The sequence below is a fragment of the uncultured Desulfovibrio sp. genome (assembly GCF_910584445.1).
Classification (GTDB): domain Bacteria; phylum Desulfobacterota; class Desulfovibrionia; order Desulfovibrionales; family Desulfovibrionaceae; genus Desulfovibrio.
Genome location: NZ_CAJUBO010000005.1, coordinates 1 through 57,184, shown reverse-complemented (window position 1 = coordinate 57,184; position 57,184 = coordinate 1). Strand labels below are relative to the sequence as shown.

The 57,184-nt window shown below is 64.6% G+C and carries 51 protein-coding genes (1 of these 51 cut by a window edge); 24 read left to right on the top strand and 27 right to left on the bottom strand.

What is annotated here, in order from left to right; all coding sequences use genetic code 11:
* Positions 1-655: the 5' portion of a response regulator transcription factor gene (locus tag QZ294_RS03670; RefSeq protein ID WP_297046969.1), read on the bottom strand. Its footprint begins 92 nt before the window's first position; the window shows 655 of its 747 coding nt (coding positions 1-655); it begins with the start codon at positions 653-655; the stop codon falls past the left edge of the window.
* A gap of 113 nt (positions 656-768) precedes the next feature.
* Positions 769-1,653, bottom strand: coding sequence for a flagellin (locus QZ294_RS03665; protein WP_297046964.1), 885 nt, complete (start codon positions 1,651-1,653; stop codon positions 769-771).
* Between the two features lie 322 nt (positions 1,654-1,975).
* Between QZ294_RS03665 and QZ294_RS03660 the strand changes: the two genes are divergently transcribed.
* The 9 genes from QZ294_RS03660 to gltX all read left to right on the top strand — a co-directional run bounded on the left by QZ294_RS03660 (position 1,976) and on the right by gltX (position 11,746).
* Positions 1,976-2,671: a MotA/TolQ/ExbB proton channel family protein gene (locus tag QZ294_RS03660; protein ID WP_297046961.1), complete on the top strand. Its 696-nt coding sequence runs from the start codon at positions 1,976-1,978 to the stop codon at positions 2,669-2,671.
* Between the two features lies 1 nt (position 2,672).
* A complete protein-coding gene (locus QZ294_RS03655; RefSeq protein ID WP_297046958.1) occupies positions 2,673-3,164 on the top strand; it encodes an ExbD/TolR family protein in 492 nt (163 codons plus the stop codon).
* 6 nt (positions 3,165-3,170) lie between these two features.
* Positions 3,171-4,136, top strand: a complete 966-nt coding sequence (locus QZ294_RS03650) for a cell envelope integrity protein TolA (RefSeq protein ID WP_297046955.1) — start codon at positions 3,171-3,173, stop codon at positions 4,134-4,136.
* 255 nt (positions 4,137-4,391) lie between these two features.
* Positions 4,392-5,294 (top strand): TonB family protein, encoded by a 903-nt coding sequence (locus tag QZ294_RS03645; RefSeq protein WP_297046952.1) that lies wholly within the window; start codon positions 4,392-4,394, stop codon positions 5,292-5,294.
* Between the two features lie 60 nt (positions 5,295-5,354).
* Positions 5,355-6,704, top strand: coding sequence for a translocation protein TolB (locus tag QZ294_RS03640; RefSeq protein WP_297046948.1), 1,350 nt, complete (start codon positions 5,355-5,357; stop codon positions 6,702-6,704).
* Between the two features lie 172 nt (positions 6,705-6,876).
* On the top strand, positions 6,877-7,344 hold the full coding sequence (gene pal, locus QZ294_RS03635; RefSeq protein WP_297046945.1) for a peptidoglycan-associated lipoprotein Pal: 468 nt from the start codon (positions 6,877-6,879) through the stop codon (positions 7,342-7,344).
* 255 nt (positions 7,345-7,599) lie between these two features.
* A complete protein-coding gene (locus QZ294_RS03630; RefSeq protein WP_297046942.1) occupies positions 7,600-8,562 on the top strand; it encodes a D-2-hydroxyacid dehydrogenase in 963 nt (320 codons plus the stop codon).
* A 142-nt stretch (positions 8,563-8,704) separates the two neighbouring features.
* Positions 8,705-10,138, top strand: a complete 1,434-nt coding sequence (locus QZ294_RS03625; RefSeq protein ID WP_297046940.1) for a tetratricopeptide repeat protein — start codon at positions 8,705-8,707, stop codon at positions 10,136-10,138.
* Between the two features lie 189 nt (positions 10,139-10,327).
* Positions 10,328-11,746, top strand: coding sequence for a glutamate--tRNA ligase (gltX, locus tag QZ294_RS03620; RefSeq protein ID WP_297046937.1), 1,419 nt, complete (start codon positions 10,328-10,330; stop codon positions 11,744-11,746).
* A 251-nt stretch (positions 11,747-11,997) separates the two neighbouring features.
* On the opposite strand, the gene QZ294_RS03615 is transcribed toward gltX, so the two are convergent.
* Positions 11,998-12,849 carry a putative metalloprotease CJM1_0395 family protein gene (locus QZ294_RS03615; RefSeq protein ID WP_297046934.1) on the bottom strand — a complete coding sequence of 284 codons (852 nt, stop codon included), beginning with the start codon at positions 12,847-12,849 and terminating at the stop codon, positions 11,998-12,000.
* Positions 12,850-13,298: 449 nt separating this feature from the next.
* Here QZ294_RS03615 and QZ294_RS03610 point away from each other — a divergent pair, with 449 nt between their 5' ends.
* The 4 genes from QZ294_RS03610 to QZ294_RS03595 all read left to right on the top strand — a co-directional run bounded on the left by QZ294_RS03610 (position 13,299) and on the right by QZ294_RS03595 (position 18,575).
* Positions 13,299-14,246: a hydrogenase small subunit gene (locus QZ294_RS03610; RefSeq protein WP_297046931.1), complete on the top strand. Its 948-nt coding sequence runs from the start codon at positions 13,299-13,301 to the stop codon at positions 14,244-14,246.
* A 9-nt stretch (positions 14,247-14,255) separates the two neighbouring features.
* Positions 14,256-15,938, top strand: a complete 1,683-nt coding sequence (locus QZ294_RS03605) for a nickel-dependent hydrogenase large subunit (RefSeq protein WP_297046928.1) — start codon at positions 14,256-14,258, stop codon at positions 15,936-15,938.
* Positions 15,939-16,063: 125 nt separating this feature from the next.
* On the top strand, positions 16,064-16,558 hold the full coding sequence (locus QZ294_RS03600) for a HyaD/HybD family hydrogenase maturation endopeptidase (RefSeq protein WP_297046925.1): 495 nt from the start codon (positions 16,064-16,066) through the stop codon (positions 16,556-16,558).
* A gap of 121 nt (positions 16,559-16,679) precedes the next feature.
* The gene (locus QZ294_RS03595; protein WP_297046922.1) at positions 16,680-18,575 is read left to right on the top strand and encodes a diguanylate cyclase; all 1,896 of its coding nucleotides are present in this window, start codon (positions 16,680-16,682) and stop codon (positions 18,573-18,575) included.
* Here QZ294_RS03595 and QZ294_RS03590 read toward each other — a convergent pair.
* From QZ294_RS03590 to QZ294_RS03580, 3 genes are all read right to left on the bottom strand, one after another.
* A complete protein-coding gene (locus QZ294_RS03590) occupies positions 18,572-19,123 on the bottom strand; it encodes a DUF523 domain-containing protein (protein WP_297046920.1) in 552 nt (183 codons plus the stop codon). The genes QZ294_RS03595 and QZ294_RS03590 overlap by 4 nt on opposite strands.
* Positions 19,107-19,403, bottom strand: coding sequence for a hypothetical protein (locus QZ294_RS03585; RefSeq protein ID WP_297046918.1), 297 nt, complete (start codon positions 19,401-19,403; stop codon positions 19,107-19,109). Before QZ294_RS03585 ends, QZ294_RS03590 begins: the two co-directional genes overlap by 17 nt.
* A 62-nt stretch (positions 19,404-19,465) precedes the next feature.
* Positions 19,466-21,190: a putative sulfate exporter family transporter gene (locus QZ294_RS03580; protein WP_297046915.1), complete on the bottom strand. Its 1,725-nt coding sequence runs from the start codon at positions 21,188-21,190 to the stop codon at positions 19,466-19,468.
* A 364-nt stretch (positions 21,191-21,554) separates the two neighbouring features.
* On the opposite strand from QZ294_RS03580, the gene QZ294_RS03575 reads away from it, so the two are divergent.
* From QZ294_RS03575 to QZ294_RS03560, 4 genes are all read left to right on the top strand, one after another.
* The gene (locus QZ294_RS03575) at positions 21,555-22,058 is read left to right on the top strand and encodes a hypothetical protein (protein ID WP_297046912.1); all 504 of its coding nucleotides are present in this window, start codon (positions 21,555-21,557) and stop codon (positions 22,056-22,058) included.
* Positions 22,059-22,073: 15 nt separating this feature from the next.
* Entirely contained in the window at positions 22,074-23,729 is a 1,656-nt protein-coding gene (locus tag QZ294_RS03570; protein WP_297046908.1) for an ASKHA domain-containing protein, read from the top strand.
* Positions 23,730-23,909: 180 nt separating this feature from the next.
* Entirely contained in the window at positions 23,910-25,241 is a 1,332-nt protein-coding gene (locus tag QZ294_RS03565; RefSeq protein WP_297046905.1) for a small ribosomal subunit Rsm22 family protein, read from the top strand.
* 140 nt (positions 25,242-25,381) lie between these two features.
* Entirely contained in the window at positions 25,382-27,658 is a 2,277-nt protein-coding gene (locus QZ294_RS03560) for a vitamin B12-dependent ribonucleotide reductase (protein WP_297046902.1), read from the top strand.
* A 14-nt stretch (positions 27,659-27,672) separates the two neighbouring features.
* Here the strand turns inward: QZ294_RS03560 and QZ294_RS03555 are convergent, their stop codons facing one another.
* The 13 genes from QZ294_RS03555 to carB form a co-directional block, all read right to left on the bottom strand.
* Positions 27,673-28,728, bottom strand: a complete 1,056-nt coding sequence (locus QZ294_RS03555; RefSeq protein WP_297046899.1) for an RNA pseudouridine synthase — start codon at positions 28,726-28,728, stop codon at positions 27,673-27,675.
* Entirely contained in the window at positions 28,725-29,921 is a 1,197-nt protein-coding gene (locus QZ294_RS03550) for a GAK system CofD-like protein (protein ID WP_297046897.1), read from the bottom strand. Before QZ294_RS03550 ends, QZ294_RS03555 begins: the two co-directional genes overlap by 4 nt.
* On the bottom strand, positions 29,918-30,562 hold the full coding sequence (locus tag QZ294_RS03545) for a 3'-5' exonuclease (RefSeq protein ID WP_297046894.1): 645 nt from the start codon (positions 30,560-30,562) through the stop codon (positions 29,918-29,920). Before QZ294_RS03545 ends, QZ294_RS03550 begins: the two co-directional genes overlap by 4 nt.
* Positions 30,563-30,564: 2 nt before the next feature.
* Positions 30,565-31,986 (bottom strand): tRNA uridine-5-carboxymethylaminomethyl(34) synthesis GTPase MnmE, encoded by a 1,422-nt coding sequence (gene mnmE / locus QZ294_RS03540; RefSeq protein WP_297046891.1) that lies wholly within the window; start codon positions 31,984-31,986, stop codon positions 30,565-30,567.
* Between the two features lie 24 nt (positions 31,987-32,010).
* Complete coding sequence (locus QZ294_RS03535) at positions 32,011-33,144, bottom strand: Jag N-terminal domain-containing protein (RefSeq protein ID WP_297046887.1); 1,134 nt, start codon at positions 33,142-33,144, stop codon at positions 32,011-32,013.
* 39 nt (positions 33,145-33,183) lie between these two features.
* Positions 33,184-34,854, bottom strand: a complete 1,671-nt coding sequence (gene yidC, locus QZ294_RS03530; protein ID WP_297046884.1) for a membrane protein insertase YidC — start codon at positions 34,852-34,854, stop codon at positions 33,184-33,186.
* Positions 34,855-34,862: 8 nt separating this feature from the next.
* A complete protein-coding gene (yidD, locus tag QZ294_RS03525) occupies positions 34,863-35,126 on the bottom strand; it encodes a membrane protein insertion efficiency factor YidD (protein ID WP_297046881.1) in 264 nt (87 codons plus the stop codon).
* A gap of 5 nt (positions 35,127-35,131) precedes the next feature.
* Positions 35,132-35,554, bottom strand: a complete 423-nt coding sequence (gene rnpA / locus QZ294_RS03520; RefSeq protein ID WP_297046878.1) for a ribonuclease P protein component — start codon at positions 35,552-35,554, stop codon at positions 35,132-35,134.
* A 31-nt stretch (positions 35,555-35,585) separates the two neighbouring features.
* Complete coding sequence (gene rpmH, locus QZ294_RS03515) at positions 35,586-35,720, bottom strand: 50S ribosomal protein L34 (RefSeq protein ID WP_297046875.1); 135 nt, start codon at positions 35,718-35,720, stop codon at positions 35,586-35,588.
* 177 nt (positions 35,721-35,897) lie between these two features.
* Positions 35,898-36,521 (bottom strand): hypothetical protein, encoded by a 624-nt coding sequence (locus QZ294_RS03510; RefSeq protein WP_297046873.1) that lies wholly within the window; start codon positions 36,519-36,521, stop codon positions 35,898-35,900.
* A gap of 435 nt (positions 36,522-36,956) precedes the next feature.
* Complete coding sequence (locus QZ294_RS03505; protein ID WP_165075315.1) at positions 36,957-37,178, bottom strand: TraR/DksA family transcriptional regulator; 222 nt, start codon at positions 37,176-37,178, stop codon at positions 36,957-36,959.
* Positions 37,179-37,440: 262 nt separating this feature from the next.
* A complete protein-coding gene (gene carA / locus QZ294_RS03500; RefSeq protein ID WP_297046870.1) occupies positions 37,441-38,571 on the bottom strand; it encodes a glutamine-hydrolyzing carbamoyl-phosphate synthase small subunit in 1,131 nt (376 codons plus the stop codon).
* Positions 38,568-41,816, bottom strand: coding sequence for a carbamoyl-phosphate synthase large subunit (gene carB / locus QZ294_RS03495; RefSeq protein ID WP_297046866.1), 3,249 nt, complete (start codon positions 41,814-41,816; stop codon positions 38,568-38,570). Before carB ends, carA begins: the two co-directional genes overlap by 4 nt.
* Positions 41,817-42,025: 209 nt before the next feature.
* Here carB and QZ294_RS03490 point away from each other — a divergent pair, with 209 nt between their 5' ends.
* The 3 genes from QZ294_RS03490 (at position 42,026) to QZ294_RS03480 (ending at position 43,739) form a co-directional block, all read left to right on the top strand.
* Entirely contained in the window at positions 42,026-42,694 is a 669-nt protein-coding gene (locus QZ294_RS03490) for a flavodoxin family protein (protein ID WP_297046863.1), read from the top strand.
* 73 nt (positions 42,695-42,767) lie between these two features.
* Entirely contained in the window at positions 42,768-43,289 is a 522-nt protein-coding gene (locus tag QZ294_RS03485) for a radical SAM protein (RefSeq protein WP_297046860.1), read from the top strand.
* 114 nt (positions 43,290-43,403) lie between these two features.
* Positions 43,404-43,739 (top strand): hypothetical protein, encoded by a 336-nt coding sequence (locus tag QZ294_RS03480; RefSeq protein WP_297046858.1) that lies wholly within the window; start codon positions 43,404-43,406, stop codon positions 43,737-43,739.
* A 157-nt stretch (positions 43,740-43,896) separates the two neighbouring features.
* Here the strand turns inward: QZ294_RS03480 and QZ294_RS03475 are convergent, their stop codons facing one another.
* From QZ294_RS03475 to QZ294_RS03465, 3 genes are all read right to left on the bottom strand, one after another.
* Complete coding sequence (locus QZ294_RS03475; protein ID WP_297046855.1) at positions 43,897-44,172, bottom strand: hypothetical protein; 276 nt, start codon at positions 44,170-44,172, stop codon at positions 43,897-43,899.
* Positions 44,173-44,300: 128 nt separating this feature from the next.
* The gene (locus QZ294_RS03470; RefSeq protein ID WP_297046852.1) at positions 44,301-45,125 is read right to left on the bottom strand and encodes a phosphodiesterase; all 825 of its coding nucleotides are present in this window, start codon (positions 45,123-45,125) and stop codon (positions 44,301-44,303) included.
* 356 nt (positions 45,126-45,481) lie between these two features.
* Positions 45,482-46,810: an MFS transporter gene (locus QZ294_RS03465; protein ID WP_297046848.1), complete on the bottom strand. Its 1,329-nt coding sequence runs from the start codon at positions 46,808-46,810 to the stop codon at positions 45,482-45,484.
* A 315-nt stretch (positions 46,811-47,125) separates the two neighbouring features.
* On the opposite strand from QZ294_RS03465, the gene QZ294_RS03460 reads away from it, so the two are divergent.
* Together QZ294_RS03460 and QZ294_RS03455 are read left to right on the top strand one after the other, a co-directional pair.
* Positions 47,126-48,298, top strand: coding sequence for a LacI family DNA-binding transcriptional regulator (locus QZ294_RS03460; protein ID WP_297046845.1), 1,173 nt, complete (start codon positions 47,126-47,128; stop codon positions 48,296-48,298).
* Between the two features lie 259 nt (positions 48,299-48,557).
* Positions 48,558-49,799 (top strand): MFS transporter, encoded by a 1,242-nt coding sequence (locus QZ294_RS03455; RefSeq protein ID WP_297046840.1) that lies wholly within the window; start codon positions 48,558-48,560, stop codon positions 49,797-49,799.
* Between the two features lie 76 nt (positions 49,800-49,875).
* On the opposite strand, the gene QZ294_RS03450 is transcribed toward QZ294_RS03455, so the two are convergent.
* The 5 genes from QZ294_RS03450 to QZ294_RS03430 all read right to left on the bottom strand — a co-directional run bounded on the left by QZ294_RS03450 (position 49,876) and on the right by QZ294_RS03430 (position 55,857).
* A complete protein-coding gene (locus tag QZ294_RS03450; protein WP_297046836.1) occupies positions 49,876-51,261 on the bottom strand; it encodes a PFL family protein in 1,386 nt (461 codons plus the stop codon).
* 148 nt (positions 51,262-51,409) lie between these two features.
* On the bottom strand, positions 51,410-52,003 hold the full coding sequence (locus QZ294_RS03445) for a glycine cleavage system protein R (RefSeq protein ID WP_297046833.1): 594 nt from the start codon (positions 52,001-52,003) through the stop codon (positions 51,410-51,412).
* 112 nt (positions 52,004-52,115) lie between these two features.
* A complete protein-coding gene (locus QZ294_RS03440; RefSeq protein WP_297046830.1) occupies positions 52,116-52,724 on the bottom strand; it encodes a phage minor head protein in 609 nt (202 codons plus the stop codon).
* A gap of 395 nt (positions 52,725-53,119) precedes the next feature.
* Positions 53,120-54,406 carry a hypothetical protein gene (locus QZ294_RS03435; protein WP_297046827.1) on the bottom strand — a complete coding sequence of 429 codons (1,287 nt, stop codon included), beginning with the start codon at positions 54,404-54,406 and terminating at the stop codon, positions 53,120-53,122.
* 14 nt (positions 54,407-54,420) lie between these two features.
* On the bottom strand, positions 54,421-55,857 hold the full coding sequence (locus QZ294_RS03430; protein WP_297047067.1) for a UbiA family prenyltransferase: 1,437 nt from the start codon (positions 55,855-55,857) through the stop codon (positions 54,421-54,423).
* Between the two features lie 122 nt (positions 55,858-55,979).
* On the opposite strand from QZ294_RS03430, the gene QZ294_RS03425 reads away from it, so the two are divergent.
* Complete coding sequence (locus QZ294_RS03425; protein ID WP_297046824.1) at positions 55,980-56,510, top strand: restriction endonuclease subunit S; 531 nt, start codon at positions 55,980-55,982, stop codon at positions 56,508-56,510.
* The coding region (locus QZ294_RS03420) for a type I restriction endonuclease (protein ID WP_297046821.1) at positions 56,507-57,184 on the top strand (678 nt) is incomplete at its 3' end. The genes QZ294_RS03425 and QZ294_RS03420, both read left to right, overlap by 4 nt.

Below are 57,184 nucleotides of genomic sequence, written 5' to 3'. Positions count from 1 at the left end.
GGATGTGGACCTTCAGGCTGTCGGAGTCCGGCGGGGATTCTCCCCAGATCTCGAACAGCAGTTTCTGCTTGCTCACGGGCCGCGGCGACGAGGCGAGCAGGAGGTGCAGCAGCTTCCATTCAATGGCGCTCAGGGAGAGCCGCTTGCCGCCGCGCGTCGCGGACCTGCCGGCCACGTCCATGATGAGGCTGTCGCACTGGAGAAGGGAATTTTTGTACTTCCGGTTTGCCAGCACATTGATCCGCGCGATAAGCTCCTGCATTTCAAACGGCTTGCAGAGGTAATCGTCGGCGCCGTGGGAAAAGCCCTGAAGCTTGTCCTCAAGCCTGTCGCGCGCCGTGAGCATGATGACGGGCGTCATGATGCCCCTGTGGCGCAGCTCATGGCATACGGAAAGGCCGTCCAGCAACGGCAGGTTCAGGTCGAGGATGATGCAGTCATAGCCTATGCCGCCGCCGTTGAGCGCCAGGTCCAGGCCCGCCGCTCCCGTCATGGCGTTGTCGCAGCGCATGGATTCCATGTCCAGATATTCCATGATGAGGGCCGACAGGTCGGGGTCGTCCTCAATGAGCAATATTTCGAGCACAGGCGTGGCGTCAAGGATCTCAGCCCGTGATCCGTCACCCGGAAAGCAGTTGTCTGTGTGGGCGTGCATGGTTTCCCCGAGGGTTTTTTGCATCGTGATACAGGGCGGGGGAGCGTCCGCGTCCCCCTCCGCGCGGGGCGCCCCGGCCCGGCCGTGGGCGCCCGGGGCAAGGGCCATTCGTATCACTGGATGAGCTGGAGGGCCATCTGCGGCATGCTGTTGGCCTGCGAAAGCATGGCAACGGCGGACTGCGTCAGGATCTGGTTGCGGACGAAATTGGTCATTTCCGTAGCCACATCGACATCGGAGATCCGCGACTCCGCGGACTGGAGGTTTTCCGCCTGCGTGGTCAGATTGGTGATGGTGTTTTCCAGCCGGTTCTGAAGCGCGCCAAGATGAGCGCGGATCTTGTCCTTGGACACGATGGCGTCGTTGATGCCCTCAAGGGCCTGCTGCGCGGCCGCCTGCGTGGAGACCGTGTAGGCCTTGGCGGAGGCATCCGCCTGGTTGCCGACGCCCAGGGCGGACGCGGTGCTCGTGCCGATCTGGATGTAGTAGTAGTCTTCCGCCGAGTCGTTGGCCGAACCGAAATGGACCTTGAGCTTGCCGGTGGAGTCCATGCCGCTGCCGTCATGGACACTGGACGACAGGCTGCCGTCCAGCAGCTTGATGTTGTTGAAGTCCGTGGCATTGGCGATGCGGGTGATCTCCGAGGCCATGGCCTGGTATTCGGACTCGATCATCAAACGCTGGGTGGAGTCGTAGGTGCCGGTGGCCGCCTGCTCGGCCAGCTCCTTCATGCGGACGAGCTTTTCGTCGATGACGCCCAGGGCGCCGTCCGCCGTCTGGATGAGGGAAATGGCGTCATTGGCGTTGCGCTGCCCCTGCTGCAGCGCCGCGATGTCGGAGCGCATGAGTTCGCGGATGGCGAGACCGGCCGCGTCATCGGCGGCGGAGTTGACCCGCAGGCCGGAGGAAAGGCGCTGTGTGGACGTGGACAGATTGTTGTAGTGCGAGGTCAGGGTGTTTGCCACGTTGCCGGCCATGCCGTTGTTGTTGATATACATGCTTCCTCCCTGGAATGTGCGCCGGTCTCCGCCGGCGGCTGGTTGCCCCTCCCCCTGCGGCCGGGCCGCACTGGTTGTGGAGAACCTACAGGAAGGCAGGTTAAGGACGGGTTAAAAAACGCCGCGCCTCCTTTTTTTCTGCCACCGCATTCATGAATGGCGCGGGCGGGGCGCCCCGCTTTGCGGCCCGGGCGGGAGAATGCCGCGTTTCGCGCGCCAATCTAAAAAATTTCTTGAAAAAGTGCGGCATCCGGTTCATCCTCCGCACGGAGGGCCGGCGCGGCATGTCCGGCGCGGCTCGATCTTCACAGCGGAGTCGTCAATGGAATTCAGCTTTTTTTCGATGGTCGCCCAGGCGAGCCTGGTAGCCAAGGCCGTGCTGCTGCTGCTCGTTGCCATGTCCGTGGGCAGCTGGGGCCTGATGATCCAGAAGTTCGTGGCCCTCAATGCCGCCAACAGAAAGGCGATCCTGGGCATCGAGCGTTTCGACAAGGCCGCCAACCTGCGGGATGCCGTGCAGTCTCTGGGGGCGGACCCCAGTTCGCCGCTCTATTACATCGCCCATCAGGGCGTGCAGGAATTCAACCGTTCCCGTGAACTCGGCAATGCCAGCGAGGTGGTGGTGGACAACGTGCGCCGCGCCCTGCGGCAGGGGGCTGCCAGCGAGATGGCGCGGTTGCAGCGTTCGCTCTCCCTCCTCGCCACGACGGCCAACACCGCGCCCTTTATCGGCCTGTTCGGCACGGTCTGGGGCATCATGAATTCCTTCCACTCCATCGGCATGCTCAAGTCCGTCTCGCTCGCCACCGTGGCTCCGGGCATCTCCGAAGCGCTCGTGGCAACGGCCATCGGCCTGGCCGTGGCCGTGCCCGCCACCGTGGGCTTCAACCTGTTCATGGGCAAGCTCTCGCAGGTGGATACCCTGCTCGTGAATTTTGCCGGGTTCTTCCTGAACCGCGTCCAGCGCGAACTCAACGCCCAGCGTCCGGTGCAGCGCACAGGCGCCACGGAGCTGTGAGATGGGCGCGAACCTCGGCGGCGGCAAGTTCGTTTCGGAGATCAACGTCACGCCCTTTGTGGACGTGATGCTCGTCCTGCTGATCATCTTCATGGTCGCCACGCCCATGATGACCCAGGGGCTGGAGGTCGACCTGCCGCAGACCCGGCAGGTGGAGACCCTGCCCAGCGAGGTGGATCACATGATCCTCACCATCCGCCGGGACGGCAAGATCTTCCTTGACGAGTATCCGGTGGAGGACATGGCCGAACTGGGCGGCTATCTTGAACGGCTGGTCAAGGACAAGAACCGGACCCTCTTCCTCCAGGCCGACAGGGAAGTGCCCTATGGCCTGGTGGTGGAGGTCATGGGCGAGATCAAGGCCGCCGGCATCGAAAACCTCGGCGTCATGGCCGACCAGCCCGAAGGCGCGTCCGCCGGCAAGCCCGCCCCCGCGGCCCCGGCCCGGCGTTCCGGCGCGGCCCCCCGTTCTTCCGGAGCGGCAAAGAAGTAGGCTCGCATGCGGCTCGCCTCGTATATCATTTCGCTCTGCCTGCACGCGGCGCTCTTTCTTCTCATCTGGTTCTGGCCCGCGCATCCGCCGCTCAGGCTTGACCAGCGGCCGGTCATGATCAGCCTCGTGGAGGGCGCCCCCGGTGGCAATCGCACGCCGTCGCCCATCCTCGGGCATATGGGCGAGCCGGGCGACGGGCCGCTTGCCCCCACGCCGCCGGCGCCGCAAAGCGAGATCGCCGCGCCCGCGCGCGAGGAGGCGAAACCGCCGGAACCTGTGCCCGCGCCCCCCAGGGAGACCGCGCCCGCGCCGAAAAAACCCGACGCCGTGCCCATCCCGCGCAAGACGGAACCCAAGACGGAACCCAAGCCGGAGGACAAGCCCAAACCCCGCGAGGAGCAGAAAAAGCCCGAACCCAAAAAGGAAGAGGCAAAGCCCAGGCCGGAGCCGAAAAAGGAAGAACCCAAAAAGCAGGAAGCGCCCAAAAAGCAGGAAAAGCCCGCGCCCAAAAAAACCGACCCCGTGGCCGCGGCGCTCCAGCAGGCGCGCAAGGCAAGCTCGCGTGCCCAGTCGGGCGACAGGGGCAACGCCATCGAGCAGGCGCTTGCCCAGGCGCAGCGCCGCGCCGGCGGCAATCGCGGCGGCGGCGGGGGCGAGGGGGACGGTCCCGGTGGCGGCGGACTCGGCGATGTCTATATGGGCCAGGTCATGCTCGCCGTGCGGCCCAACTGGGGCTTTGCCTCCGCCGGGCGGCTCAATCTGGCCTGCGCGGTCCGGGTGAAGGTGGACATGCAGGGCCAGGTGCTCCAGGCGGTCATCAGCCAGAGTTCGGGCAACGCCCAGTACGATGCCTCGGCGGTCAACGCCATCATCCGCACGGGCCAGGCCGGGGAGTTCCCCCCGCCGCCGTCGCCGGAATATATGGACCTTGACCTGGTCTTCACCTTTGACGAACTCATGGGGCGCCGGTAGGGGCTTTTGCCCGTGAGGCCGGCGGAGCCGCAGCTTCGCGCGCAGTGCGAGTGACTGCCCGCAAACGCGGAAATTCCAGGACCCGCAGGGGGCTTGCGGCGGCGTGGCCGCCCGCGCCGCGATACGGCGGAAAACCACGCTTTTCCGCCGCTTGTCCCGCTCTGCGGGGAAATACAGCCAGCGAAACCTGATGGGGATATCTGTCGTGCAGAGATCTTCATCGGCAAAATGCTTTAGCCACGAGGGAGGAGAATCATGCCCGCAGGATTTCGAGCCAGTCACCCCTCTCAGGAACAGTCCCGCAGCAGGTGCCGGGCGCTGGGCACCGCCGCCCTCTGCCTGTGCGCGGCGCTGGTCGCGGTCCCGGCCGGTCGGGCGCGGGCCGCGAGCATGGCCGCGGCCAGCCAGAACGAAGGCTATTCCGGCCATGTGATGGAGAAGGTACTCACGGTCTGGACGCCGCCCACCACCCGCGATGAACGCCAGGTGCGGCTCAGGATCTCCCTGGACGGCGAAGGCCGCGTTTCGGAGTGCAAGGCCGTCAGGCCCTCCGGGCTGCCCGCCCTGGATTCCTCCGCCTGCGCCGCCGTGCGCGAGGCCGCGCCCTTCGGCACGCCGCCCTACGGCATGCCGCTGGAGGTCTATTTCTCCTTCTGGACCGGGCAGCCCAGGGGCAAGAGCGCGGCGCGCCAGACGGCGCAGGTCCCCGCCACGCCCGCGGCGGCCGCCCCCGCTGCGGCGCAGGCGCCCGCCCCCGATGCCCAGACGCGCGCCGCGGCGCTTGCCGCGGAGACCGCCACCGGAGGCGCCGCCAGGGCGCCGGAACCCGCCCCCCGGGCGGCGGCGTCCGGCGCGGGCTTCAAGGCGCAGGACAAGTATGACGCCCGCTTCCAGAAATACATCGGCAAGGTCGTCTGGAAGCTGCGCAACGCCATGTACATCCCCGCCAAAACCAGGCCCGGGACCTACCACGCCACGGCGCAGGTGCGGTACGACGCGGCGGGAAAGATCCTTGACGCCACGCTGCTCAAGGGCAGCGGCGATGCCCTTCTTGACAAGTATGTGCTCCAGGGCATACGCCGTGCTGGCTCGGTGCCGCCGCCGCCCGCCGGGCTGGGCGACACGCTGGATCTCACCTTTACCCTTACCCGGCAGTGACGGGCGCCGCGCGGGAACGCGCGGCATCCCCCGCCGGAAGTTGCAACGGAAGAGCGTGCCATGAAAAAACTTTCTCTTCTTCTGGCTGTGACGGCGTTCACGGCGTTTGCCCTGCTGGCCGCGTTTCTGCCGGGTCTGCGCCCCGGCGAGGCCAGGGCCGCCATGCGCGTGGACATCATGAATCCGGGCCAGAACCTCGTCAATCTGGCCCTGGCCGCCCCGCTCACGGGTCCGGAGCGTCAGGCCACGGGCATGGGGTCCGAACTCCAGAAACTGGTGGAGCAGAACCTGAGCTTTCTGCCCTTCGTCCGGCTGACCGAGCCGAGGGCGGTGCTGGGCGGCATCGTGCTCAAGGGCTGGGAGCCTCCGTCGCTCGATTTCAAGCGGTTCCAGCTTGCCGGGTCGGATATCGTGGTCACGACCTACTGGCCCAGCGGCGACAGCGGCACCAGGCCCGTCCAGATCCGCGCTTTTGAAACCAATACCGGCGGGCGCCTCTTCGGCAAGGAGTACACCAAGGTCAACAGCAAGGACCTGCCCGAAGTGGCCGACCGCTTCTGCGCGGACCTGCTGGAAGCCCTCACCGGCAACGGCGACTTTTTCCGCTCCACCCTGGCTTTTGTGAAGAAAAGCGGCAAGATGAACGCCAATGTCTGGCTGGTCAAGCCCACCGGCCGCGACCTGCGGCGCATCACCAATATGCCCGGCGAGGCGCTTTCGCCCGCGTGGTCGCCCGACGGGCGCTTTGTGGTCTTCAGCCATATCGATCCCAAGTCGCACGCGCTCGGCGTGTGGGACCGCAGCACGGGCAAGGTGCAGCGCATCCGCTTCCCCGGCAACGTGGTCATCGGACCCGCCTTCATGCCGGACAACAAGGTGGCCGTGGCGCTTTCCCGGGGCAAGTATCCGGTCATCTATCTCCTCAACCATGTCTTCCAGAAGGAGCGCATCCTTGAGGAGCACAATTCCATCAACGTGTCGCCCACCTTTGACAAGACCGGCACGCGTATGGCGTTCACCTCGTCGCGGCTTGGCGGCCCGCAGATCTTCCTCAAGGATCTGGGCAGCGGCAGCGTCACGCGCGTGAGCAAGAACGGCACCTACAATACCGAGGCCAATCTTTCGCCGGACGGCACCCTGGTGGTCTACAGCCGGATGACGGAATACGGCCAGCGCATCTTCGTGCAGGACCTTGTCACCGGCATGGAACGGCAGATCACCTTCGGCCCGGGCAGCGACGAGCAGCCCTCGTTCTGCGCGGACAGCTACTTCATCGCCTTCAGCTCCACCCGCGGCGGGGGCAGGCATATCTATCTGACCACCCGCCACGGCGGCGACGCCAAGCAGGTGCCCACCGGCGACGGCCAGGCCTTCTTCCCGCGCTGGGGCATGCCGGTGCAGCAGAAGTAGCGCGGGACCGGTCGCGCGCGGGGCGGGTAAAAATACTTTTACGAAACCCCGCCTCGCGCCTTGACAAAACTATAAGGCCGGATACCATCTGTCTGCGCCGCATGGGAGCGGCGCATTGTGCCGAAAGGAAAGGTTTTTTTGTTTGGAGCAGCTGTTCAGGAGGACACACGACATGAAACGCTACGCTCTCGTTCTTACCCTGGTCATGGCCCTGGCCGCCGGCTTCGGCTGCGCGAAGAAAACCACCACCGAGCCTGGCTACGATGACGGCATGAGCCCCGAAATGCGCGCCGCCGTCCAGCAGATTTCCGACTCGCGCGTGTACTTCGCCTTCAACAAGTACAACATCGAAAACCAGTATGACGCGGTCCTGAAGAAGGAAGCCGAGATCCTGAAGCAGTTCCCGACCATCCGCGTGCGTATCGAAGGCAACTGCGACGATCGCGGCACCCAGGAATACAACCTCGCCCTTGGCGAGCGCCGCGCCCGTGCCGCCTACGAGTACCTCGTGCAGAACGGCGTCAACCCGAGCCAGCTTGAGATGATCAGCTACGGCAAGGAGAATCCCGCTGTGCAGGGCACCGGCGAGGCCGTGTGGGCCAAGAACCGCCGCGACGACTTCCGCGTCATCGCCCACTAGTTCCGGGTTTTTTGCGAAATACGGGGCCGCCCTCCGGGGCGGCCCTTTTGCGTTTTCGGGGCGTCCGCGCGGGGTGGCCGGAGGCCCGGCCTTCTTTGCGCCGCGTATCCCCTTGCATCGGGCGCGGAAAATCCGCTATGCTGGCGCGGGCGCCCGCGGGGGCATCCCTGAACAGCCGATGCCCAATGGCGGGCACGCTCCGGCCATGGGCGGCGCGCGCGGGATGAACAACAGGGCCTGATGCCGGGGGACTCCATGAAGATCGTTGTGCTCGACGGTGCCGTCCTCAATCCCGGAGATGTCGACTGGGGTCCCATCGCGGCCCTGGGCGAGCTGACCGTCCACCCGGAGACCACCCGGGAGGAGCTGCCGGAGCGCGCGCGCGGGGCGGACATCCTCCTCACCAACAAGACCGAGCTTCGGCGCGAGGACATGGGGCACTTCCGCGCCGCGCGGCTGGTGGCCCTGCTTGCCACGGGCTATGACAACGTGGATGTGGACGCCTTTGCCGAGCGCGGCGTCCCCGTCTGCAATGTGACAGCCTACGGCGTGGACGACGTGGCCCAGCATGTCATGGCGCTCCTGCTCGAACTTTGCCACCACACCCAGGAACACACCGGCAGCGTTCTCGATGGCGACTGGGAGCGGGCGCGGCGCTGGTGCTACTGGCAGCGCACGCCCATCTGCCTTACGGACATGACCATGGGCATCGTCGGTTTCGGCGCCATCGGCAGGTGCGTGGGCAGACTGGCGCACGCGTTCGGCATGCGGGTGCTGGCCTGCCAGCGCACGCCGCGCGATCCTCCGCCCTGGGGACCGTTTGCCTTCGCGCCGCTGGAAGAGTTGCTGGCCGAGTCCGATGTGGTCTCGCTGCACTGTCCGCTCACGCCGGAGACGCGGCACATCATCGATGCCGCGCGTCTTGCGCGCATGGTCCCGGGCGCCCTGCTGCTGAATACGGCACGCGGCGCCCTTGTGGACGAAGCGGCGGTGGCGGCGGCGCTCAGGAGCGGGCGCCTCGGCGGCCTGGGCACGGATGTGCTCTCCACGGAGCCGCCCCGCCCGGACAATCCGCTGCTCCGCGCGCCCAATGTGCTCATCACGCCGCACATGGCCTGGGCCACGGTGCGGGCGCGGCAGAAGATCATCGATCTTGCCGCGGAGAATATCCGGCGCTGGCTGGAGGGGCGGCCCGTCAACGTGGTCAACGGGGCATAGGGCACCGGCCGCCGGGCATGCCGCTCCCGGACGGCCACTCCGCCCCCGGTCCGCTGGACGTTGGCGGCGGTTTTGACTATCGTTGACGGCTGTGCGCGGCAGCGTGCCGCGCGCGAGCGCGCTGCCAGCACAGGGGGACTGCATGAACGAGGACGCGGAAAAAAGTGGTCTTGCCCGGCGCATCCAGATGCGCCGCGCCGACAGGAGCCTTGCTGACGCCAAGGTGGACGGCGCGCGCCAGCGCAAGGGCTATGAGGAAGCCGTCATCGGCTATCTGCGCGACGGCGGCCGCATCATCTGCGTTTCCGATGACGAGGCGTTCATCGGCACCTTGCGCGGCATCATCCGCGATGAACTCAAGATGCCCGTGTCCTGCCTTGTGGCGACCTCGGGCGCCGAGATGCTCGTGCGCCTCGCCCGCCAGGCGGTGGACGCCGGGCAGGCGCCCCTGCTCCTCGTGGAGCGTGAGATCAAGGGTCGCGACCTCACCTTTGCCGTGCGGCTGCTCAAGAACGGCTACCCGGAACTCAAGGTGTTCATGCTCGCCCGCGAAAGCGAGCGGCAGCGCGTCGTCCTCCTGCACGAGAGCGGGGTGGACGGCTGCATCATCAAGCCCGTGGATGCCGCGGCCCTGCTGGAGCGTGTGGCCCTGACCGTCAGGCCGCAGGGCCAGGTGGAGCGCTCGCTCGAGTGGGCGCGGTCTCTGCTGGGGCAGGGCGAAAACCTGCGCGCGCTCCAGGTCTGCATGCAGGCCCTGGAACAGAAAAGCAACGCCGCCGCCGGACTCCTGCTCATGGGCGATATCTTCAAGGCCATGGGAGAGCTTGACAAGGCCGCCGACGCCTATGCCAAGGCCGCCGGCGTCTCGTCCATGTTTCTCGATCCCCTGCGCAAGCTCGCCGCGCTGCACGCCGAAAAGGGCGACTCCGCGCGGGAGCTTGAATGCCTGGAACGGATGGACGGCATCTCGCCGCTGGATCTGGAGCGCAAGCTGCGTATCGGCGAGCTGAATCTCCGGCTCAACCAGACGGACAAGGCGCGCAAGGTCTTTGGCGAAGCGGTCAGGCTTTCCAACCAGAAGGCGAAAGAGGGCGTGGCGGGGGTCGCCTCCCGCGTGGCCGACCTGTATGCCGAGTCCGACCCGGAGACCGCCGCCGGTTTCCTGCGCCGGGCGCTGGATGCGCGCAAGGATTTCTGGGGTCCCGAGGACCTGACGGCCTTCAACCGGCTCGGGATGCTCCTGCGGCGCGCCGGGCGCTGGCGCGATGCCACCGAGGAATACCAGAAGGCGCTCACCATCGCGCCCAACGACGAGGGCCTGTACTACAATCTCGGCATGGCCTGGCTGGAGGGCAAGGAGGCCGAGGCGGCCCGCGGGGCCTGCCTCAAGGCCCTGGCGCTGAATCCCGACCTGCCGCGCGCCTCGGCCCGCATCGCCATCAACCTCGCCACCGTTTTTCTGGCGACCAATGACCGCATGCACGCGCTGCCGCTCCTGCGTACGGCCCTGGAACTGGACCCGGACAACGCCGAGGCGCGGGAACTGCTGGCGCGCGCCGAAAGCGAGGCGCGCTGACGCCGGCGCTTGCCTGCCTGGCGAAAGGAGACCCGCTTCGGAGCGGCTTCGTTCCTGAAGCGCCTGTCGATCATGAACGCAGGCGGCTGCCGCCGGGCGCGCGTGTCACGGATGCGCGCGCCGGGCGCCGGACCAGCCTGCCTTTTGAGAGCGCATGCCTCTACAGCCGCGTGCGCCAGGGGAGACCACATGGCAGACGTTGTTACCCGTTTCGCGCCCAGCCCCACCGGGCATCTGCATATCGGCGGCGCGCGTACCGCGATTTTTTCCTGGCTGCTCGCGCGGCACTACGGCGGCCGTTTCCATCTCCGCATCGAGGATACGGATCTGCTGCGTTCCAAACAGGAATATACGGACTCCATCCTCGCCTCCATGCGCTGGCTCGGGCTTGACTGGGATGACGAACTTACCTACCAGACCCGGCGCACCGAGCTGTACAACAGCTATGTGGACAGGCTGCTGGCGAGCGGGCACGCCTACTGGTGTTCCTGCACGCCGGAAGAGGTGGAGTCCATGCGCGAGCGCGCGCGCAGCGAGGGCCGCAAACCCCGGTATGACGGCCATTGCCGGGAACTGGGCCTGGGACCGGGCGAGGGACGGTGCGTGCGCCTCAAGGCGCCGCATGCGGGCAAGATCGTTTTTGACGACATGGTCAAGGGCCGCATCGCCGTGGATGCCGGAGAGCTTGACGACATGGTGCTGCGCCGCGCGGACGGCATGCCCACCTACAACATGGCCGTGGTGGTGGACGATCACGAAATGGGCGTGACCCACGTCATCCGGGGGGACGACCACGTTTCCAACACGCCGCGCCAGATCCTCATCTACGAGGCGCTGGGGCTTCCCGTGCCGCGTTTCGGGCATGTGCCCATGATCCTCGGGCCGGACCGGCAGAAGCTTTCCAAGCGTCACGGCGCGCGCGCCGTGGTGGAATATCAGCATGACGGACTCCTGCCCCAGGCGCTGGTGAGCTATCTCGCGCGGCTCGGCTGGTCGCACGGCGACCAGGAACTTTTCAGCATGGAAGAGCTGGTGCGCTTCTTTGACGGCAAAAACCTCAATCCGGCGGCCGCCGCCTTTGACCCGGCCAAGCTGGAGTGGTGCAACGCGCGCTTCATGCGCGAACTGCCGTTGAACCAGCTGGTGGAACTGGTGGAGCCGTTCGCCAGGGCGGCCGGCTTGTGGGAGCGCCTGGGCGACGATCCCTATGCCCGGCTGGAGCCGCTGTGCGTCATGTTCCGCGAGCGGGCGAGCAATCTGGCGGCCCTGGCGGAAAGTTTCCGTCCGCTTCTGGTGGGCGCGGCAGAACTGGAGTATGCGGCAAAGGATGCCGACAGGCACTTCAGCGCGGCGGGCAAGGAGCATCTGGCGGCGCTGGCGGCTGTTTTTGCCGCAGTGGAGCCGTTTGACGCGCCCTCCATCGAGTCCGCGCTCAACGCCTATGTGGCGGACAACGGCCTGAAGTTCAAGGAAGTGGCGCCGCCGTTGCGCACGGCGCTCATGGGCTTCATGGGCGGTTCGCACCTCAATGAGATCATGGCCTTCCTGGGCCGGGCCGAGACGCTGGCGCGGCTGGCCCGCGCGCGGGAGTATGCGGCGGCGGAATAGCGGGAACGTTTCCCAGACTCAGGCCGCATTAAAAAGACAAAGTACGCTATGATTTTTCGTTTGCCGGTGAAAAAGGCTGTTTTTGACGGAGAATTGTGGCAGTACACAACCCGCCACATCCCGAACCGGCAGCGCATGAATAGGGTCTGCCGCCGGGGGCGGAAGCCGTGCCCGCGCAAGCGCGTTTGCGCCCGCGCGGCGCGGCTTTTCAGATGGTTTGGTGGCTATTTTCTATTGAATGACAGCGTTTTTCATATCTGGAGGGAAATGCCCGTGCCCCCGGGCGCCAGGGCCGTGGGCATGACGCCGCGCTGCGCCATGGCGGCGTAGGCTTCCGCCGCGCGCGTCAGGGCATGGGCGTCCGTCTCGTGGCTGACGGCGGCGGTCTCGTCTCTGCCGGTCCCCGTGGCGGACGGAGAGACCTGGGCGCGCGGATCGGCAGCGGGTGCCGCCGCGCGGGCGCCTTCCGCAACGCCTGTGGCGTCCTCTTCCGCATCCTCCCGTTTCTCGCGGGTCGCGCGCGCCTCCTGCGCCGCTGCTTTGGCAGCCACGGCCCGGTCCTGGGCCGAGGGGTCGCCGGGGGCCAGGGCCGCGCGTCGCACCTGGCGCGCCTTGGCGGCCCCCGCCTCGGGATCGTCCGGCACGGAAGAGACGTCGATGGAAACATGGCCGCCAATGGCGTATTGCCGGCCGTCCGGACCCTGCTGGTAGGTATAGCTCGGGCCGCCGGACACATACTGGCCGCCGGCGGCCATGTGCGCCCGCTCATGGGCGCGCACCTCGGCATCGCGCTGTTTGAGCCTGCGAAGCTGGTCCTGAGCCTCCTGACTGAGATGCAGGGAATCGCCCGTGGCGCTTCCCTCGGCGGCGTCCGCGCCCTGCCCGGTGGCGCCCGCCTCCGGGCGATCGCCCCTCAGGCGGTTTTTGTCGCCGACGTGGGCGCCGGTGAGGGCCGCGCCGTTCCTGTCGCGGCGTCCGTAGTCGCCCAGGCCCGGCAATGCGGCGGCGTCCGCGAATGCCTGGCCCGGGGCGCTCCCGGCGCCCGCGGCGGTGCTGACCGGTCCGACAGGGCGGGCACTGATGCTGTGCAGGGCGTCGATCATCGGGGCAGAGGTTCCAAATGGGCAAAGGTTCAGGGGAAGGGCCACGGGTCCGTCGGGGCGGTTCGCGCCTCCGGCGGCGCGAAAAACCGGGCGCGGCCGCGCCGTGACGCGGCGGTGCCGCCGTTTCCCGCCGGCGGCCGGGCATCAGCCAGGAAGGACGGAAGCCTTCGCTGTCCCTCATCGGCAGTTCTCGAAAAAACTTGAGGCCTGATCCGGGATCGGGAAGCGCAAACGGGACCAACAGCGGGGAATCCCGCACCGGCGCGGGCCGGAGGGCTTGCGGCCAGGCGGACGGGTCCGCAGAGGCGGTGCAAAAGTCCTGCGCCTGTTGACCCCGTGGGTCCATGGGTGTATCGTTGCGGGCAAATGGCGATGGCCTGGTCTGGGCCGCTGGCGACGCGGGGGCACGCGCGTCTGGTCGCCATGCACTTTTTTGCCAGGAGGCGACTATGCGTATTGCCGTGGGTCTGGGCAAACAGAGCGGAGAGGAGCGTTTGGAACGCCAGGGCGTGAGCCGCCGCGACTTCATGAAATTCTGCACCGCCGTGGCCGTTACCATGGGCATGGGACCGGCCTTCGCCGATGACGTGGCCGCCGCCCTCACCGGGCGCCGTCCCAACGTGGTCTATCTCCACACCGCCGAATGCACGGGCTGCTCCGAGGCGCTCCTGCGGATGTACAAGCCGTATATCGACAGCCTCATCCTCGACACCATCTCTCTGGATTATCAGGAGACCATCATGGCCGCCGCCGGCCATGCGGCGGAAGAGGCCCTCGAGGAGGCCGTCAATTCGCCGCAGGGCTTCATCTGCATGGTGGAAGGCGCCATCCCCACGGGCATGGACGGCAAGTACGGCTATGTGGGCGGCAAGACCATGTATGATATCTGCAAGGATATCCTGCCCAAGTCCAAGCTCAACCTCGCCATCGGCACCTGCGCCTGCTACGGCGGCATCCAGGCGGCGAAGCCCAATCCCACCGAGGCCGTGGGCGTGGGCGAGGCCTATGCGGACATGGGCGTTAAGGTCATCAACATCGCGGGCTGCCCGCCCAATCCCATCAACATGGTGGGCACCATCGTGGCCTATCTCAACGGCATTGACATCAAGCTCGACGAGCTTGGCCGTCCGCTCATGTTCTACGGGCAGACCGTCCATGACCGCTGCGAGCGGCGCAAGCATTTTGACGCCGGCGAGTTCGCCCCCTCCTTCAATTCCGAGGAGGCGCGCAAGGGCTGGTGTCTGTATGACCTGGGCTGCAAGGGTCCGCAAACCTACAACAACTGCCCGGCGGTGCTGTTCAACCAGACCAACTGGCCCGTGGGCGCCGGCAGTCCCTGCATCGGCTGTAGCGAACCGGGTTTCTGGGACGACATGACGCCATTCTACAAGAACTAGGGGGAAACCATGAGCCAGGTCATCAAAGCGCCCCAGAGCACCTACAGCGGTCCGGTCGTGGTCGATCCGCTGACCCGCATCGAGGGGCACCTCCGCGTCGAGGCGGAGGTGGAAAACGGCAAGATCAAGGAAGCCCGCTGCGTGGGCACCCTGTTCCGCGGGCTGGAGATCATCCTCAAGGGGCGCGACCCCTTTGACGCGCCCCATTTCACCCAGCGCACCTGCGGCGTCTGCACCTACACCCACGCGCTGGCCTCCACCCGCGCCCTGGAAGACGCCATCAACAAGCCCATCCCGGCCAACGCCACCTTCATCCGCAACCTTGTCCTCGGCATGCTCTTCCTCCACGACCATCTCGTGCATTTCTACGCCCTGCACGCCCTGGATTTCGTGGATGTGGTCAATGCCCTGCAGGGCGACCCGGTCAAGGCCGCGAAGATCGCCACCTCCATCTCCAACCGCAAGGTCACGGCCGACGACTACCGCGCCGTCCAGGCCAAGCTCAAGGCCTTTGTGGACAGCGGCCAGCTCGGCCCCTTCACCAATGCCTACTTCCTCGGCAGCCACCCCGCCTACACGCTCAGCCCGGAACTCAACCTCATCGGCACGGCGGACTATCTCGCGGCCCTGCGCGTCCAGGTCAAGGCCGCGCGCGCCATGGCCGTTTTCGGCGCCAAGAACCCGCACACCCAGTTCACGGTGGGCGGCGGCGTGACCTGCTATGACGCGCTCACCCCCGAGCGCATCAAGGAATTCACCGACCTGTACAAGGAAACGCGGGCCTTCATCGAGGACTACTACATCCCCGACCTCCTCGCCATCGGCAGCCAGTACAAGGAGTGCGCCACCTACGGCGGCACGCGCAACTTCATGGCCTTTGGCGAATTTCCCGATCCGGGCGGCGAGCGCGACCTTCAGAAGCGCTGGCTCAAACCCGGCATCATCCTTGACCGCAAGATCGGCAAGGTGCGCGGCATGGACCCCGACAAGATCGCCGAGGGCGTGCGCCACAGCTGGTATGAGGGCGACAAGGCGCTCCATCCCTATGAAGGGGAGACCGTGCCGCACTTCACGAGCATGGGCGACAAGGACAAGTATTCCTGGCTCAAGGCGCCGCGCTATGACGGCATCGCCATGGAGACCGGACCCCTCGCCCAGGTGCTGGTGGCCTACGGCCAGGAGCACAGGGCCATCAAGCCTCTGGTGGACAAGGTCCTCTCCACGCTCCAGATCGGGCCGGAGGCGCTCTTCTCCACGCTTGGCCGCACGGCCGCGCGCGGCATCGAGACGCTCGCCATTGCCCAGCAGATCGAGACCTGGATCAAGCAGTACGAAAACAATATCATCAACGACAAGCAGATCGTGGAGAACTACGAAGCCCCCAAAAACGCCAGGGGCGTGGGCTTCGTCAATGCGCCGCGCGGCGGCCTCTCGCACTGGCTTGTGACCGACGACGAGGCGCGCATCGCCAACTTCCAGCTCGTGGTGCCCACCACCTGGAACCTCAGCCCGCGCGACGCCAAGGACATCCCCAGTGCCGGCGAGGAAGCCCTTGTGGGCACGCCCGTGGCCGATCCCGCGCGTCCGGTGGAGATCCTGCGCGTCATCCATTCCTTTGACCCCTGCATCGCCTGCGCGGTGCATGTCATCGACGGGCAGACCAACCAGGTCCACAAGTTCAAGGTCCTGTAGGAAATCATCGCGCGGCAGCGGCGCAAGGGCCGGGCCGCGGCGAGTCATGGCATGATCGGGGGCGGGCGCAGGCCCGCCCTTTCCGTATCCCGGGGCGCCCGGGGACAGGGAGAGGCGGAGGGCCTGTGGAAACACCGCGCGTGCTCCTGCTTGGCGTGGGCAATATCCTCCTGAGTGACGAAGGGTTCGGCGTGGCCGCCGTGGAGCGGCTCGAACGCGACTATGTGTGGCCGGACACGGTGCGCCTGCTCGACGGCGCCACCCAGGGCCTGATGCTCATGCCCGACATCATGGACTGCGACCTGCTGGTGGTGCTGGATGTGGTGCTCGGCCCGGAGGCGCCGGGCACGATCTACCTTCTGGAAGGGGAGGACCTGCGCCGGAGCCTGAGCTTCAGGGATTCCATGCACCAGACCGATCTGGTGGACACCCTGGTGAGCTGCGAGCTGGCCGGCCACAGGCCGCACGCCGTTGTCTTCGGCATCCAGCCCCGGGATTGGCAGACCCTCTCCCCTGAGTTGACGCCCGAGCTTGAGGCGCGGCTTCCGGAATTCTGCGCCAAGGTGGTGGCCGAACTGGGGCGGCGCGGCATCAGGGCGGCGCCGCGGGCGGCTTCCTGAAACATCTGGTGATGGCCGCTGCGTGGTGCGCCATGCGGAACAGACGATCTGCCGCCAGCCGCGCTGGAAGGCATGCCCCGGTGGCGGGCAACCGGCGCAAAGGACCAGGAGCGTTGTCCCCATGACGCACAGCAACGTGCTCAAGACCAATCTGCTGGTGAGCGGCATCATGCTCATCGGCTTCATCCTGACCGCGTTTTTCAGCCATCAGGCCAACTACCGCGCCTCGCTGAACGCCATCGAGCAGATCTCCTCCCTCACCGCGGACGGCATCTACTACCAGCTTTCCTCCCTCCTGACGCGGCCCGTGAACATCGCCCAGACCATGGCGCAGGACAGCCTGCTCATCGAGCACCTCACGCGCGAACCGGCGCGCCTTGAGGATGCGGCGTATGTGCGTACCATCCAGACCTATCTCGCGGCATATCGCGAAATGGATCATTTTGATTCGGTATTCCTGATTTCCACGGCAACGGGACGCTATTACAGCCCCAACGGCATCGACAGGGTGCTCTCCCGGGAGAACCCCGAAAACGGCTGGTATTACAAATTCCTGCGCTCCCGGGAAACGTATTCGCTGAATGTCGATAATGATGAAGTGGCGGGCGCGGAAAATGCCATCGCCGTTTTTGTCAACTGCAAGATCTTCGATGCCGGGGGAAATGTCGTCGGAGTCGTCGGCATTGGCATCCATACGGAATACTTGAAGCGTATCCTCAGAGAGTATGAGGAAAAATATGGTGTCGAGGTTTTTCTTCTGGATCAGGCCGGCAATATCCAGGTCTCCATCGGCCACACCGGCGATGAGGAAAAACAGTGGTTCAAAACCTATGGCATGGAGCAGATACAGAGCAGCATCCTTGACAGTCACGACAGTGAGAGAAATTTCGGGGTATGGGCGTCGTCCCAGCTTGAGGGACAGGAATCGTGGTATGTGGTTGCCCGATACATGCCGGGGCTTTCCTGGTATCTGCTCGTCGAGCAGAATACCTCTCAGCTTGTCAGGAACATCAAATCGCAGGTATTCAAGTCGCTTGTTGTCATCCTGCTGATCATTGCAAGCGTGCTTGTCATCATCACCATCGTGATCAGGAATTTTAACAGGAAGATCACCAATGTCATTGAACAACGGCTGGTGCTTTTCCGAAAAGCGACAGAACAATTATATGACAATATCTATGAATGGAATATAACCGCAAATCGTTGCATAGGAAAAAATACGGAGCAGTATTTTTCCAGCATCGGGGCCGAGGGCCTCTCCTATGATGAAGGGCTGCGGGTCATTGCCGAAAAACAGATCGACCCCGAATTCAGGGAGGGATATGTCAACCTGTTCACTGCCAAAAACGTCTTGCGCGAATTTCACAAGGGAAACCAGCGCCTGAGCTATGACCTCATGATCGCGCAGGACGGCAAAAACTGGCACTGGATGCGGATCGATGCCCATGTGTTTCATTCCCCCGATGATGATTGCGTGCATATGTTCACCTACAGGAAGAACATCGATGCGGAAAAACGGAAGGAAGCCCTGGCGAATATCGATGAGATGACCGGATGCTATACCAAGAAAGCCACGGAACGCATGATCGACCGCGCGCTCATGCGGCATCCCGATGCGGCGCATGCCTTTTTCATCTTTGACATCGACAATTTCAAGCAGGCCAATGACGGGTTTGGGCACGCATTCGGGGACCGCTGCATCAGGGAGTTTTCTTCCCGCATCAGGAAACATTTTCGGGAACACGATATCGTGGGGCGCATCGGCGGCGATGAATTTGTGGCCTTCATCCCCATTCCCAATGCCGCATGGGCGGAGGAAAAAGCCCGGGAGCTTGTTGAGGCCCTGAATTTCGTGTGCAGTGACGGAACAGCGCAATGGAAGCTCTCGGCGAGCATCGGTGTCGCCATTTCTCCTGCTGCGGGCAGCCGCTTCATCGAAGTGTACCAAAACGCGGATGCGGCATTGTATCAGAGCAAGAAGGGCGGCAAAAGGCAGTTCACCATCACCAGGGGCTAGCGCGTTTTCGCAATGGAATTGAGGAAGCGCTCTGGCGGCAGATGTTCCTCCGTCCAGAGGGTGAAGCCGGCTTCACGCAGCAGGCGCGCCCACAGGCCGTCGCCGGGCCGGAGGCTGCGGCTGAAGGTGCCGTCATAGACCTGGCCCACACCGCAGGACGGGGAGCGGGACTTGAGGATAGCCTCGCGGCAGCCGACGGCGCTGGCGGCCCTGAAGGCGCGTTCCGCGCCCCGCAGAAAGGCCGCCGTCAGATCGCGTCCGTCGCGGGAGAGGACCCGGATGGCGTCATGCTCCCCCCGGCCCGGGGCGCATTGTTCGCAGGGAGGGCGCGGCACGGGCAGGCCGGACAGGCTTTCGGGGCAGAGGGGGACGGCCAGGCCGGCCGCCACCAGACGCATCACCTGCGGGCAGGGATTGCTGCCGCCATCGTAGCGGCAGGCGATCCCGGCCAGGCACCCGCTCACCACATAGCGCGGCCGGGGCGCTCCCGCCGGGGCGCCGCCTGCGGCGGCAGCATCGCCGGGCAGGGCTTCAGCGCGCGGACCCATGGGCCTGTTCCGCCGTCTTGCGATCTTCAAGGCGGCGTTGCATGCGCGTTGCCATGCCTTCACGCACGGCCTTGCGCGTGGCCTCTTCGGATTCCTGCGTGACAGGTACGTCCGTGTAGTAGATGGCGCCGCTGTGGATGTTGTATTCTTCCTGGACGGCGTCGTAGCGCTGCCAGGCGGGCGAAAGCGAAAACAGCCACGGCCCGGCAACGGCGAAGAAGAACCACAGCGCGCCCAGACAGCAGCAGAGTTTGAACAGCTTGTGAAGGACCGGCGGCATGGCGTCTCAAAAAAAGCCGCCGCGGCTTGCGGCCGCGGCGGCTTTTGCAGTTGTGCGGAGCGCTAGATGCGCGCCGTGATTTCCGGGAAGACCTTGTAGAACATGATCCAGGCCATGAGCAAGGTCAGGCAGAGGTTGAGGGACTGACCGCAGACATAGAGGATGACCGGCTTGCCGCCCTTGAAGTACTTGGCAAGGGCGCGGAAGTCGGTGGTCAGGCCGATGGAGATGAAGGCCAGGCAGAAGAACCAGCCGCGCAACGGATTGGCGACCTTGTTGACGCCGTTGTCCACGAGCATCTTGGCGAAATCGCCGCCAAGGTTGGCGCTGATGATGGACATGATGATGGAGACCGCCAGGAAGCCGATGACGAACTTCGGGAAGCGGTTCCAGATCTCGCCCGCGCCCACGGTTTCGCCGCTGTTATCCACCTTGGTGGTGAAGTAGATGGCGACGCAGAAGGCGGTCACGCCGATGAGGACGTTCTGGATCATCTTGACCGTGGCGGCCACCTGGAGGGCCTTGGGACCGATCCACGCGCCGGCCGCGGCCACGGCGCCCGTGGCGTCGACCGTGCCGCCGATCCACGCGCCACCCAGGATCTCGGGCATGCCCACAGCCTTGATGAAGGCCGGCATGGCGATCATCATGATGGCGGTGAAGGTCATGGAGAGGCCGAGGGAGAGGGTCAGCTCTTCCTTCTTGGCGCGGGCGGCGGCCGCCGTGGCGATGGCCGCGGAGGTGCCGCACACGGACATGTCGGCCGAGATGACGATGTTCAGGGTGCGGGAGGGGATCTTGAGCACCTTCTGGCCGAAGATGTAGGTGCTGATGAGCACGATGGGCGTCACCACCCAGGCCACGAAGATGCCGGGGATGCCGATAGCCATGATCTTGTGGAAGAGCACGTCGGCGCCAAGCAGGACCAGGCCGATCTTGATGTAGTATTCGACCTGGGCGCCGTCCTTGAGCCATTTGGGCGTGCCGATGGTATTGGCGATGATCATGCCGAGGGCGATGGACCAGATCTCGGCGTTGGCGCCGTAGCGGCGCATGGTCACCTGGTTGCCGAGGATGTTGGCGATGATGCAGAGGATGTACACGCCAAGGAAGGCCAGGAAGAACCTGACCGGATTGAAGCCCATGACGGTGGCGCCGATGGTGACGAGCACGCCGAGGCACAGGCCGAGGACGATGAGCGTGGGAATGCGGTTGAAGGGCTTGACGAGCTTCTTGGAAGCGTCGGCGGTGGCCTTCTTGGCGGTTTGCCACTGGGCGATGGCGGCGGTGGCGGCCTCGTTCAGCGGGGCTTCCTGAAAGCCGGCCTCAGCGGCGGCGGCCTGGGCGGCCCTGGCGGCGTCGAGCGCGGCGGCTTCGGCGGCCTTGGCGGCGTCCACCTTGGGCTGCGTGGCGGCGTTCATCTTGTCGGCGTCAGCCTTGCTCAGGACGAGCGCCTGCATGGGGTTGGAACTCCAGCGCGCGGGCGTCTTGATGTAGTTGATGAGCGAGGCCACGGCGGGGAGCTTCTGGCCCTGAAGCCCTTTCTGGGCGGCGGAAGCCTCATACCACTCGATGGTCTTGAACGGTTTGGCGGCTTCAGCCTTGAGCGTGGCCGCGTACTGGTCGTACTTGGCCTCCAGGCCCTGGCGGCCGCCGAAGACAAGGAACGCCGCCACGGCGATCAGGAAGAGGCCGATCCAGATGGCCCAGTAGTCTTCCTTCTTCCAGAGATCGGAGAACTGCGATTTGCTCCGATCGACAACGATGTCTGAGTTTTCCTGAGACATCCCATTCCCTCCTGTGAAAAACCTGTTTGCGGCCCGGCATCGGCACCGGACCCTGCCTTCAACCATCAGCCCCCACACATCCTTCCCGGCGGATGGTGTTTTGAGGGACTGAAGATACACGAAAACGAAACGACGCACAAGCCATCGGGATGGGGATATGCCATTTTCTCACGGATGCTGCCGGTTCCGGCCCGGGAGGCGAGGGGAAAAAACGGAAGGGGAAAGCTCCCGGCGGAAAAGCTTCCGGCGGGCCGCTTCGCCTCCCCCCGCGTCCGCCCTTGGCCTTTTTCCAAAAAAAGTGTAGACTTTTTCCGGTCATTGCCCCGGTGAAGGGCGACCGCATCTCCAGCCAGTGAGGGATCCCATGCACGCCATCCGTCCGCTTTTCCTTTGCTCCGCCGCCGTGCTGCTGGCGGCTTCCTGCTTCTGGGCCGCCCCCGTGTCCGCCGCCCAGGCCGCTGCCCCCCAGGCCGGCAAGCCTGTCCAGGATGCGCCGCAGAAAAGCGCGGACCGCACCACCGTGGTCAGCGTGCAGGTGGACGGCACGGACAGCATCGGCGCGCGCCTGAGCACCAGGCTCAAGGAGCGTTTCAACCAGAGCAGCCTTTTCCGGCTCAATGCCGATGAGGAACGGGACGCGCCGGAACTGCGCGTCCTGCTGAACACCGCGCCGGAATTTCCGAGCCGTCCGGGCGTTGGCTCCGTCTATGGCGTGTGCTGGGTCTTCAGCCAGGGCAAGGGCTACCTCGGCTATCTGCTCGCGCGCGAGGTGGGCACGGTCAACGCCGACGACCTGGACGCCCTGGTGGACAAGCTGGTGGAGCGCACGGACGGTATCGCCGCCAAGTACGGCAACCTCTGGAAATAAGCGGAAGCGGACAGGATGGGCGTGCGCCTGCGCCTGTTCCCGGCCCCGGCAACGGCTGAGGCTGCGCGGTCCGGGACCCGTGGCATCGAGGTCTCCGCCCGGCAGGGGGACGATCTCGCCAGCGCCATCTGGCTCTCCGGGGCGGTGCCGCCGCGTCCGCTCTGTCTGGGCCTGAGCCGGTGCGGGCGTTGCCGCGTCCGCTACCGGCGGGACGCGCCGCCGCCCCTGCCGGAAGAAGGCGCCGTATTTTCCCCGCAGGAACTGGCCGACGGCTGGCGTCTTTCGTGCCGCCGTCGCGTCCCGCCGGAAGACGGCGCCGGGGGACCGCTGGAGCTGGAAGTGCCGGCGGAGACGCCTGCCCCTGCGGACGCCGCCGTCACCCCGCCGCTTGCGTATGCCGGGCCGGTAGTCCTGGGCGTGGATCTGGGCACGACCTCCCTCCAGTGGCGCGCCGTGGCGCTCCCTTCCCGGGAGGAGGGCGGTGGGGCGCGGCCCGGGCGCGTCCTTGCCGAAGGGGGCATGCTCAATCCCCAGGCCGGGGCCGGGGCGGACGTCATGTCGCGCCTGGCCTTCGCCCGTCAGGCCGGGGGCCTTGCCACGCTCGGCGAACTGGCGCGCGCGGCGGTCCGCCGCATCGCCGCCGACCTGGGCCGCGCGGGGCTTGCGCCGGTGCGTCTCTGCGTGGCGGCCAATACCGCCATGACGGATATTTTTCTCGGACGCGACGTGACGGGCCTGTGCGCCGCGCCCTACCGGCGCTCGCATGCGGGCGGCTGCCTGACGGAGCTGCCCGGACTCGCGCCCGTGCTCATCCCGCCGCTGCCCGCGCCCTTTGTGGGCGGAGACCTGAGCGCCGGGCTTGCCGCCATGCTGGCGGCCGGGATGCCGCGCCCCTTCGTGCTGGCCGATCTCGGCACCAATGGCGAGCTGGCCCTGCTCACGGCAGAGGAGAGGCTATTCCTCGCCAGCGTGCCCCTTGGTCCCGCGCTGGAAGGCATCGGTCCCGAATGCGGCAGGATGGCGGCGCCCGGCGTGGTCACGGAGTTCCGCCTCGGGCCGGAGGGTCCCGCGCCTGTGCTGTTCGCCGGAGAGGGGCGGGAGAGCGCTTCCGCCCCTCTCCGGGCCGCGGGCATCAGCGCCACGGGCTATCTCTCGCTTCTGGCCCTGCTGCGCCGTCTGGGCGTGCTCGATGCGGACGGGCACTTTGCGGACGCCGGTGAGCGTGCGTTCCCGCTGGCCCGCGCCCTCGGGCGCCGCCTTGAGTTGTCGCCGACCGGCGCGCGGCTGCGCCTGCCCCTGGGCCTCTGGCTTTCGGCCGGCGATGTGGAGCTGCTGCTCAAGGTCAAGGCGGCCTTCGCCGTGGCGCTGGAGGCCGTGTGCGCCGCCGGGGGCGTGGCGCCTTCGTCTGTGCGGCGCCTGGCGCTCGCCGGGGCGCTGGGCGCGCATGTGCGGCCCGGAGACCTCAAGGAACTGGGCTTTGCGCCGGGCGTGCCGGAAGGGCGCATCGCGGCCGTGGGCAATGCGGCGCTTGAGGGCGCGTGCCTCCTGGCCGCATGCCCGGAACGTCTGGAGTCCCTCGCCGCCCTCTGTGAGCGCGCCGTGGTGCTGGAGCTTACGGAAGATCCGGCATTCCAACGGGCCTATCTTGCCCATATGCGTCTGGGAGAGTAAATGCCGCGTCGTTCCGCACCCCCCGCTGCCGCCGCTCCGTCCTCCGCAGCCGCCGCACCCGCGCGCAAGCGCGGCCCGGCAGTTCCGCCGCCGCGCCGCCCGCGGGGGACCGGGCGCGGGGGAGGAGGCACCGGGCATCATGCCGGGCGCCCCGTGGCCGCGCCGTGGCCGGTGACGGGCATGCTCTTTCCGCCGCTGGATGCCGCCGCGCAGACGGCCCTGGCGCGCCTGCCCGAAGCCCTGGAACGCGTCCGCCCGCTCTCGGCCGCGCACCGCCGCTCGCTGCCCGAGGACATCGCGGCCCTTTCCCGCGCGCTCACCGCCGAGCGGGCGGAACTGCGCCGGCCCTACTGGAGCCGCCCGGCCTTTGTGAGCGCCTATCTGTATTATTTCCTTCCCTGGAATCTGGTGCGCCTGACGCGGCTCTTCAGGGGCCTGCCGCTGCCGCCGCCGGGGCAGGGGGAAGCGCTGCTCATGGACGCGGGTTCCGGGCCGCTGACCGTGCCCCTGGCGCTCTGGCTCGCCCGGCCCGAGTGGCGCTCGGCGCCGGTGCGCGTGCTCGCGCTGGACAGCGCGGCGCAGCCTCTGGAGCTGGGGCGCGCGCTGTTTGCGGCCTGGGCGGAACTGCTGGGCGCGCCGGGCTGGCCGGTGCGCCTGGAGCGCGGTCCCCTCGAAAGCCTTGCGGCGCGCGCCCTGCCGCTTGTGCGCGGCGCCCGGGCGCGTCCCTGGCTGATCACGGCGGCCAATGTGCTCAATGAAGTGCGCCCGGCGCGGGGCGGCCATGCCGGCGCTGGCGTCCGTGATGAGGACGCGGGGGACGCCTGGGAGGCCGATGCGGGGGATCGTGTGGACGAGCGCCTGGAGCGGCTGCTGGAGGCCTGGTCACCGTTGCTGGCCGCTCCGGTCCGGCGCGGGGACGACGGCGCCGGCGCGGACGCCGGGGCATCGCCCGCCCTGCTCTTTGTGGAACCGGGCACCAGACTCGGTGGCACGACCATGATGCGCCTGCGGGAGGCGGCCCTTGCCGGCGGCCTTTCGGCGTATGCCCCTTGCACGCAGGACGATCCCTGCCCGCTGGCGCGCGGGGCGTGGTGCCACTTCACCTTTTCGCCGGAGGGCGCGCCGCAGTGGCTGGCCGCGCTTTCGGCGCGCGCCGGACTCGCCAAGCGCAGCCTTTCGCTCTCGCCGCTTCTGCTGGGGGCGCCCGGGGAAGAAGGCGGCTTCGGGCGATCCCGCGGCGACGGGAGCGCCGCGCCGGAAGCGCGCGTGCTTTCCTCGCCGTTTGCGGTCCCGGGCGTGCGCGGACAGGCGCGCTATGCCTGCGCGGCCTGCGGACTCGCCCTGCTGGAGGATGCCGGCGCGCTCCCCTCCGGGGCTTGCGTGCGGCTTGTCGCCGGTGGGGAGGGTCCGGGGCGGGAATCGCGTCCCCGGCGCGACCACAGAAGCGGGGCGCAGATTTTCGCCGCGCCCGCGCGGGGCGGCCCGTGCGGCAAATTCGGGAAAAAATCGTAAAAATTTCTTCATTAATACGCCTCGTTATCCGAGACAAGCGGGCTGGCGGGGCTTTTGTTTCGGACCCGGCTGGCGTATAAGGCCGCCTTGGTTCCGGCCTTTCCCTTCGTTCACCGACACAAGCCCACGGATCTCGCGCCATGATGCCCATGCCCAGAAATTTGCCCAGGCCCTCTCTCAAGCCCAATACTGAAGTCGTGCTGGAAAAGCGCTACCTCCGCAAGGATCTGGATGGAGCGCTGGCGGAAGACCCGCGCGGCCTGTTCTGGCGCGTGGCCTCGGCCATGGCGGAGGAAGAGGTCAAGTATCCGCAATCGCCCTACACGCCGGAAGCGCTGGCGCGCGAATTTTACGACCTCATGACGAGCTGGCGGTTTCTCCCCAATTCTCCCACGCTCATGAACGCGGGCACGGACCTGGGCCAGCTTTCGGCCTGCTTTGTCCTGCCGGTGGGGGATTCCATCGAGGAGATCTTCGACGCCGTCAAGTACGCGGCCATGATCCACAAGTCCGGCGGCGGCACGGGCTTTTCCTTTTCGCGGCTGCGGCCCAGGGAAAGCCGCGTCGGCTCCACCGGCGGCGTGGCCTCCGGGCCGGTCTCCTTCCTGCGGATTTTCAATACCGCCACCGAGCAGATCAAGCAGGGCGGCACGCGGCGCGGCGCCAACATGGGCATCCTCCGCGTGGACCATCCTGATATCGTGGATTTCATCCGCGCCAAGGAGCGGGAAGGCGAATTCAACAATTTCAATCTTTCCGTGGGCCTGACCGAAGCCTTCATGCAGGCCGTGGAGCGCGGTGAGGAATATGACCTGCGCCTGCCGGCCACGGGCGAATCGGCGGGCAGGCTGCCCGCGCGGGAGATCTTTGCCCTGCTCGTGAAAAAGGCGTGGCAGTCCGGCGATCCCGGCATCGTGTTCCTTGACCGCATCAACCGCGACAATCCCACGCCGGACCAGGGCGAGATCGAATCCACCAACCCGTGCGGCGAGCAGCCCCTGCTGCCGTTCGAGGCCTGCAACCTGGGTTCCATCAACCTGTCCTGCTTTTATGTGCCGGGGCACGATGCCGGGAAGGACCCGGCGGACAACGGCGTGGACTGGCAGGGCCTTGCCCGCGCCGTCCACCTGGCCGTGCGCTTTCTCGACAATGTCATCGACGCCTCGCGCTTCCCGCTGCCCATGATCGACGAGACCGTGCGCCGGAACCGCAAGATCGGCCTGGGCGTCATGGGCTTTGCCGACCTGCTCTATGAGCTTGGCGTGGCCTATGACTCGCCGGAGGGCGTGGCCCTGGGCGAGCGGCTCATGGCCTTTGTCCAGAGCGAGGGGCACAAGGCCTCGGCGCAGCTCGCCAGGGAGCGCGGCCCCTTCCCGGCGTGGCCCACATCCATCTACTCGGCGCGCGGCGAAGGCCCCTACCGCAACGCCACCGTGACCACCATCGCGCCCACGGGCACGCTCTCCATCATCGCGGGCTGTTCCTCGGGCGTGGAGCCGCTCTTCGCGCTCTGCTTCACCCGCAATATCCTCGACGGCGAGCGGCTGGTGGAGGTCAACCCGTATTTTGAATCCGCCCTGGCCGACGCGGGCCTTGCCAGCCCCGAGCTTATGGAGAGCGTGGCGGCCAAAGGCTCCATCCAGGACATGGACTTTCTTCCGGCGGCCTTGCGCAGGACCTTCGTCACGGCCATGGACATCGCGCCGGTATGGCACCTGCGGATGCAGGCCGCCTTTCAGCGGCACACGGACAATGCCGTCTCCAAGACCGTCAATCTGCCCAATTCCGCCACGGAAAAGGACATCCACGATATCTACTGGCTCGCCTATCAGGAGGGCTGCAAGGGCGTGACCGTCTATCGGGACGGCTGCAAGAGCGTCCAGGTGCTCGCCACGGGCGAAGGCCAGAAGAAGATGGACGGCACCCGGACCGATGGCGCGCCGGCGGCCCCGGCCGCTCCGGTATCCGGCGTCCGCAGGCGCCCCGATGTGGTGCAGGGTTTCACCCAGAAGGTGCAGACCGGTCTGGGCGCCATGTACCTCACCGTCAACGAGGTGGACGGGCAGCCCTTTGAGGTGTTCGCCACCATCGGCAAGTCCGGCCGCTCCATCACGGCCAAGGCCGAGGCCATCGGGCGGCTCGTTTCCCTGGCGCTGCGCTCGGGCGTGGCCGTGCGCGACGTGGTGGCCCAGATCAAGGGTATTGGCGGCGAGCACCCCGTCTTCCGGGGCAAGGGGCTGCTGCTCTCCATTCCCGACGCCATCGCCTGGGTGCTGGAAAAGCGCTATCTCAAGGACGAGCGCCTGGGTGCGGTCACGGACATCGACGGCCAGAAGTGCCCCGAGTGCGGGGAGGCTCTGGTCTTTCAGGAAGGCTGCCTCATCTGCCCGGCCTGCGGCTTTTCCCGCTGCGGGTAGGGCGCGTCGGTTCCTTATCCCCTGCGAAACAGGGGGCTTCCGGGGGGAGTCCCCTTTTCGCCTTCCAGACGCAGCCACTCCCGCACACGGGCCAGGGCGACCGCCGGCAGGAGCGCCTCCAGCCAGGGCCAGGGCGGCGGCGCGGCGCAGCTGCCCTCCGGCCATGCCAGAAAGCCGTGGTGGAGGTGGAAACGTTCCGGCAGGGCTTGCGCCGTGCCTGTTCCGGCATAGCGGCTGTCCCCGAGCAGGGGATGCCCGAGAGCGGCGGCATGGGCGCGGATCTGGTGCCGGGCGCCGCGCCGGATGCGGCAGGCCGCCAGCGTGAGCGCTTCGGGCTGTCCGCCGCAGGTGCCGCGACCGCCGAGCAGCAGGCGGAGCCGCGCCGCGGCGTCCGCTTCCCAGACATGCAGCGGAAAGATTTCCGTCCAGCGCGTCCGGTCGTCATCGTCCGTCATCAGGCGGCTTGTGCGCCGCCGGTCCGTATCCAGACGGGCGCGCGCGGTCAGCGGGCCGCACAGGGCGCCCGTGAGCAGGGTCAGATAGCGTTTTTCGCAGTTCCCCGCGGCTTCGGCGGCGCGGAAGGCGCGGGCCGCCTCCGGCGTCAGGGCCGCACAGACGAGTCCCGAGGTGCCGTGATCCAGCCGCTGGAGCAGGGCCGGCGTCTCGCCCGGCCCCAGCACCGGGCCGCACAGGGCCGGGAGGCGCGCTTCCAGACTGTCCCCGTCGTTTCCGGCCAGGGCCGCGCTGTGCAGACCGGCGGGCTTGAAGAGCACGCAGAAGTCTCCCACGCGCGCGAGCAGGCGCGCGGGCGTCGTGGCTTCCGGCGCGGAGGGCGCGGCGTTCGGCGGCGCAAGGGCAAGAAGGTCGCCCCGCCGCAGGCGCCGGGCCGGGTCGCGGCAGGGGATGCCGTTGATCAGGACGCCCTGCCGCGCGATGCGGCGCCGGCGCCCCCGCAGGCCTTCGTCCACAAGCCGGGCGAGGGCGTGGTCCAGCCGCGTCCCGCCATCTTCCCCGGTGACGCGCAGGCAGCCGCGGGGCAACGCCTCCGTCCCGCCGTCGGGGGCGTTCACGCCGGACTCCGCCGGGCGCAGATCTCCAGCATCAGGGAGGCCACGGCTTCCGGATCATGGCGGCAGGGTTCGGCCTCCCGGATCATGTCCCGGTCTTCCAGACGGACGCCCATGGCTTCGATCTCACGCCGGACCTCCGGGCCGAGGCCGCCTTCGTAGCGGCCGTGGCGGCTGTCGACGAGGACCAGATCCAGCAGCTCGTCCGTACGCGCCCCGGGCGCGTCCTGCCTCAATGCGCGCAGGATGGCCGCCACCTGGCCGGCCACGCTGAGGCCGCGCAGTTCCGCGTCTGTTCCCGTGTTGGGGATGAAGACCTTGGGGCAGGAGCGCGCGGCCACGGCCCTGCCCACCCCGCTGGGCAGCAGGTTTGCCAGCACGCTCGAATAAAAGCTGCCCATGGGGTAGCAGATGGCATCGGCCGCGCGCAGATGTTCGGCGGCCATGGCGGAAAGCCGCGGGCGGCAGGGCGTGGAGGCGCCGGGCGTTCCGGCGTCCGCTCCCTGACGGTCAGGCTCGTGGACAGTGAGCAGGAGCCGGGCCACGGGACTCGGGAGCGACTTGAAATGGTGCTGTCCCACCACGCGGCTGCCGTCCTCCAGCTCGGCGGCCAGGTGGAGGCTCTCGTCCACCGTGGGCAGGACCGTGCCCCGGACGCCGAGCAGGCGGCTGAAGAGCGCGATGGGGGGCGTCAGGTCGCGTTTGTGGCGCAGATAGCCGCCCGCCAGCAGCAGGTTGCCCAGGCAGGCGAGGCGCGGCTCGAACGTGGGGGGCATGCGCCGGAGAAAACAGCCGAGGTGGAGACGGAATGCCCGCGCGTAGACTTCGGGCATGTCACGCCAGACGGGATGCCCCGCCAGGCCGAGCGCGGCCAGGGACGCGCGCAGTTCGTCGGCATCGCCTTCCGGCGGCAGGCGCCGGACAAAGAACGCAAGCGCCGCGGGGGGCACGGCGGTGTCGTCGGCCAGGGCCACGAGACGGTTGCGGATGTCGCCCACGGCGGGCATGGCGAAGGCGCGGCGCAGGGCGGCGGAGCTGCCGCCGGAATCGAAGGTGGTGAGCAGGTGGACGGAATGGCGGGTGCGCCGGGCAAGGGCGCGGCTGGTCTCGCGCAGGGCCGTGCCGCCGGAAAAGAAGAGCGGACGCGCGTCCGTGCCCGTATCCCGGGGGGGCGCGTCGTGGCGAGGCAGGCTCACGCGCCGGGACCCCGCCGTTTCCGGGCGGCCGCATCGCAGGCGCTGCCGTCGGCAAGCCCCAGTTCGCGCAGCCGGAGGTAGATGCAGCGGCCGATCCAGGCATCGGTGGCGGCGTATTCTATCTGCCGGTGGCTCAGCTCCATGAGGCTCCAGTTGGAGCATTGCGACCCCTTGGAGATGCGCCAGCCGAACAGGCTGGCCGCCAGGGTCCGCAGCCCCTGATTGGGGAGCCGGTGCGCGCGGGCCACCTGGCCGAGATCCACCAGACCCGCGGGCGTGAACGGATGCAGCCGGGCCAGCGCGCGCATGTCGTCGCCAATGCTGACGCCGGCCTTGATAATGTCCGGGGAGGCGAGCAGGGCGGCGCAGGCCGCTCCAAAGGGCAGCCACGCAAGCTGGATGAGATAGACCGTGCCCGCCGTGGCAATCTGGATAAGCGAGGGCGCGTTGAGCTTGCCCTTGCGAAAGGTGGGCCGCGTCTCCGTGTCAAAGCCGAGGATGCCGTCGCGGCGCATGTCCGCCTCGGCCCTGGCCCAGCCTTCGGCGGTGCGGACCACCTCCACCGGACCCTCGTAATGGCGCAGGGGCATGGCGTTGATTTCTTCGCTGCTGGGGCGGCGGCTGAGCGCGGAGAGGTCCATGGTCACTTGCCGATGCAAAAGTGCTCGAAAACCCGGTCCAGTACCTCGGCGGCCGTGCCGAGTCCCGTGACCTCGCCCAGTGCCGCCGCCGCCGTGTCCAGGCGGGCCAGGCAGCAGTCGTGGGGCTGACCGGCCGCGATGTCGGCGGAGAGCGCCTCCAGCTCTTCCAGCGCGCGCTCCAGAGCCAGCGCCTGCCGGGCATTGGGCGCGAGGGCGCCGTCGCCGGGGACCGCGTCCTCCAGCAGCTGCCTGCGCGCAAGCCGGGCAAGCTCCTCCACATGGGCGCCGGTGGTGGCGCTGACCATGCACGCCGGAAGGTGGCGCCCCCAGCGCGGGGGCCAGCTGTCCGGGGCGTCCGGCGCGCAGAGATCGCACTTGTTCCAGACGAGCAGGGGGGGCACCCCGGCATGGGCCGCCAGAGCAAGGATCTCCGCCGTGACCGGGTCCGGACAGGTCGTTGCCCGGGCGCCCGCCTCGCCGAGCCGCGCGCCGTCCAGGACCACGAGGAGCAGGTCCGCCGCGCCCAGCCTGTCGCGCGTCAGGGCCATGCCCAGCGCCTCCACAGGGTCCGCGTCGGCGCCGTCCCGCGCGGTCCGCAGCCCCGCCGTGTCCACCAGGCGCACGGGAAGCCCCTCGAGATCGCACCGCTCTTCAAGAAAGTCGCGCGTGGTGCCCGGAATGTCCGTGACGAGCGCCCGCTCCCGGCCAAGCAGGGCATTGAGCAGGCTGGACTTGCCCGCATTGGCCGCTCCCACGAGGACGGTCAGCGCGCCTTCCTGCATGAGCCGGGCGCGGCGCTTGCCCGCGAGCAGCCGCCGCACCGAGGCCGCCACGCCCTCCACGGCGCTGGCGAAGGCGTCCGGAGCCAGGGCGGGGACTTCATCGTCCGGAAAGTCCACGCCCAGGCAGGCATGGGCGCGCAGGTCTTCCAGCTCTTCGCGGAGCGCCACGGTCTGGCGCCCCAGCTGGCCGTCAAGGCGATTGAGTCCGAGGCGCACGGCCTCGCGCGAGGTGGCGCCGATGAGTTCGGCCACGGCCTCGGCCTGGCTGAGGTCCATCCTGCCGTTACGGAAGGCGCGGCGCGAAAATTCGCCGCGCTCCGCCTGGCGCGCGCCGAGGCAGAGCACGCTCTCGAGGGCGGCCTGGAGCAGGAACGGGCCGCCATGGCAGTGGAGTTCCGCCATGTCCTCGCCGGTGAAGGTGCGGGGGCCGGGCATGAAAACAGCCAGCACATCGTCCAGCTCTTCACCGTGCCTGTCCAGCATGCGCCCCCGGTGCAGGCGCCAGGGCCGGAAATTCTCGAAATCGGGCGAATGGGAAAGAAAGACGCGCGCCAGCACTTCCTTGGCCCTGGGTCCGGAAAGACGCACGATGCCGATCCCCCCGGACCCCGGGGGCGTGGCTATGGCGGCGATGGTGCTCATGGCGCCCTCCGGCAACGGGCCGGGTTACGCGTCTTCGGGCTTGCGGCGTGCGATGATCACCCGTTTCAGGGGACCGTCTCCGGAACTCCGGGTCTGCAGGTCCTCCGCATCCTGAAGGCAAAGGTGGATGATGCGCCGATGGTAGGAGGACAGCGGACGCGTGGAATAGGCGCGCCCCGTGGCGCGGGCTTTTTCGGCCAGACTCAGGGCCAGGGAGCGCAATTTCTCGTCCTGGCGCAGGCGGTAGTCGCCGATATCCAGCTGGACGCGCACGGCGGCATCCATGCCGTGGGAAACCATGCGCGAGGCCAGATACTGAAGCGCCGCCAGGGTCTGCCCCTCACGGCCGATGAGCAGGCCGGCATCGCCGCTCCAGTCCACATTGGCGCGCACGCGGCCGTCCTCCACGCGTACCGAGACCGGCACCTGGCCGCCGGTGATGGGGCGCACCAGTTCCTTGACGGTCTCTTCGGTGAGGCGCTGGAGCCGCTGGGGGTCCAGCTCCTCGAGGGGCGTGCGCGGCAGTCCTTCCGGCGCGTCGTCGGCGTCGAGTTCATGGGCGTGCTGAAGCCCGGGCGCCGGCGCAGGGGACGCCGCGGGCGCGTGTTCCCGCTCCGTCGCGGCGGCCGGAGCCGCCTGCGGCGCGGAACGCGGGCGCCCTCCCGCCCTGCGGTTGCCGCCCGCGGCGGGCGTTGCGGTCGCCGTTTCCGCCGGGCGCTCCCCGGCGGGCTTTGCCTCGGCCGGCGGCGTCGTGGCCGGAAGGTCGGCAGGAGGCGTGGGCGCCTCCTGATCCGGCGTGCGGGCTTCGGCCCTGGCCGGGCGCCGCCCCGCGCGCGGTTTTCTGGGCGCGGCGCGGCTTTCGCCTTCCTGCGGCGGTTCGCGCCGGGCGCGCCGTTCGGCGCCCGCGCCGTCCTCGTGCGGAGATGCGTCGGCGCGCTGGCCGCCCCTGGGGCCGAGGACGCTTTCCACCGCTTCGCGCAGCTGGGCGCGCCGGGCGCGCACCTTGGCCTTGCGCGCGCCCACGATGCCGAAGATGCCGCTCTTGGCATCCTGCACGATCTCGATTTCCAGACGTTCCCGCGGCGTGTCGAAATAGCCGCAGGCTTCCGCTATGGCGCTGTCCAGGTCCTTGCCCTGGAATTCCTTGAATCCGTCCATGTCAAGCCTCGCCGGAACGGCTTGCGCCGTGCCTCATCGCTATTTTGCGGCGGGCGTGCCCTGGTGGGCCTTGCCGCCGGTTTTGGTCTTCCGCATCATGAGCCACTGCTGGAAGATGGAGAGGATATTGTTCACCAGCCAGTAGAGCACGAGGCCCGACGGGAAGTTGAGAAAGAGCACCGTGAAGATGAGCGGCAGAAAGAGCATGATCTTCTGCTGCATGGGATCGGCCGGGGGCGGACTCATGCGCTGCTGGAGGAACATGGTCACGCCCATGATGATGGGGGTGATGTAGAGCGGGTCCTTGGCCGAGAGGTCGGCGAGCCAGAGGATGTCCGTGCCCGGCAGGTAGGTGATGAAGGAGGCGTGCCGGAGCGCGATGGACGTCAGCAGGGCCTGGTAGAGGCCGAAGAAGACCGGCAGCTGGATGAGGATGGGCACACAGCCGCTGGCGGGGTTGACGCCATAGGTCTTGTAGAGCGCCATGACCTCCTTGTTCATCTCTTCCTTGTTGTTCTTGTACTTCTCACGGATAGCCAGCATCATGGGCTGGAGCTGCTTCATCTTTTCCATGGAGGCGTAGCTCTTGGCCGTGAGCGGCCAGAACACGGCCTTGATGAGCAGGGTGAGGAAGATGATGGCAACGCCCCAGTTGTGGACAAAGCCGTAGAAGAATTCCAGCAGCCAGAGCAGGCCCTTGGCGATGATGCTGAAAAAGCCGAGCTGGATGCTGAGGGCCAGCTGGTCGGAAACGGCGGTCAGTTCGGAACGCACCTTGGGACCGAACCAGTAGGAGACGGAAAGCTCCCGCTCCTCGCCGGGGGCGAGCAGGCATTCCGGCTCTTCCACGGCGGCGCGATAGACCGTGTTCTGCATGAGTCCCTTGACCGTGACGCCGTCCGGGTTGCCGGGAATGACGGCGGCGAGGAAATAGGTGCTCATGGGACCGGCCCAGTAGATCTTGCCGCTGGCCTGGACGCCGGTGGTGCCCAGGGTCTTGCTGGAGGATTCCTCATCCACGCTGCCGTCATCGTCCCAGGCGACGCGCATGGAATCGTACTGGCTGCCCGAGGCGTTGCTGGCGTCCAGGGCGGATGTGGCCGCCACGCGCACGCTGCGGGCCTGGTCGCCGGTATTGATGAGCCGGATCTTTTCCCTGATGAGATAGGAATCCGCGCTGAAGGTCAGCTCGCGGGTCACGCGCAGATTGTCCACCATGCCCGTGAGGCGCAGGGTGCCCTGCTGCCCGGCGTCGAGCTTCAGGCCGTCAGCGCCTTCCAGCGCCCATTGGCCGGTGCTCCAGGAGGGCTGGCTGTTGATGACGAGGCCCAGGGGCGCCACGGCGGCCGTGCGCTCGTCCACCAGGTTGACCAGCGGCGAATCCGGCGCAAGGCCGGCCTGATATTTCCTGAGCCGGAAGGAGCGCAGGGTGCCCCCCCCGGTATGGAGCACCGCCTCATAGAGCGGCGACGCCACGGTGATGTCGCGCCCGGCCGAGGGGGTGAAGGTCGGCAGGGTGGCGGTGCGCGCCGCTTCCGCCTTGCGCGCTTCGGCCTTTTCCGCCTCCTTGCGGGCGGCTTCCTCCCGCTGCGCCATCTGGGCGGGATCGGGCTTGGGCGCCCAGCCCATGTATTCGGCCACATGGCCCCAGCCGAAAAGGATGATGAGGCAAAGAACGATGGCAAGAATGAGATTTTTGTTGTCCTGCATGGAAAAGCCTACTCCTCGGACGAAGGCGGGTCGCCAGGGCGACGTCTGGGGGGCGGCACCGGGTCATACCCCGAACCGCCCCAGGGGTGGCAGCGCGCAAGTCGCCGCAGGGCCAGCCAGCTGCCGCGCACGATGCCGTGGCGCAAAATGGCCTCGGCGGCATAGGCGGAGCAGGTGGGAGTGAAGCGGCAGGCCGGCGGCAAGAGTGGCGAAATGCAGCATTGATACAGGCGAATCGGCAGGATGCAGATCCTGCGGACGATACCGGCCACGGCGCCTAGTTCTCCGGCGCGGACGGGCGCCTGCCGCGGGCGCGCGGACCCTGTGCCGCGCGGGGTGGGCGTGCGCCCAGCAGCGGCAGAAGCTCCCCGGTCACGGCCGTCAGATCCAGCCCCGCCTGTCCGGCATGACGCTTGGCGACAGCCACCACATCAGCGCGGGGCAACTCCTCCGCATGGAGGCGGAAAAATTCCCGCAGGAGCCGCTTGACGCGATTGCGCATCACCGCGTTTCCCACCTTGCGGGAAACCGCCATGCCCGTCCGGCCATGCCCGTCTGCGCGCGGCAGCAGAAAAAGCAGAAAATGCGCGCTGTGCAAGCGGCGGCCGTGTTCGTAGCAGACGGTGAACTCCGCCCTGCGGCGGACTCTCGCCCCCTTGGGATAGCCCCGGGACGGGACGCGGTGTGCGGCCGGCCGCAACGGATCTTCTCCCGGAACAGTGCGGCGGAACTCAGGCGCTCAGGCGCTTGCGGCCCTTGGCGCGGCGGCGGCGGATGACGGCGCGGCCGCCGGGCGTAGCCATGCGCGCGCGAAAACCGTGCGTGCGGGCACGGCGGATCTTGCTCGGCTGATAGGTCCTTTTCATGGCGTGCTCCCCTTGGAGTATGAAGTATGTGAGAGGCGCGCAGGCCGGCTGTTTCCGGCGTGACAGGGCCTTCCCGCGCACGGGAAGGGCGGCGTCGGTTCGCGCGTTGGCATTGTGCCGAATGTGGCTACATACACGGCCAAAAGACCCGCGTCAAGCGCGGGAGAGGAGCCGGGTTTACTGAAGCGGCGGCGCGGGAACCGGCATGGTGGGCGCCTGGGCGGTGGGCGTCGCGGGCGCGGTCGGGGGCGTCGGGGACGCCTTGGCGGGTTCCGCCGGGGCCGTGGGCGCGGCGGGCGCTGCGGCCTTCGCCGTTGTGGGGAACGGCAGCGGGAGCAGGCCCGGAGCGGCGGGCACGCAGATGAGCGCCGTGGAACCGGCGCCCTCCGGAGCCTTGACGGTCACCACCGATTTGGGCGCGGCCTTGCGGCGCGGCTTCCACCGCCTGGGCGGGGCCGTTTTCGCCGGAGGCGCCAGCAGTTGGGGCGTGAGCGCGGGGTCGATCCAGGTGGCGCCCGCCATTTTCAACTGGCGCGGGACGAGCAGCGTGTTCCAGTAGAGGCGCGCGCCCCCGTCCTGGACCCAGGCCTCGTCGAGGTTGACGGCGCCGTTGGGCAAATAGGCCGGGAGCTGCGGCGGCAGGGGCGCGACGTTCTGTCGGGAGGGCGCGGCAACGGCCGCCGGCACGGAGTCATAACCCGTACCCTGCGCGGCGGACGCGGCCAGGGCCACTCCGGACCCGAAACCGAGGCACAGCGCAAGGCACATATGGCAAGACAGGATGTGCGGAAAACGTGGCATGGGAGTACTCCTTCTCTCTGACTTATCGGAAGGAGGCTGCTGTTCTTTAGAGTCTGGACCTATTGATGTGGCTGCTGGCCTGGGCTGCGGCAGCTTATGCAATGCCACAATCATCCGTCAAAAACAGCCTTTTTTGTGCTGGCGGCGTCACTGGGCGATTTTTGTCGGTCATGTACTTAAGTACACTCCCTCCCAAAATCGTCCACTTCCTTGCCAGCACAAAAAAATCTTATTTTTTAGGATCCTTGCGGCGACAGCCCCCGCCCTTCGCTCCGCTTCGGGCGGCCAGCGGAAAAACCTCTTTTCCGCACTGGAGAAACCATAACGGAGTTTAATGAGGTCTGAGCCTAGAGCATTTTTTGCGGGCGTCCGCTCCCGCATCCGCCAGAATGTTTGTGCAATTTCCGTGCGAAATCGCTCTGGGCCGGGGCGTCGTTAATGCATGCCCTGTTCGCGTTCCTCCTGGCAGGCACGGCACAGGCCCACGCCCGGCAGGGCGTCCAGGCGCTTCTGCGGGATGGGTTCGCCGCACTCGCGGCAGCAGGCCACGCCATCGATCCATTCCGGGCCGCCGCGGTCCATGGACGCGCGCGCCCGCACCAGGGCGGATTCCCTGTCCATGCGTTCCAGTTCCGTCGCCTGATCGAAAACATCCATGAGGTCCCTCGCAAAAAAAGGTTGACGCCGCGCGGCAGGCCTGTGCCGCGCAAAGCAAGCGGCAACCCCGGAGGGGGTTGCCGCAGGGTTGCGGAATGTCGGTGTGAATGTCGTATCGTAAAAATCGAGTTTAGCGCATGGCCGCGAAGCGTGTAAAGGACTTTTCCCGTTTTCCGTCGCTTGTCCCGCTTTGCGGGGAAATGCAGGCAGCGAAATCTGCGGAAGATACCCGTGTTACAGATATTTTCCGCAGCAAAACGCTCTAGTTGCCCGTGGCCCTGCCGATCATTTCCCGGAAGCGGAGGAAAAGATGATTGCCGTCACGCGGGCCGGCGGCGGCCTCCGGGTGGTACTGGAGGCTCATGATGGGCAGGCTCGTGTGGCGCAGCCCCTCAAGGGTATGATCGTTGAGGTTGACGTGGGTGGCCTCCACATCCGCCACGCCGTCCAGCACCACATGGAAGCCGTGATTCTGGGAAGAGATCTCGATCTTTCCCGTGGTGAGGTCCTTGACCGGATGATTGCAGCCGTGGTGCCCGAACTTGAGCTTTTCGGTGCGCGCCCCCAGGGCGTGGCCGATGAGCTGGTGCCCGAGGCAGATGCCCGTGACGGGCATGTCCCGGCAGAGTTCCCTGACAATGGCGATCTCCTCCCCGAGGGTGGCGGGGTCGCCCGGCCCGTTGGAAAGAAAGACCGCGCCCGCGCCCGTGGCCCTGACGGCCCGGGGGCTGAAGGTGGGCGGCACGGCCAGCGGCTCGAAGCCCGCGGCCACGAGGTGGCGCAGGATGTTCCACTTGATGCCGTAGTCATAGACCACCAGCGGCAGCCCGGCGCCGCGCCAGGCATAGCCCCCGTCCGCGCCGAGGGCCACGGGGTGCGGCGCGTTGTCGTACCAGGCATACGGGGCCTTGGCGGCCACCTCCGGCACCAGGTTGCGGCCCTGCATGGGGGGCAGGGCCTGCGCTTTTTGGCGCAGTTCCTCCACATCCCGGGCGCGCGTGGAGATGACGCCGCGCATGGCGCCATGGAGGCGCAGATGCCGCGTGAGCGCGCGGGTGTCCAGCCCTTCCATGCCCGGCGTGCCGTGTTCAACGAGAAAGTCCGGCAGGGACATGGCGGAACGCCAGTTGGAGGGCTGTTTGCAGCATTCCTTGACCAGGAACGCCTCGGCGTGGATGCCGGCGGATTCCATGTCCGCCGCGCAGATGCCGTAATTGCCCATGAGCGGGTAGGTCATGCAGACCATCTGCCCGGTATAGGAGGGATCGGTGAGCACCTCCTGATAGCCGGTCATGCCCGTGGTGAAGATCACTTCACCGCCCGTTTCAAATTCGCCGGTGAAGGACTTCCCTTCAAGCGCGAAACCGTCTTCCAGCACCAGGACTGCTTTCATTCCTGCCCCCGCGCGTCCCGCGCATAGTATTCCTGAAGGGTTTCCACATGGGTCTCGTCGCGCCGGGCGGCAAGGGCCGTGGCGGTCGCCCTGGCGGCGGCCAGCGTGGTGCAGTAGGGCACCTTCCAGGTCAGGGCCGCGCGCCGGATGGCCTTGGAATCCCTGGCCGTGTTCTTGCCCGAGGCCGTATTGATGACCAGCGCCACCTCATGGTTGATGAGCAGGTCCACGATATTGGGGCGCCCCTCATAGACCTTGCGGACCTCTTCCACGGCAAGCCCGCGTTCGCGCAACACCCGGGCCGTGCCCCGCGTGGCGAGGAGGTCGAAGCCGAGCGCCGCGAACATGGCCGCCACCTCGGCCACATAGGGCTTGTCGCGGTCATTGACGGAGAGGAAGACCTTGCCCGAAAGGGGCGGCCGCTGCCCGGCCGCGATCTGGCTCTTGAGGAAGGCCTCGGCAAAGTCCGCGCCCATGCCCATGACCTCGCCGGTGGAGTGCATCTCCGGCCCGAGGACAATGTCCACGCCGGGGAAGCGCTGGAAGGGCATGACCGCTTCCTTGACGCAGGTGAAACCGCCGCGCCGGAGGCTCCAGGGGTCAAGCTCGTCCAGGGTCTTGCCGAGCATGACCTGGGTGGCAAGATAGGGCAGCGGCACGCCCGTTGCCTTGGAGACGAAGGGCGCGGTGCGCGAGGCGCGGGGATTGACCTCGAGGATGTAGATGTCGTCCCCCCTGATGGCGAACTGGATGTTCATCAGGCCCACCACCTTCAGCTCGCGCGCCAGCGCCTCGGCCTGGGCGGCGATGTTGGCGACATGGTCGTAGGAGAGCGAGAAGGAGGGCAGCACGCAGGCCGAATCCCCGGAGTGGATGCCCGCCTCCTCGATATGCTCCATGATGCCCGCCACATAGACCTCATTGCCGTCCGAGAGGGCGTCCACATCCACCTCGATGGCGTGTTCCACGAACTTGTCGATGAGGATGGGGTGCTCGGGCTTTTCCGGCACCTGCTCGCGGAAGTAGTCGGCCAGTTCCGTGGCGTCATAGACCACGGCCATGGCCCGGCCGCCGAGCACATAGCTGGGCCGCACCACCACGGGGTAGCCGATGCGCGTCGCCGCCTCCATGGCCTGGTCCAGATCCATGGCCGTGCCGTTGGGCGGCTGGAGCAGACCGAGTTTTTCGATGAGCGCCTGGAAGCGCTCGCGGTCTTCGGCGCGGTCGATGGCGTCCGGCGATGTGCCGAGGATGGGCACGCCCGCGCGCATGAGCGGCACGGCCAGATTGAGCGGCGTCTGGCCGCCGAACTGGACGATGACGCCTTCGGGCTTTTCCTTTTCCACGATGTTCATCACGTCCTCGAAGGTGAGCGGCTCGAAATAGAGCCGGTCGGACGTGTCATAGTCCGTGGAGACGGTCTCGGGATTGGAGTTGACCATGATAGCCATGATGCCCGCGTCGCGCAGGGCGAAGGAGGCATGGCAGCAGCAGTAGTCGAACTCGATGCCCTGGCCGATGCGGTTGGGTCCGCCGCCGAGGATGAGCACCTTGCGCCGGTCGCTCACGGCCATTTCGTCGCCGGTCTCGTAGGTGGAGTAGTAATAGGGGGTATAGGCCTCGAATTCGGCCGCGCAGGTATCCACCAGATAATAGGTGGGCAGGATGCCCAGCTCCTTGCGAAGGCGGCGGATGTCGCCTTCCGGCCGCTTCCACATTTCCGCCAGCTGCCGGTCGGAGAAGCCGTATTCCTTGGCTTCGCGCAGCACTTCGGCGAGCAGCGGATTGGCGGGCGTCATGTCGTTGGCGAGTCCGAAATCGCGGATCTTGGCCTCCATGTCCACGATGTCCCTGAGCTGGCGGATGAACCAGGGGTCGATGGCCGAGGCGGCGAAGATCTCCTCCTCGCTCACGCCTGCCAGCAGGGCCTGGCGCAGGGCGAAGATGCGCCGCGAGTTGGGCGTGCGCAGCTTTTCCAGGATCTCCTCCACCGGCGGCAGCTCGGCGCGGAAGTCCCAGCCGAGGCCGGGCGCCCCGATCTCCATGGAGCGCAGGCCCTTCTGCAGCGCCTCCTTGAAGGTGCGGCCGATGCTCATGGCCTCGCCCACGCTCTTCATGGACGTGGTCAGCTCGTCCCTGGCGCCGGGGAACTTTTCAAAGGTGAAGCGCGGCACCTTGAGCACCACATAGTCGATGGCCGGTTCAAAGCTGGCAACGGTCTCGCGGGTGATGTCGTTGGCGAGTTCGTCCAGGGTGTAGCCCACGGCGAGCTTGGCCGCGATCTTGGCGATGGGAAAGCCCGTGGCCTTGGAGGCCAGCGCCGAGGAACGCGAGACGCGGGGGTTCATCTCGATGACCACCATGTCCCCGTCCACGGGATTGATGCCGAACTGCACGTTGCTGCCGCCGGTTTCCACGCCGATCTCGCGCATGATGGCGATGGAGGCGTCGCGCACCTTCTGGTATTCCGCGTCGGAGAGGGTCTGCACCGGGGCCACGGTGATGGAGTCGCCCGTGTGCACGCCCATGGGGTCGAAATTCTCGATGGAGCAGATGACGACGCAGTTGTCCTTCTGGTCGCGCATGACTTCCATCTCGATCTCTTTCCAGCCGAGCACGCTCTGCTCGATCATGACCTCCGAGGTGGGGCTGGCGGCGAGACCGCGCGCGGCGACGGCTTCCAGATCTTCCAGGTTGTAGGCCACGCCGCCGCCCGTGCCGCCCAGGGTGAAGGCCGGGCGCACGATGAGCGGGAAGGGCAGGATATTGCCGAGGCGGCGCACTTCGTCCATATCATGGGCGATGCCGCTGGCCGGCATCTTGAGTCCGATGTTCTCCATGGCCTCGCGGAAAAGCTCGCGGCTCTCGGCCTTTTCGATGACCTCGGCCCGCGCGCCGATGATCTCCACCCCGTATTCCGCGAGAACGCCGCTCTTGAACAGTTCAAGAGCGGCGTTCAATGCCGTCTGCCCGCCAAGTGTGGGCAGCAGGGCATCGGGCCGCTCCTTGCGGATGACGGCGGCCAGCGTGTCGTGTTCGATGGGTTCCACATAGGTGGCGTCGGCCATTTGCGGGTCGGTCATGATGGTGGCCGGATTGGAGTTGACGAGGACGACCTCGTACCCCTCCTCCTTGAGGGCCTTGACGGCCTGCGAGCCGGAGTAGTCGAACTCGCAGCCCTGGCCGATGATGATCGGGCCCGCGCCGATGACGAGGATCTTGTGAAGGTCCGTTCGCTTGGGCATGAACTCTCCCTGCGGCTAGGAACGCGCGGGCGGCAAGGACGCCGTGCCGCGCAGGTGGGCAAACAGCCTTTTTTACGTTGCCCCGTCTCTCCGGTCAAGCCGTAAATGCGGCGCCGGGGATGGGCGGGCGCGGGAGCCGCCGCCGGGGCTTTACAGCCAGCGGCTTTGCGCGAATACTGGACGCGAGAGCATCCGAAAGGAGGAAGACCATGCAGATCTACGCCATCAACGGCAGCCCCCGCAAAAACTGGAACACGGCCACCATTCTCCGCAATGTGCTCGACGGCTTCGCCGAAAGCCGGGAGGACGCGCTCACGGAAATGATCGACCTCTACAGCCTGGACTACAAGGGCTGCGTGAGCTGCTTCGAGTGCAAGCGCCTGGGCGGTCCGTCCTATGGGCGGTGCGCCGTGCGCGACGAGCTGGGCGCGCTCCTGCCCCGCCTTCTCCAGGCTGACGCGCTCGTCATCGGCTCGCCCATCTATTTCGGCGACGTGACCGGCATGCTGCGCGCCTTTCTGGAGCGCCTGCTCTTCCCCTGCCTCGTGTATGACAAGGACCACAGCTCCCTGGCGCCCAGAAAGATCCCCACGGCCTTCGTCTATACCATGAACCTGCCGCGCGGGCGCATGGAGGAGCGGGGCTATCCGCAAAGGCTCGCCGCCATGGAGTCCTATGTGGGCCGCCTGTTCGGTTCGGAGCCGCGCCTGCTCCATGTGTGCGACACCCTCCAGTTCAAGGACTATTCCAGATACAAGATGGAGATCTTTTCCGCGGAGGAAAAGGCCCGGCAGCGGGAGCTGGAGTTTCCCCTCGACTGCCGCAAGGCCCGCGAGCTGGGGTCCGCCCTGGCCGCGGATGCCGCGGGCGAGGCATAGGACATTCGCAACGGTCCTAGTTTTCATTGAGGAAATGTTCTGTTCATAAGATACATATTTTCTGGAGGGGGTAATGGATCGTTTTCGTACGTTATTATGTGATATTACAAATCATTGTAATAATCGTTGCGTATTCTGTTTTAATGGATGGGATAAACCGGCATTGATGGAAGAAAATATTTTTAAAATTATTATCGATCATATGTATGATTATGTTGAAGATTGGATATTGATTTCATGTCTTTTTGAGCCGACGCTTCATCCACATTTTTTAGATTTTATGGAATATATACCTAAGAACAAAAAAGATAAAATATTTTTTACATCTAATATCGCCAGAAAGTTTTCAGATGGGTATTTCTATAGAATGGCACAGTGTAATTTTCATCATATAAATATAAGTTTGGAAACACTTGACGAAAATAAATATAAATTTATTACAAAAAACTCACAAGGGAATTTTTATAGAAATTTAAAAGTGTTGGTTGACGAGTTTTCTAAGGTTAGAAATCATCCTTATATTCATTTTATAACAATGGTTACACGCGATAATAAAGATGAAATTTTAGCTATTGCAAGGTTTGCAAAGGAATAATGTGATGTATATCAACATGAATTCAGAACTCCATATTTCTCACCATTTCTTCCAAAAGATTGGCTGCTGAACAATACTCTGAATCGTGATGAATTGAACGAAATACGGGATAAATTGCAAGACTTAGGTTATGAAGGAACTACTTGTGGATTTGAATTTGATACGGAAAAGTATAGGGAAATAATTTCGCAGGGTAATTATTGTGCATCATATCCAAATATACAAGTGTATTCAGATGACAATAGCGAGGAATGGATACCTTATCTTCAGGCGGGGATAGCAGCATTCCCGAGGGTCAACGCGCGGGGATACTTTACTGCAGATGAACTTGAGTATGCATATAATCTTAATTGTATTAACGATTATGAGGAATTTATAAAGTTCGTTGCAAAAAAGATAAATATAAAAGCAAAACGAAAGCATTTTCAGGAAAAGTTTAAAAAAAACTGAATCAGGAAACTTCGGCGGTGGCGATGCCTCCGCGTGATGCCCTTCCGGCCTCTGGGCCGAAAGGGCATGCCGGGCGCCGTCTCGGGAATCTCTGGAGGGCTTGGCCTCCGGAAGCGGAGGGCAAAGAGTTCTGGGAGAGAGCCGAAGGTCAAAGTCCTCAGCGGCTGGAGTTCATCGCCTGCCACGGCTCCGGCGTGGGCGGCATGATGCCCGCGGCCTTGCCGGCGGCGATGCATTTGAGCAGCCAGGCCATATTGTCGCCCAGAGTACGCATGGTCTGCGGGCCTTCCGCATCCTGCGCGGCTTCTTCGGGGGCGTTGTCGTGGATGGAGTTCCAGTACTGGGAGGCCATCACGGGCATGCGGGCGATGGTGAAATGCTTGTTCAGCCGGTCAAAGGGGGCGCTGGCGCCGTCGCGGCGGCAGCTCACCACGCAGACGGCGGCCGGCTCCAGGCGGCGCGCCCCGGGTCCAGCCCGGCGTTGTGGAAAAAGGGGGAGCCGTGGCTCCCCCTTTTTCACGGGCACTGCCGGCAGTGCCGTTTTTGGAGGGTGCGGTTTCGTCAGTCTTCGGTGGGGTTCACCTTGTCCACAAACGGATACGGCCCATCAAAGCCGGGCGTGCCGGGGATCTGGCAGACGTGGCTGTTGAGCTGCGCGCCGTCCCAGTGGTGCAGCAGATAGCCGCTGCACTCCATGCGGAAGGTGTCGCCGCCTTCTGGCGAAAGGTCCAGTTCCAGCTGCATTGCCACCGCCGGCGAGGTCATGGCCGGAATGCCCGCGTAGCGGGTGAAGATGGGGCGGTGCATATGCCCGCAGGCCAGTGTGGCCCAGGGCGCCCCCCCGAGGATCTTCTCCAGCGCGGCCACATTCTCGAACGGCTCGTCCATGGCGCCCATGCCGCTCTTGAACGGCGGATGGTGCATGAAGACGAGGGCGGGGACGCCGGGGCGCTCCCGGAGTTTCGCCTCCAGCCAGCGCGCGGCGGCGTCCGGGCAGTGGCCGGAATGCGAGCCGGGACTCATGCTGTCAAACAGCAGCAGGCGCACGGGCATGTCCTCCACGGCCTGGCAGAGAAATTCCGGGATGCCGGGGTCCGGCGCGCACCAGGCGCCGAGGATGGAGCGCATCCTGTCGCGGCGGTCATGGTTTCCGGGCAGCGCATAGATGCGGCGGCACAAGGGGAGCAGCGCCTCACGGAGCAGCTCGTAGGCCCGGGCATCGCCGCTGTCGGCCAGGTCGCCCGTGAGCACCATGGCGTCCGGCGCGGGCGTGAGGGCTTCCAGATGGCGCACCAGCTCGTCGAGACAGCGCCGCGTGTCGGTCACGCGGTAGGAACGCCTGCCATCGCCGCGCAGATGGAAGTCGGAAAGCTGGAGGATACGCATGTCTGCCTTCCTTGAAGTTCGGCAGGGCGCCGGAGCCTCCCCCGGGGAAGCTCCGGCGCGGGCCTTGAGAGCATTGTTTGATTGAAGATATCCCTTTTCCATCACTTTTCGCTACCGCATCTCGCGTCCCAAACGTGGTCCGGGCGCTCCTGCGGCGCGGGCGTCAGCTACAGCTGCCGCCGGAGCGGTGTGGATACTTTCCTGACCAGACCGCTCCTAGTGTCTACTTGCAAAAGTAGACACTACAAAACCCGTAAGGGTTTTGCGGCGGCATAGCCGCCGTGAGTGAGCGAAAAACCACGCTTTTTCGCGAACGATCCTGCAAAAATTCTGCGCAGAATTTTTGCAAGTAGACACTAGATGTGTTCCACATCGTCGAGTCCGCTCTTGCGGACGGCCGCATCGTGCTTGCGCTGGATAATGAAGGCCGAAAGCCCGCTGGTCAAGGCCGCCAGGAGGGTGAAGAGGCAGATATAGAGCGGATCGCCGTCGCCCCACTTGATGAAGACCGTGCACAGCCCGGGCACGATGCCCGCCACGAGGAAGCCGGGGAACTGGTAGCAGATGGAAATGCCGGTATAGCGCACATCCGGCGGAAAGAGGTCGGAAAAGACCGCCGCTTCAGGGCCGAAAACGCCCGCGTAAAAGATGCTCAGCGGGATGATGATGGCGAGGGCGATGAGCAGGAGATTGCCGCCGCTGCCCTGCATGAGCCAGAAGGAGGGGAAGATGGAAAGGCCGCAGAGCAGGCTGGCGATCCCGTAGATGCGGCCGCGCCCGAACCTGTCGGCCAGGCGCCCGGCAATGAGGATGAAGGGGCACATGATGAGCGCCGCGAGCATGACGATGGTCAGGGCCGAGGTGCGCTCCACCTGGATGTACTGCACAAGATAGCTGATGACGAAGACCGCGAGCACATTGAAGAACACGCCGTCGATCCAGCGCGCGCCCACGCCGAGGGCGATATTGCCCGGATGCTCCTTGCAGACGCGCACGATGGGCAGCACCTTGCGCTCGGTCTTGCCGCTCTCGCGGGCCTTCTGGAAATCGGGCGTCTCCAGGATGTGCATGCGTACATAGAGGGCCACGGCCACCAGCACCACGCTGATGAGGAAGGCCAGGCGCCAGCCCCAGCTCATGAACTGCTCGTTGTCAAGCCCCCAGGAGAGCAGGGCCACCACGCCGGAGGACAGGCAAAGCCCCGTTGCCAGGCCCATCTGCGGGATGCTGGCATAAAAGGCGCGCTCGCGCTTGCTGGCGTATTCATAGGTCATGAGGACGGCGCCGCCCCATTCGCCGCCCAGGCCCAGGCCCTGGCAGAGGCGCATGGTCTGGAGGATGATGGGCGCCGCAATGCCGATCTGGGCATAGGTGGGCACAAGACCGATGCCGATGGTCGCCAGGCCCATGATGAGCATGGTGAGGATGAGCATGCTCTTGCGGCCCACGCGGTCGCCGAAATGGCCGAAGATGAAACCGCCGAAGGGGCGCGCGAGATAGCCGATGGCAAAGGTGCTGTAGGCGAGCAGCGTGCCCATGAAGGGGTCTTCCGTGGGGAAGTAGAGCTTGTTGAACACGATGCCCGCGACCACGCCGTAGAGGAAGAAATCATACCACTCGATGGTCGCTCCGAGCAGGCTTGCCAATACCACCTTGCGGATCTCGCGTTTGCTTGGCGCGCTCATGCGTCCTCCCCGCTGTCCCGGGAGTTCCGGGAATCCATGCTTAAAATTTTAATGGTCTGTAAAAACCAGTGTCGGCACGAAACGCTGGTTTTCCTCTCCCCGTGCCATCGCGTAATTTCGCGTAACTCAAGCGTTACATGGAATCGTATTTCTGGCAAGCGCTTTCGCGGCGGATGCGAAGGATTCTTAAAATTTTATTTTCTGCCCCCCAAAAAGCCCAAAAAGAAAAGATACTTTAAATTTTAAGCTCCTGGCCGTTTGACAGTGGTCCTCCGGGCCTCCTATAGTCTTCTGGCGTGAACGAACGGGGGGCCTGTGAGCGGACGGGGCAAAGTCACCTTGGCGGACGTGGCCGAAAAGTCGGGCTTTTCGCTGGCAACGGTCTCCATGATCCTCGGCGGCCGCACGGACATGGCCTTTGCGCCGCAGACCGTGACCCAGGTGCGCGAGGCCGCCGCCAGCCTGGGCTATGCCGCGCCGCGCCGCAGCCGGGGGCGCCTGGGCGCCGGGCGGGTGCTCATCATCTGCCCCAATGTGGGCAACCCCTATTACGCCACCATGATCCAGGCCATCCAGCAGGGGGCCGCGGCGGCGGGCCTTTCCACGCTCATCGAGACCACCTACCGCGACAGGGCGGCTGAAGAGCGCCTGCTCGACGAGGCCGCGCGCTCCGACCTGGCGGGCCTGATCTTCACCATGCTGCCGCAATGCGTGGAACTTGCCGAGCGCGTCAGCCGCCTCAAGCCGCTGGTGGTCATCGGCGACCGCACCATCAGCCTGAATGTGGACACGGTGGAACTCAACAATTATGAAGCGGGGCTGGCGCTCGGGCGGCATATGACGGGCCTGGGGCATCGCCATGCGGCCTATCTCTCCACACCGCTGAATGCCGCCAATTCCGCGCGCGTGCGCCGTCTGGAGGGGGTGGAGGCCGCCTTTGCCGAGGTGGGCGGCCAGGTGCTGGTGAAGACCGTGGACGTGACGCCGGCAACCGAGCTTGGCAATATCTCCATCGAGCATGCGGTGGGGCGCGACCTGGCGCGGCAGTGTCTGGAAGTGCCCGGCCTGACCGCGCTCATGGCCGTGAACGACATGGTGGCCTACGGCGTGCTCGATGCCGTGGCCGAGGCCGGGAAACGCGTGCCCGAGGAGTACAGCGTCTGCGGCTTTGACAATATCTTTCCCTCGGGGTTCCTGTCCGTGGGGCTGACCACGGTGGAGCACCATCTCGTCGAGAAAAGCCGCAATGCCTTTGAGATCCTGCGCGGCAGGATCTTCGGCTCCACCCCCGCCTCCAGCGTGACGCGGGTGGAATACAGCCACCATCTGGTGCTGCGCGCGTCCACCGGCCCGGCGCGGACCACGGGCGTTGCGCCCACCGGCTCCCGGGAGCGCGAACACCGTATCGACATTCCACATCCAGATCCTTGTGGCGACAGCCCCCGCCCTGCGCTTTGCTCCGGGCGGAAAATGGAAGAGGGGCGTTGACTCACGGTTTCGGAACTTCTGCGAAGAAACAGCGGCCTTCCCCGTTCACGCTCGTTCCTCTCGCTGCAACACAGCAGGAAAAACGCAAACGGGGTGGGGTCCATGGGATCCCAACGGGGCGGGGTGGCGCCCCGCAGCGAAAAACGGCCGCTCCCCCGGCGTTCTCCGGCGCAGCGCCGGCCCGGCCTGCCCGGGCGCGGGGGAGGGCCATGCTCCGGCAGGCCGGCGTTGCGGCGCCGGAGGCCGAACGGAGAAGTCCATGTTCTACGGGTGGAAGATCAGCGCCCTGTGTCTGGGGGGCAACTTCATGTTGCAGGGCAGCGCCCTCTACGGCATGAACGCCTTCATGGAACCCCTGTGCGACCTGCACGGCTGGACGCGCGTGGGCCTGAACATGAGCCTGGGCGTGGCCGCCTTCATGGGCCAGCTCGCCATGCCCGTGGCCGCCGCCGTTTCCACCCGGTATTCCCTGCGGATGCTCATGACCGTGGGCGCCGTGGCGGGCGGGCTTGCCACCTGGGCCATGGGCCTTGCCGAGGACATACGGCTGTTCACGCTCTGCATGGTGCTGCTCTGGGTGGCGTCCCAGGTATGCGGCGGCGTGGTAGCCAACGCCCTCATGAGCAACTGGTTCAGCCACTTCCGGGGCATCGCCTTCGGGCTTGCCAATTCCGGCACCTCCCTCGCGGGCATGGTGCTGCCCTTTCTGAGCCTGGTCCTCATCCGCCATTTCGATATGCAGACCGCCTACGCCATTCTCGGCGGCGCGACCCTGCTGCTGGCGCCGCTCTCCTGGGTGCTGGTGCGGCGTTCCCCGCAGATGCTCCATCTGCACCCTGACGGGCGGCAGCATGATCCGCGGCCGCCCAAGGGGGTTCCGCGCGCCGTTTCCCTCGCCGCCCTCATACGCCGGCCTGCGGCCTGGTGGATCGGCATTGCCTTCGGGCTGGCGCTCATGGTCGGCTCGGGAGTGCTGAGCCAGCTCAAGCCCCGCTTCACGGACATGGGGGCCGATGCCTATCCGGCCATGATCCTGGCTGGCCTGGCGGCGCTGTTCGGCACGCTCGCCAAGTATTTCTGGGGCTGGGTCTGCGACCGCGCCACGCCCATCATGGCGGCCCGCGCCCTCATGCTCTGCGGCCTCGGGAGCATGTGCTTCCTGCTTCTGCCGCCAAGTCTCGCGTCCATGGCGGCCTTCGGCCTCACCTTCGGTTCGTGCGTGGGCGGCCTGTGGGTGGTGCTGCCCGCCGTGGTCGCCTATTATTTCGGCAGTCCCAACTTTCTCGCCGTGTACAAGTTCGTCGCCATCTTCATCCTGATCCGCAGCCTCGGCTTCCCGATCATGGGGATATCCTATGATATCTGCGGCAGTTACGCCCTTTCCGACATCTTTTTCGGCGTGAGCTTCGCCGTTGCCCTCGCGCTCACCTTCTGCCTGCGGGAGGACAGGGCCGTGGAACGGCAGGCGCACCGCCACGGGCGCCACGTTCACCGGCATTGAAATCTCTCGCGGACGAAAAAGCGCCCTTGCCCCAATGCCGGGACAAGGGCGCTTTCCGTCTTCCGCCGCGGCGGGATCAGTTCTTCAGGCTGTGGATGGGCGCCGGTATCCGGCCGCCAAGGCCGATGAAGCGGGCGGCGTCGCCACCCGGCACGGCCATGATGGCCGCCTTGCCGAGCAGGCCGCCGAACGAGACTTCCTCGCCCACGCCCTTGCCTGGCACGGGGATGACGCGCACGGCGGTGGTCTTGTGGTTGATGACGCCGATAGCCATTTCATCGGCGATGATGGCCGCCAGCGTTGACGCGGGCGTGTCGCCGGGAATGGCGATCATGTCCAGCCCCACCGAGCAGACGCTGGTCATGGCCTCCAGCTTCTCGATGCTCAGGCGCCCCGCCCGCGCGGCCGCCTCGATGCTCGAATCCTCGGAGACGGGAATAAAGGCCCCGGAAAGGCCGCCCACCGAGGAGGAGGCGAAACCGCCGCCCTTCTTGACCGCGTCATTGAGCATGGCGAGCACGGCGGTGCTGCCCGGCGCGCCGATGCTGGAAAGGCCGAGGCTCTCGAAGATCTCGCCCACCGAGTCGCCCACGGCGGGCGTGGGCGCAAGGGAAAGATCCGCCACGCCGAAGGGGATGCCGAGCCGGCTCGCCACTTCGGCGCCGATGATCTCGCCCACGCGCGTCACCTTGTAGGCCGTGGCCTTGATGACCTCGGCCATGTCCAGCAGGGTGAGCGGCCGCCCCTGGGCGTTGCGGCCCCGCTCCAGGGCGCGGTCGATGGCCTTCTTCACCACGCCCGGCCCGGAAACGCCCACATTGATGACCACATCCGGCTCGCCCACGCCCAGGTAGGCGCCGGCCATGAAGGGCACATCCTGGGGGATATTGGCAAAGACCACCAGCTTGGCGCAGCCGATGCCCCCGCGGTCCGCCGTGGCACGGGCCACGCGCAGGATCTGTTCGCCCATGAGGGCCACGGCGTCCATGTTGATGCCGCTGCGCGAGGAAGCCACATTGATGGAGGCGCAGACGCGCTCGGTCTGGGCGAGCGCGTCGGGCAGGGCCTCGATGAGGGCGCGGTCGCCCTTGGCGAAGCCCTTTTCCACCAGGGCGGAAAAGCCGCCGAGAAAGTCCACCCCGGCGTCCGTGGCGGCCTCGTCCAGCGCCTGACAGATGCGGAGCATGCCGTCCGGCCCGAAGGGCGCCCCCACCACGGCCACGGGGCTGACGCTGATGCGCTTGTTGACCACCGGGATGCCGTACCTGTCGCCCACCTCGTCGCAGACGGCCACGAGCTGCGCCGCATGGCGGCGGATCTTGGCGCGCACGTTGGCGACGAAAAGCTCAAGGTCATGGCTCACGCAGTCAAAAAGGCTCACGCCCAGGGTGACGGTGCGGACATCAAGGTGCTCGTTGCGGAGCATGTTCAGGGTACTGGTGACTTCACGTTCGGAAAGCATACTGATCCTGCTGGCTTGCGGCCTGAAGGCCGGTCTGCGGCTGAACGCCGGCCGTGCCCGCACAGGCGGACACGGCGACCCGTCCGGGCCATGCGGCGGCGCAGCCGCCGCGAGCGGGCGAAAAACCGCGTTTTTCCGCTATCCGCGCCTAGAACGAACTGACCCGGTGGACGGCCTCGAAAATCTTGCGGTGCTGGACGCTCACGCGCAGCTTGAGGTTGGTCGCCTCCAGGGCAAGCTCGCGGCGCAGGCGCCCCAGATCCACGCTGTCCGGCACCATGACCTCAAAGACGAAGAGCGCCTTGCCCTCGCCGCCTTCGCCGAGGATGGCCTTGAGGTTTTCGATGTTCACGCCGTGACGGCCGAAAACCCGGCTCATGCCGCCGATGAGTCCGGGGCGGTCCGGTCCGTCCACCGTGACCACAAAGGGTTCGCAATCCAGGTTCGCGCCCCACTGCTCCGCAATGGCCGGCCGCACCAGGACGGAAAGGTCCACCCCGGCGCGCTCAAGCCCTTCCTCAAGGCGCAGGCGCAGGCAGTCGGCGCCGCACACGCCCTCGTCGCGCGGGGTCCCGGCGTCCGGTCCGGGGGCACTGACCACGAAGATGGCCGCGAACGCGCCGGAGAGCATGGTCTGGGCCATGGCCTCGATATTGCAGCCCATGTCGCCGAACAGGCGGCTCACGGCCGCCACCACGCCGGGGCAGTCCCGGCCGAGAAAGGACGCTGTGTACTTTTCCATCCTGCTGATCCTTAGAGCATTTTCCTCAGATTTCACTGCCGCCGTCTTGCGGCGCGGGCGCCCGCTCCCGCATCCGCCAGAGCGGTCTGGCTGCTTGCATCACCAAACCGTTCTATGCCTGGCGGGCAGGGGAAGGCGTCTCCCGCGCGGGGGGCGTTGCCGGAAACACCGGCTCCGGACGGCAGCGGCAGCGGGGCCGCGCCCCGGCGTGGCCGCCGATGGGTTCCTGTTCCCAAAGAAAGACATGGCCGTCGTTGTTGGCGCAACGCTCGCAGGCGGCGCCGTCATGTGTCGCGCGCCAGACATAACCGGTGCTGCCCGCGGCAAGCGCCGTTTCCCGCGCGGCGGCAAAGGCGGCCACCGCGCTTGCGGCGTCCGTTGCGCCGGCCGAGCAGGTGGCGTCATCGGGGAGCCTGCGGCGGCAATCGGGACATTTTTCGGCCTTGAGTCCGAGCCGGCGCCCGCAGAACGGACAGTTGCGCGTATAGTACGGCAGGGGAAGGGGATCGGAAGCCGCGGCGGAGACCGACCCGGCGCGTCCGGCAAGGCCCCGCCGCAGGAGCAGGGCGCCCAGGGCCGCGATCACCAGGCCGAGAAAGCCCACGGCGGCGCCCTGCGCCGGATCGAGACCCGGCGCGCCGGAAAAGAAACCGGCCACGGCAAGGACAGCCCCGGCACCAAGAAAGGCCACGGCGGCCACGATTCGGGAACGGGGTTGCATGCGCCTCCTTTTCGTGGGCGCACTTTCCGACATGCGGGCGCAAAAGTCAATGCGGACATCGGGAAAACGCAAGATTTGCAACAAAACCCCACAGTTTCGTCATCCGCAGGAATATCGCATGCGCGTGGGAACTCTACGGCGCACATGTCATAGGGCACGAACCGCACCTCAGAGACGATGTAGAGAGTGGCCCAACTCGGCGGCAGGATACAAGAATTCAGGCACCAACCATACCGTCAATTCCTTTGTCGAACCATTAATGTCAGTAATGTCAACGGGCACTGCCATAATGGGAAATAGCATATACATACAAACAGATGAGGCCATTTTCTGTTCTGATATACACAGAAATCTACAATGACTTACATGCATCTATAAATATAAATGCACATTTTTTATTTATGCAACGTAATTTTGGTTATGCACATATCGTACCAATGACTAGATTTTATGTATCTCGCTACATTATAAAAACCATAAGCGAAAAATGAAAATAATAAAAATTTTACAGCAAATACAGGAGAAAATTTAACAATACTAGATCCAGGAGCAGTGTAATGGTACATATTCCATGTAAATGAATATAATATAACAGCATAAATCATTATATGCGATATATAATATTTCTTATATGTAGTTAAATTTATTGAAGAACAAAAAAATAACATGAAGAAAAGTAGTTCTTCAGAAAAAAGTGAAATTCTCCTCCCAAAATCATTCTCAAGCAAAATGAGGAGACAGGGAAATATAACCGCGCACAAAAGCATCAATTTTTCGGTTTTTGTGGAGAACTCTTGATTCAATCTTGCAAATAAATCATTTTTTTTCATCCACAGAAATACTGGAAGTAAAGTTAGAATAAACCCTAGTATGATGCCAATCATACTTTTTAATTTAAAATATTTCAAGCTGAGCCATGGGTTAACATCTTGCAAAGTAGCTCCAATATAATATGAAAATTTTTTGTCTGGATACCCAGGTATCATCATATGCCATGACTCATCTATCAGCTTTGCCTGTTCCTGAGTTCCTGAAAATTTGAGTATCAACATGAGACTCACAAATAATAACAATCCAGAGAAGATATAAAAGCTTGTGGTCTTATTTTCCCGACGACTACTGAGATACAAAAGGATAAGTGGCATGGGAAGATAGAACCACAACGCTTCATGAATGAGCATCCCCACTGCCGATATCACAAGTATGAGAATACGAACTATCCAAGTATCTTTCTTGGATATAAAAAACAAGAGAATGAATGATGCGGCAACGATTCCATCTTTACGAGCAAGGACCCCAGGATCAAAGAAAGCAAAAAAGAAAATCCCAGGTGAACAAGAAATAAATAAGGCAAATACCGTGTCTACCTTCTTTCTAAGAAATTTAATACAAAAAAATACAAATAAGACATTAAATATAACAACAACTATAGGAACTAGAATACGAATATCTATTCCTAACCCTGAAAAAACATATAGAATCTCGCCGATAAGGCCTCGCCGCACAAACCCACCAGCATAAGAATTAAAAAGCTCATTCCATATACTATATGTTGGAAAATACCTATAAAGCTTTATTGCATTTTTAACTAGAAAAAAACTATAAAAAATAAACACCAATATATAAATATTCTTTTTTAAGAAATACGTATAATCATTATATATACTTCTGAAGGTCAACATGCAATTTCCTCCAGCTACAACGCTAATATAAACAGAAAAATTGCCAAGATTGCCATTAATCCATATGTCTTATCTTTGCAGACAGCAGAAACAGGATCATCTGCTACTTGTCCACGAACGACACGGATAGCCAACCTGATATATCCCCACAGCAGGAGAAAACATTCCCCCCATAGCCAAAATGGCTGGGAATACAGCGAACTCGCCTTGATTGAATCCACATAAAAAACAAGAACTATGCATGAAGCCACACCACACGATATGGACAAACTTTCCAAAAGAGGCAGGTCAATGGGAAGATAGGCCCGGCCCGGCATGGCCTGCTCCCCCATCGGCACCTGGGGAACAGCGGTTACCAACCCCCCGATCCTCTTGATCAGCGCTAAGCCGAGAAAAAGAAAACCCAAAAAGCCCAGCACCCACTGGGAACAATCTGTACTTACTGCCGCACATCCCATGCCGACTCGCAGCAAATACAGAACCGTCAACGTGAGGACATCAAGCACGAGCAGCCGCTTCAACCAGGACGAATACATGAGCGTTACAAAAAGATAGAGAAAAAGCAGCATAAAAAACGTAGTCGGCAGGAGAAGTGCAATAGCGATTGAAATGCAAAATGGAATAAAGAAAAATAAAAATGCGCTTTGGATTGGAATACTACACGAAGCAAATGGCCTAAAGCATTTTACAGGGTGCATCCTATCACTTGTAATATCACAAATATCATTATATGTGTAAATCGCGCTTGCCATACAGCTAAGACTGAAAAAAGCAAGAACAGCCAATCCGAAACTATGTACTGTGAAGTCATGGGAAAGTATAACAGGGAAAAAAATCAATAGATTCTTGATCCATTGACGAACACGCCAAAGATCAAGAATATCCTTCAAATCCGGTTCCTTGACGGGAATCCGGTCGCAATGCGGATTAATCTCCCGGACACGGGTCGCAAGGCTTTCCGATCCGATAACGATGGCAGTTCGTGCCACGCTCCAAACGGGGAGGTCCGCCATGCTGTTGCCAATATAATCAAAATGCCCGCGCCCAAAACGTTCACAGAGAAATTCGGCCTTGACATTCCCCTTCAGGTTGACAGCGTCCGAACTGCCAAAAACCTCGTCAAAAAACGCGCACCTGTCCGCCACAACCTGAGCGACAGACAACGGGCTTGCCGTGGCTAAAATACACGGACGGCCCGCCTCACGGACTCTCCGGCAATACTCCAGAACTTCCTGTCGCAGAGGCATTTCAGGCGGAGGACCCAGTTGCGCGATTCGCGTCTTGAAATACAGCCGCCCCCGCGCAAGCCAGAAAGGGGCACAAAAAAGGAGCCATGGCCGCCGCGCCGCCTGCGCCCAAAAACATTCCCAAAGGCTATCCGTCATGAGCAGGCTCCCATCCATATCGACAACGAGTGGGACGGGGCCGCGGAACGAACAATGGCGGTTCAGACCAAGATTACAGGAAGTAGAGAGAGAGAGAGAGAGAGAGAGAGAGAGAGAGAGAGAGAGAGAGAGAGAGACCGGAGCGCCGGGATGTAATTAAGCTGCTGCAATATGTGTTTGGGTATGTGATGCTGCCTGTTAATGCTGTGGCCGATGTAAAACGTGGTGTGCGGGTGATAAAGAGTCAGCTTTCTTCCACGGGCAAATATCCTGTCTATCAAAACAGTATGACACCCCTGGGATACTACAATGAAACGAATTGTCCTGCCAACACTGCGTTTGTTATATCCGCTGGGGCGGCTGGCGAGATTGGCTTTAGCTCTATTGATTTTTGGGCTGCGGATGACTGTTTATATCTTGATTGTTCGGAGTGTGTAAAGAGCCGCTATTTATATTACGCATTGCAAAGCAAACAAACCACTATTTTGGCAAAAGTGCGAAGGGCAAGTGTTCCGCGCCTTTCGCGCACAGTTATTGAAAGGTTGGCACTGCCGATACCTACGCTAAAGATGCAAGAAAACGTTGTCTCCATCCTCGACCGCTTTGATGCCCTCTGCAACGACCTGACTTCCGGCCTACCCGCCGAGATTGAGGCGCGGCAACGGCAGTATGAATATTACCGGGACAAACTCTTGACGTTTAAGGAGCTGAACCCATGAGCTATTTCAACGTTGTGGCCCAGACAAACGAAAACACAGTGGTGACGGAATATGAACCAGTCAAGACCCGTTCCGACAGCTACCAGAGCGAGGCCGCGCTGGAAAAAGAATTTATCCGCCTCCTTTGCGAACAGGGCTATGAATATCTCCCTATCCATTCCGAGGCGGAGCTGATCGCCAACCTCCGCAGAAAGCTGGAGGAGCTGAACCACTACACCTTTACGGACAGCGAATGGGAGCGGTTTTTCACTTCCTGTATTGCTGTCGCCAACGATAAGATCGAGGACAAAAGCCGCCGTATCCAGGAAGATTATATCCAGGTCCTCCGGCGAGACACCGGCGAAAGCAAGAACATTACCCTCATTGATAAAAAGAACATCCACAACAACCGCCTCCAGGTCATCAACCAGTACGTTGTCGGGAAAGAGGACGGGGCCAGATACGATAACCGCTATGATGTGACGGTTTTGGTAAATGGCCTGCCTATGGTCCATGTGGAGCTGAAAAAGCGGGGCGTCGCTCTGAAGGAGGCGTTCCACCAGATAGACCGCTACCAGCGGGACAGCTTTTGGGCTGGCTGCGGACTGTATGAATATGTGCAGATTTTTGTTATTTCCAACGGCACGAACACCAAGTATTACTCCAATACGACCCGCTACAGCGCCATAAAAGAG

What these genes read in the sequence shown, in the direction of transcription:
- QZ294_RS03665 (WP_297046964.1), bottom strand. Translation starts at nt 1,653, where the DNA reads ATGTATATCAACAACAACGGCATGGCCGGCAACGTGGCAAACACCCTG.
- QZ294_RS03660 (WP_297046961.1), top strand. Translation starts at nt 1,976, where the DNA reads ATGGAATTCAGCTTTTTTTCGATGGTCGCCCAGGCGAGCCTGGTAGCC.
- QZ294_RS03655 (WP_297046958.1), top strand. Translation starts at nt 2,673, where the DNA reads ATGGGCGCGAACCTCGGCGGCGGCAAGTTCGTTTCGGAGATCAACGTC.
- QZ294_RS03650 (WP_297046955.1), top strand. Translation starts at nt 3,171, where the DNA reads ATGCGGCTCGCCTCGTATATCATTTCGCTCTGCCTGCACGCGGCGCTC.
- QZ294_RS03645 (WP_297046952.1), top strand. Translation starts at nt 4,392, where the DNA reads ATGCCCGCAGGATTTCGAGCCAGTCACCCCTCTCAGGAACAGTCCCGC.
- QZ294_RS03640 (WP_297046948.1), top strand. Translation starts at nt 5,355, where the DNA reads ATGAAAAAACTTTCTCTTCTTCTGGCTGTGACGGCGTTCACGGCGTTT.
- pal (WP_297046945.1), top strand. Translation starts at nt 6,877, where the DNA reads ATGAAACGCTACGCTCTCGTTCTTACCCTGGTCATGGCCCTGGCCGCC.
- QZ294_RS03630 (WP_297046942.1), top strand. Translation starts at nt 7,600, where the DNA reads ATGAAGATCGTTGTGCTCGACGGTGCCGTCCTCAATCCCGGAGATGTC.
- QZ294_RS03625 (WP_297046940.1), top strand. Translation starts at nt 8,705, where the DNA reads ATGAACGAGGACGCGGAAAAAAGTGGTCTTGCCCGGCGCATCCAGATG.
- gltX (WP_297046937.1), top strand. Translation starts at nt 10,328, where the DNA reads ATGGCAGACGTTGTTACCCGTTTCGCGCCCAGCCCCACCGGGCATCTG.
- QZ294_RS03615 (WP_297046934.1), bottom strand. Translation starts at nt 12,849, where the DNA reads ATGATCGACGCCCTGCACAGCATCAGTGCCCGCCCTGTCGGACCGGTC.
- QZ294_RS03610 (WP_297046931.1), top strand. Translation starts at nt 13,299, where the DNA reads ATGCGTATTGCCGTGGGTCTGGGCAAACAGAGCGGAGAGGAGCGTTTG.
- QZ294_RS03605 (WP_297046928.1), top strand. Translation starts at nt 14,256, where the DNA reads ATGAGCCAGGTCATCAAAGCGCCCCAGAGCACCTACAGCGGTCCGGTC.
- QZ294_RS03595 (WP_297046922.1), top strand. Translation starts at nt 16,680, where the DNA reads ATGACGCACAGCAACGTGCTCAAGACCAATCTGCTGGTGAGCGGCATC.
- QZ294_RS03590 (WP_297046920.1), bottom strand. Translation starts at nt 19,123, where the DNA reads ATGGGTCCGCGCGCTGAAGCCCTGCCCGGCGATGCTGCCGCCGCAGGC.
- QZ294_RS03585 (WP_297046918.1), bottom strand. Translation starts at nt 19,403, where the DNA reads ATGCCGCCGGTCCTTCACAAGCTGTTCAAACTCTGCTGCTGTCTGGGC.
- QZ294_RS03580 (WP_297046915.1), bottom strand. Translation starts at nt 21,190, where the DNA reads ATGTCTCAGGAAAACTCAGACATCGTTGTCGATCGGAGCAAATCGCAG.
- QZ294_RS03575 (WP_297046912.1), top strand. Translation starts at nt 21,555, where the DNA reads ATGCACGCCATCCGTCCGCTTTTCCTTTGCTCCGCCGCCGTGCTGCTG.
- QZ294_RS03570 (WP_297046908.1), top strand. Translation starts at nt 22,074, where the DNA reads ATGGGCGTGCGCCTGCGCCTGTTCCCGGCCCCGGCAACGGCTGAGGCT.
- QZ294_RS03565 (WP_297046905.1), top strand. Translation starts at nt 23,910, where the DNA reads ATGCTCTTTCCGCCGCTGGATGCCGCCGCGCAGACGGCCCTGGCGCGC.
- QZ294_RS03560 (WP_297046902.1), top strand. Translation starts at nt 25,382, where the DNA reads ATGATGCCCATGCCCAGAAATTTGCCCAGGCCCTCTCTCAAGCCCAAT.
- QZ294_RS03545 (WP_297046894.1), bottom strand. Translation starts at nt 30,562, where the DNA reads ATGGACCTCTCCGCGCTCAGCCGCCGCCCCAGCAGCGAAGAAATCAAC.
- mnmE (WP_297046891.1), bottom strand. Translation starts at nt 31,986, where the DNA reads ATGAGCACCATCGCCGCCATAGCCACGCCCCCGGGGTCCGGGGGGATC.
- QZ294_RS03535 (WP_297046887.1), bottom strand. Translation starts at nt 33,144, where the DNA reads ATGGACGGATTCAAGGAATTCCAGGGCAAGGACCTGGACAGCGCCATA.
- yidC (WP_297046884.1), bottom strand. Translation starts at nt 34,854, where the DNA reads ATGCAGGACAACAAAAATCTCATTCTTGCCATCGTTCTTTGCCTCATC.
- rpmH (WP_297046875.1), bottom strand. Translation starts at nt 35,720, where the DNA reads ATGAAAAGGACCTATCAGCCGAGCAAGATCCGCCGTGCCCGCACGCAC.
- QZ294_RS03510 (WP_297046873.1), bottom strand. Translation starts at nt 36,521, where the DNA reads ATGCCACGTTTTCCGCACATCCTGTCTTGCCATATGTGCCTTGCGCTG.
- QZ294_RS03505 (WP_165075315.1), bottom strand. Translation starts at nt 37,178, where the DNA reads ATGGATGTTTTCGATCAGGCGACGGAACTGGAACGCATGGACAGGGAA.
- carA (WP_297046870.1), bottom strand. Translation starts at nt 38,571, where the DNA reads ATGAAAGCAGTCCTGGTGCTGGAAGACGGTTTCGCGCTTGAAGGGAAG.
- carB (WP_297046866.1), bottom strand. Translation starts at nt 41,816, where the DNA reads ATGCCCAAGCGAACGGACCTTCACAAGATCCTCGTCATCGGCGCGGGC.
- QZ294_RS03490 (WP_297046863.1), top strand. Translation starts at nt 42,026, where the DNA reads ATGCAGATCTACGCCATCAACGGCAGCCCCCGCAAAAACTGGAACACG.
- QZ294_RS03485 (WP_297046860.1), top strand. Translation starts at nt 42,768, where the DNA reads ATGGATCGTTTTCGTACGTTATTATGTGATATTACAAATCATTGTAAT.
- QZ294_RS03470 (WP_297046852.1), bottom strand. Translation starts at nt 45,125, where the DNA reads ATGCGTATCCTCCAGCTTTCCGACTTCCATCTGCGCGGCGATGGCAGG.
- QZ294_RS03465 (WP_297046848.1), bottom strand. Translation starts at nt 46,810, where the DNA reads ATGAGCGCGCCAAGCAAACGCGAGATCCGCAAGGTGGTATTGGCAAGC.
- QZ294_RS03455 (WP_297046840.1), top strand. Translation starts at nt 48,558, where the DNA reads ATGTTCTACGGGTGGAAGATCAGCGCCCTGTGTCTGGGGGGCAACTTC.
- QZ294_RS03450 (WP_297046836.1), bottom strand. Translation starts at nt 51,261, where the DNA reads ATGCTTTCCGAACGTGAAGTCACCAGTACCCTGAACATGCTCCGCAAC.
- QZ294_RS03445 (WP_297046833.1), bottom strand. Translation starts at nt 52,003, where the DNA reads ATGGAAAAGTACACAGCGTCCTTTCTCGGCCGGGACTGCCCCGGCGTG.
- QZ294_RS03440 (WP_297046830.1), bottom strand. Translation starts at nt 52,724, where the DNA reads ATGCAACCCCGTTCCCGAATCGTGGCCGCCGTGGCCTTTCTTGGTGCC.
- QZ294_RS03435 (WP_297046827.1), bottom strand. Translation starts at nt 54,406, where the DNA reads ATGTTGACCTTCAGAAGTATATATAATGATTATACGTATTTCTTAAAA.
- QZ294_RS03425 (WP_297046824.1), top strand. Translation starts at nt 55,980, where the DNA reads ATGCTGCCTGTTAATGCTGTGGCCGATGTAAAACGTGGTGTGCGGGTG.